We start from the raw sequence: 55,435 nt of genomic DNA on the forward strand, positions 1-55,435 counted from the left end.
CCTGGCTTGGCCGCACATTGCTTATCGAATCGCATTGAGATCCAGAACACCCTACGACGCTGAACGCCGAAACCTGTTGGTCGACTCGTTGATGGGTGGATTCTGGGCCGCAACCATGCAATTCAACCCGCTACCCAGCGTAACCATCCTTTCGATGATGACGATGAACAATGTGGCCGCTGGCGGCAAGCGTCTGTGCCTGTCAGGGCTGCTGGCTCAAGGTACGGGCATGGCCGTGTCTATTGCCCTGTTCGGCCCCGGCCTTCAGTTGCACAGCACCTCACTGCAGGTCTATGCCTGCCTGCCGATGCTCACCCTTTACCCGCTGGCAGTGGGAGGCGTCTGCTACCAGTTGGCAATCAAGCTAGCCGAACACAAGCGTGCCTTGAGTACCTTGAGCCGCACCGACAGCCTGACCGGCCTGCTCAACCATGGTTCGTGGAAAGACGCCCTACAGCTCAAGTTTCAGAGATGCCAGCAGGACTGTCGGCAAGCAGTTATTGCCATTATCGACATTGATCACTTCAAGCGTATCAATGACACGTACGGTCATGTCGTCGGTGACTGTGTATTGCGCCAGTTGGGCACCGAGATAAAGAAAAACCTGCGTGAAGACGACCTGGCCGGGCGCTATGGGGGCGATGAGTTCTGCGTGATCCTGCCAAACATCGACATAGAGCAAGCCGTTCAGATCATGGAACGCCTGCGCGAAAAAATCAGTGCCTACCGCAACGAGCAGCTACCCGATCTGCGCATCACCCTGAGCATTGGCCTGGCCCTTTGCCACGAAACATTCGACGACCCCGTGAGCTGGCTCGATGAAGCCGACAAAGCGCTTTACAGCGCCAAGAACAACGGCCGCAATCAAGTCAGCTTCGCCGCTGCACGACATACGCCAGCGTTCACCTAGCCTGAGGCCCGCGGCATCTCCCCGTGCGTATTGACCTGATCGCTGGCGGTTATAGACGCGTTCATTGTCCTTGGCAGAACACTCAAGCCACTATGCGGCGCCGCGCCGAGATCTCTGGAAGATCCTTACGCCGCAGATAGACCCGTAGAGGCTCACTGATGTTTAGCCGCTCGTCGATGTTCTGCGTCAACAACACCTCGATGAGATCACGACCCAGTGTCATGACCTCATCGCTGCTGCGCCTCCAGACGAACTCACTGCTGGGCGTGATGCTGTCTTCAGCCACGTCCATGCCAAATGAGTCCTCGCTGAATCGCACGATGTGCTTATCGAGCTTACGATTGAAACCGACGAAGCCCTTGAGCTGATCGGCTGCGGCGCAAATGTCCTGGGACGTGATGTGCATGTCCAACCTCACTGATACAGAAAGGAATGGCACGCCTGGCAACGGAAAAAACACCGAGGTTCCCTCTGCTGGGGAATTGATGCGGCTTAGCCTAATGGAAATAAGCCTGCGTCGGAAAAGGTTTTTGATGCTCTGTATTCCGGGTAAAGGCGTGTCACCCTCCACTCCCCCATAGCACTGAAACTTCAGTTCTCCTGAACCTGAACGCTGGCCGTCATGCCGGCACTCAGGATGACGTCCTTGGGAGCCTGATCGAGCTTGATCCGCACCGGAATGCGCTGGGCCAGACGCACCCAGTTGAAGGTAGGCTCGACTTCGGCCAGTAACTGGCTGTCGGGGGTAGCGTTGCGGTCAGTAATGCCGCGACTGATGCTCTCGACATGGCCTTGCATTGGCTCACCAGCGCTCATCAGCCAGACTTTCACCGGCGCGCCGACCTTGATGCGCGGCAGTTTGGTTTCTTCGAAGTAGGCCTGGACATAGAAGGTCGAATCATCCACCAGTGCCATTACCGGTTGGCCGGCGTTGACGTAGTTACCTTCAGCCAGCCGCAGGTTGGTGATATGCCCGCTGCGGGGCGCCCGAACGTCGCTACGCGCCAGGTTCAACGCGGCAGCCTTTACCTCCGCCCGGGCTTCACGCAATTCACCACGAGCAACAGCAGCAATGATCTGGGCATTTTCGCGCAACTCGGCACTGATCGCTTGCGGCCCCAGCGCCGCACGACGTGAAGCTTCCTGCTCGCGCAAGCGCAGTTGATGCTGGCGGGTTTCGGCGACCGCATTGGCCTTTTCAAGTGCCGCCTCGAAGCGGTCCCGATCAATCGACATCAGCAGATCACCCGCCTTGACCGCCTGGTTGTCATGGGCCTTGAGTTCTCGCACCCACCCGGAAACGTCCGGAGCGATGATGACTACATCGGCGCGAATCTTTGCGTCACGGGTCCAGGGTGTCAGCATGTAGTAACGCCACAATTCAAGCCCGGCAAACACCGCGACAACGACCAGACACAAGGTCACGGCAACACGGACATAAGCACGCATGGTCAAACTCCTTACAGAGGCCCGAGCACACGAGTGATCAGGGTCAGGATACAAACAAACAACGCACAATCGAACAACGCCTCATGCCATACCCAGCTGCCCAGAGGGGTTAGCCTTAGCAGCAGACGCACCACACCCGTCAGCAGCAAGGCCAACAGCACGTACACCAAAAACGGGCTGAGCAGCACGCCGCCCACTGCCCACTCACGCAAGCCCATGCAGTTCCTCCTGCCGACGGCACCATTTGCCCCAGCTCTTTTGCAGTTGCAGTACAGCACCTATCGCCAGGCGCAGAGGGTCACTTGACGGCTGTCGCTGCAACACAGTGATAAAGGTTGCGCTGGCTTCATCAAGTAGTCCCTCACGACCAGCCCCTGGCCCCAGCGCCAGCACCTGCTCAAGCTGCTGTAGATACGCACGCTGAGCCTGAAGCAAAGGCATTTGGGCAACCTCGAGACACATGCGCAGGTGCAGCAACTCATCACCGATATCCAGCCCATGCAGGCCATCGTCCCAGCGCTCACGTGCTTGCACCGGCAACGCGGCGTAGTGTCGCGCCATCTGTAGCAGACGATCTGCCATACGCCCGCCAAACCAGGTTTCCGCATCCCGTAGATCACGCCGGGTCAAGCGCACCAGGTCGCTCTGCGTCGCAGCCCGCAGACGGCGGCCATGCCAGGCGGGATCACGTAACACCAGCAGTTTGAACGCCAACACTGCAGCGCCGACACCGACCATCATCGCCTGGGCACTGTTGAGGAACACCGCCACATCAAAATGCATGGCGTTGAGTGGCGCGACCAGGACGATGAAATGCAGGCTGTACGAGGTGGCCGTAGCGCCGATTTTCGGATTGGCCATACCTAGCGCGCCGAAAAACAACGGCACGCCCATCGCCATGCACAACATGGGGAAACCACTCCACTGTGGCAGCAGGATCTGCCCCACGAAAAACGCTGTCGGAATAGCGAGCAGCATTCCGCGCAAGAAGCTCAGACCGATCTGCGCACCATTTTCGCGGCTGGCGAACAGGCTGCAGACCACGCAGGTCAGCACCAAGCCACCCGGCGCTGATAGCCAGCCAGTGGCCAGCCAAAAACTGGCCATCGCCAGGAACGCCAGCGCACTGCGCGAACCGAACAACAATGCCAACGGTAGATCGCGGTGCACTGCCAGGCTGTCAGGCAGGTCGGCCGGCGCCTTACCCTCCTCAACCGCATGTAGTGCCACGGTGGCGTTCATGATCTTATCCAGCAACAGCGTCAACCGGGCCAGACAGTAGTGTTCTGCAGAGCTGCGCGCCTGATCACTGGCAGCCTCCCAAACACGTTGGCGCAGCAGCAACAGGCTAGCCAGATCCGGCGCTGCCAAGGCCTCGTAAACCTTGCTGAACCAAGGTGCCACCTGTGCTGCCTCGCGCTCATCCAGCTGTCGCCACTGGCGTCGCACCGAACGCGCTATACGCAGCAGAACGAGCAACGTCTGGCTCAAGCCGCGAATGGCCCGCCCCCGCTCACGCCCCAGATGCCCCTCGAACCAGGCATGTTCACGCTGCGAATCGACCGCAACAATGCGCCCAAGAATATCCAGCAGTTCTCTACGGTCCTGCTCTTCGCCGATCAGGGAAGCTCTCGCGGCCTGCATGCCACTCACCCATGCCTGACGCGCTTGCCCGGCCAGTTGCTGTTCAACCCGCAATGGCCAGAGCAGCGCACTGGTCAGGGTGGCACATACGATGCCCAGGCAAATCTCGGTGCAACGTGCCACGGCCTGATCGAACACCAACAACGGATGATCAACCGCCGGCAGTGCAATAATGGCCACGGTGTAACCGGCCAGCACGAAGGCGTAAGCCCAAGCACTGCGCAACAGTGTCGAGCAGGCCGTACACAGTGCCAACCATAAGGCCAAGGCCAACAGGAACAACCAAGGCGTCTGCGCAAAAAGGCCGATGAACAACACCGACATGACCGTGCCGACCAAGGTCCCCAGCAAACGGGCCAACCCCTTCTGCACCACCATTCCTGATAGCGGCTGAGCAACGATAAAGGCTGTCATCAATGCCCAGGCAGGCTGCTCAAGCCCCCAACGCAACGCCAGCCAAAGCGCCAGCCCACCGCCCAGAAGCGTCTTCAGGGCAAATTGCACAGCGCGCATGTTCGGCGCCAACAGGGCCTGCAGAGTGATCGGCACGAGACGAACCTTGATGAACAGTAATCTAACGATAGACAGTTAAGCGGCAATGAATCAGAGCCAGATTACTAGCTAGCTAACTATTATTCGTCCAGCAGTTTGTTTCCGCATCATCACCCACTTGCCCGCCGACCTTGCAAGCGATACCCATGCCTGCAGAAGCGTGCTAGCGCGAGCGCCTGGTTTTTTTCAGGCAAAAAAAATGGGCGACCGAAGTCGCCCTAAATGCCTTGCGTGCTCGTTGTATCGGAAGAATCAACGCGATTTGCGTTTGCTCGAATCCTTCCAGATGAAAATGCCCAGGCCCGCGAAGAAGAGCAGCATCAGCCCGACTGTCACAACGCCAGCGATAACCACATTATCGAAGAACATATCGGCCTCCATTCGCCTGCACCTGTTTGATGGGGCCTAAGTTAGCGAATAAGGCGGGAGGGAAAATTGACCGAGGTCAATAGCGCCCACCAGAGCTGGGGGCGATGCAGGTGCAGGGTTGACCTGCATCAAGTTTTCAACGCTTCTTGGGTTTGCCCTTGGGCTTTTTCTTGCCCTTGCCCAACGGCATGGCCTGTTCAAATGCCTGACGGACTTCATTCAGGCGCTTCTCGTTGAGGTCGTGAACGCGCTTGGCACGCTCGGCACCGAAGTCGATCAGATTGTCTTGGCTCATGGTTAGCTCGAAACGCTGACGGCAGAAGTGGCAATAATGAAGGCTAAGGCTCGCGCTGACCAGTACAGCGGTGTTTCTTCAGACTTCGATGTCGACCAGCAGCCCCTGACGTGGCTGCTCACCCATCAGCGGCGCCACCGGCACCGTATTGTCGGCATTGACTTCGTCGCCCGGTACGGCATCGTACTGCTCGTCGTGATCTCTGCGGCGACGCTGTTGGCGGCGCTGTTGCTCACGCATTAAGTAGGTGTCCTGTTCCGGATCACGCTGCTTCAGGTTAATGCTGCCATCACCGGAACTCGGTTGGGCTGGCACCACGGGAGGGATGTCCGGTGTCGGTTTGACCGGGTCCAGTTGCGAGGTTACGGGCGCAGCACTGAGCGGAATGATAGGCGGCAGCATGGGTGGGTCTCCTGTCGCCAGTGTGTCGGCCGCAACCCCATTACCTTGAGCCGAGACGGGCACATTCGCGCCTGATGAGTTGGGCGTCCTGAACGATCAGTATAGCCTGGGCGGCTGGCACCGCTATTGAGCCGCGTTGTCGTCACCACCGTCGATATGGCTCCAGGGGCGCTTGTAGACTTTGCTCCAGACAGCCTCCAGATGATCACGCAGTACTTTGGGGGCATTCGTCAACGACGGGCTGTCTTTGCGCTCACCCCCGTATGAACCGTCACCAGGCACATTTACCAGCGACTGCCCTTCGATGGCGTAATACGCCTGCCCCTCACGCAACTCGACCATGATAGCGTGAGGGTCGATACCTCCGCCGCAGAAGGCGTGGCTAGCGATCGTCAACTCCGCCACCCCATCATTGTTCAGGTCACTGACCTCCGTGACATCCGGGTAGAACCCGACATCAAGGTCCAGGCCAGCGCAGGTGGTTTCGTTGTCGATCTGCCAGCGCGACTTGAACGGTTCATCGGCCGTCGTTCGACCATAGAGTGTCGCGATCAACACCACTTTATCGACATCCTCAGCCATTTCTTCGTCGGTTGCCTGGCCGTCGGTACGGCTCAATACCAGCAAGCCCTCACCGTCTTTGTCGCGAAAATGCACTGTCTTCAGCGGGGCGTCGACGCCCAGCGCATCAATCTGCGCCGCGGGCAACGGTGCAAGCACCTCAAAGCCGCCCTGTCCACAGGCTGAAAGCAGTACCAGGCCGCTCACGACGAAAGGACGAAGTAACCACAAGCGCTTTACAGACATGGCAAGACAGTCCTTCTGTTGCGGGTCATGCAGCATCGGCAGATTTCGTCGACGAAGTTGCTAGACTCTTTGGTCTACAGAGACCTATCCGTTAAGATAGTCGGCTTTTCATGGCGGGAGTCAGGCAGTATGGCGCAGCAGTATCAACCGGGGCAACGCTGGATCAGCGACAGCGAAGCCGAGCTAGGTCTGGGGACCGTTCTGGCACAGGACGGCCGCTTGTTGACCGTGCTCTACCCGGCCACTGGCGACACTCGCCAGTACTCCCTGCGCAATGCGCCACTGACACGGGTGCGCTTCTCGCCTGGTGACCAGATCACCCATTTCGAAGGCTGGAAGATGACCGTGCGTGAGGTCGATGATGTCGACGGTCTGCTGGTTTACCACGGACTGGATGGCCAGAATCAGGCCTGCACCCTGCCGGAAACCCAGCTGTCGAACTTCATCCAGTTCCGCTTGGCCAGTGACCGTCTGTTCGCAGGGCAAATCGACCCACTGCCGTGGTTCTCGCTACGTTACAACACGCTGGAACATACCAGCCGTCAGTTGCAGTCGTCACTGTGGGGGCTGGGTGGTGCGCGCGCCCAACCCATCGCCCACCAGTTGCACATTGCCCGCGAAGTTGCTGACCGCATTGCGCCACGTGTTCTGCTGGCCGACGAAGTGGGCCTGGGCAAAACCATCGAAGCCGGCCTGGTTATCCATCGCCAACTGCTCTCGGGCCGTGCCAGCCGCGTGCTGATCCTGGTACCGGAAAACCTCCAGCATCAGTGGCTGGTGGAAATGCGTCGTCGCTTCAACCTGCAGGTTGCCCTGTTCGATGCCGAGCGCTTCATCGAAAGCGATGCCAGCAACCCGTTTGAAGACACCCAGCTGGCCCTGGTGGCTCTGGAGTGGCTGAGCGAAGACGAAAAAGCCCAGGATGCGCTGTTTGCCGCGGGCTGGGACCTGCTGGTGGTCGACGAAGCCCACCACCTGGTCTGGCACGAAGATCAGGTGAGCCCTGAGTATGCGCTGGTTGAACAACTGTCCCAGATTATTCCAGGCGTTCTGCTGCTGACGGCAACCCCTGAGCAACTCGGTCAGGACAGCCACTTCGCCCGTCTGCGCCTGCTTGACCCGAACCGCTTCCATGACCTGGCAGCCTTCCGCGCCGAGAGCGAGCACTATCGCCCGGTAGCCGAAGCCGTCCAGGAACTGCTCGATGAAGGCCGCCTGTCACCCAAGGCCCACGCGACCATCCAGAACTTCCTGGGCGCCGAGGGCGAAGCCCTGCTGGCGGCGGTCAACGACGGCGATACACAGGCCAGCGCCCGCTTGATTCGCGAGTTGCTCGACCGTCACGGTACCGGCCGTGTTCTGTTCCGTAACACCCGTGCCGCAGTCCAGGGCTTCCCTGAGCGCCAATTGCACCCGTATCCGCTGCCCTGCCCCGATCAATACATGGAACTGTCGCCGGGCGAACATGCCGAGTTGTACCCGGAAGTCTCATTCCAGGCCCAAGGCGACACCAGCGAAGATGAACGCTGGTGGCACTTCGACCCACGGGTCGACTGGCTGATTGATACCCTGAAGATGCTCAAGCGGGTCAAGGTTCTGGTAATTTGTGCTCACGCCGAAACCGCCATGGACCTGGAGGACGCCCTGCGTGTGCGCTCCGGCATTCCCGCTACAGTCTTCCACGAAGGCCTGAGCATCCTGGAGCGCGACCGTGCCGCCGCGTACTTCGCCGACGAAGAATTCGGTGCTCAGGTACTGATCTGCTCAGAGATCGGCAGCGAAGGCCGCAACTTCCAGTTCTCTCACCACCTGGTACTGTTCGACCTGCCCGCTCACCCGGACCTGCTCGAGCAACGTATTGGCCGCCTGGACCGTATCGGCCAGAAGCACACCATTGAACTGCATGTGCCGTACCTGCAAGACAGCCCGCAAGAGCGCCTGTTCCAGTGGTACCACCAGGCCCTGAATGCCTTCCTGGCCACCTGCCCTACCGGCAACGCCCTGCAGCATCAGTTCGGCCCGCGCCTGCTGCCGCTGCTGGAAGACACTGATGTCGAGCAATGGGAAGCGCTGGTCACTGAGGCGCGCGCCGAACGCGAGCGCCTTGAGGCCGAGCTGCACAGCGGTCGCGACCGCCTGCTGGAGCTCAACTCCGGTGGTGCCGGCGAAGGCCAGGCACTGGTCGAGGCGATCCTGGAGCAAGATGACCAGTTCGCCCTGCCGATCTACATGGAAACCCTGTTCGACGCCTTTGGCATCGATAGCGAAGACCATTCGGAAAACGCCCTGATCCTCAAGCCAAGCGAGAAGATGCTCGACGCCAGCTTCCCGCTCGGCGACGACGAAGGTGTGACCATCACCTACGACCGCAATCAGGCGCTGTCGCGGGAAGACATGCAGTTCCTCACCTGGGAACACCCTATGGTGCAGGGTGGCATGGACCTCGTCCTGTCCGGTTCGATGGGTAACACCGCTGTAGCGTTGATCAAGAACAAGGCGCTCAAGCCTGGCACCGTGCTGCTGGAACTGCTGTACGTCAGCGAAGTGGTAGCGCCACGCGCCTTGCAGTTGGGCCGCTACCTGCCACCAGCCGCCTTGCGCTGCCTGCTCGACACCAACGGCAACGACTTGGCCGCGCGGGTCTCGTTTGAAACCCTGAACGACCAACTGGAGAGTGTGCCCAAGGCCAGCGCAAACAAGTTCATCCAGGCTCAGCGCGATGTGCTGGCGCCACGGATCAACGCAGGCGAAGCCAAGATCATGCCGCGTCATGCCGAACGCGTAGCCGAAGCGCAGCGTCGTCTGGCTGCCGAGACCGAAGAAGAACTGGCGCGCCTGACCGCGCTGCAGGCCGTCAACCCGAGCGTACGCGACAGCGAAATCGAAGCCCTGCGCAAGCAAGGCAGAGATGGCCTGGCCATGCTCGAGAAAGCCGCACTGCGCCTGGAAGCCATCCGGGTACTGGTTGCCGGCTGATCGGTATCGGAACGCCTTGCTGGCAAACCCGGCGTCTACAGCACAATAAACAGTGTGCTGTAGACGCCGGCCTTGGTATCAGTCCTTGCGCCGATACAGCTGCACCAGGGTTGCCGGATCTTTTTGCAAGTACCCCTGACTACCATGCAAACGCATCAATTGGGCAGCAAGCCCGCTGATGGGTGTGGCTGAACCCTGCTCACGCGAAAACTTGACGGCAGTATCAAGGTCCTTGAGCAAGGTGCGCACATGCCACTTGACCGGTTCAAAACGGCTTTCGGCCATTTGCGGCGCGAGAATCTGCAAGGGCTTGGAGTCGGCAAAACCGCCAGCAAGGGCTTCGGCAATGAGGCGTGTATCAACCCCAGACTGCTCGGCCAGCGCTACCACTTCAGCGATCACCAAGGCATTACAAGCAACAATCATCTGATTACACGCCTTGGTCACCTGCCCTGCTCCAACCGGCCCCATATGGGTGACACGCTGGCCCAGGGTCAGTAAAACCTGCTGCACCCGAGCCAGATCCTGCGCAGCACCGCCGACCATGATCGCCAGGGTGCCGGCCTCAGCGCCCGGTGTGCCTCCTGACACAGGTGTATCCAGCCAACTCATGCCGTTGAGCGCCGCCAGCTCGGCAGCCATCTCACGGGTGGCACCAGGCTCAATACTGGAAAAATCCACCAACAACTGCCCGGCCCTGGCACCACTGGCCACGCCGTTTTCACCAAACACAACCTCACGGACCACCGCAGTGTCGGCCAAACACAGCATCACGACATCGGCGTACTGGCACAATTCGGCAGGTGTAGTGGCCAGGCGAGCCCCCGCGGCAACCAAGTCTGCACACTTTTCCGGTGAACGATTCCACACCGTCAACGGGTAGCCGGCCGCCAAAAGCCGCTTGCACATGGGTAGCCCCATAAGACCGATACCAGCAAACCCCAACGAAGGTCGTGCAACACTCATGAAACACTCCAGAAAGTTTGATTAAAGAAGTTGCGCAATTGGACGATCAAGATTGCAGGCGTAAACAGAAAATTTACCTACAGAGTTTTAGGGAAAATCCCAGGACTCACACCGACGGCTCGTGACTAAACCCGCACAACCGGTTCCGTGAGTACTCTATGATGTTCCCTTTGAACAGCCATCCCCCCAAGGCACACGGCACACAATGACTTCCAAGAACACTCCTGCCAATGTGGTTTCCGAACTGATGTCGTCTACTGCCACGTACACTGCTACAGGGTCCAGGGAATACTACGGCACTCGCACGCTGAACCCACAGCAGTACCTGTACTACACAGAAACCGACATCCAGCGCATCCTCGACAACCTCGACGGCCTGCGCGACCTGGTCTTTCCGCCAAGCCCACATCAGGAAGATGAAAGCCAACTGCGCCTTGATCAACAGTTCCCATCGGTCTGCCTGATCGGTTTGGGCCGTTGTGGTTCGAACATTGCCTTGGACGTCGCAGAACTGGTCTACAACGCGCGCACCTTCTACCTCAATGAGTTCAACAATGAGGAGAGGGTCAGCAACGACATCAGCTACAGCCCGGCGCGATGGATCCGCAACAACCTGCGTCTGGTGCAGAACAAGAGCAGCAAACCGGTCTTTCTGGTTGAACCACTGGTGATGCTGGGCGACCTGGACAAAGACATCGCCGGGCGCATCCGCTTCTCGCGCAAAGGCGAGACCAGCGGTTTTATCCGCGATTACAGCAAAATGAAAATCATGGACCTGTCCGAGGTTCATGCCGGGGGTGCCGGTAACGCACCGATCCTGGGTCAGTACCTGGCGAAGATCATCCTGAACAAGGAAACCCAGCGTTTCTCCAGCACTGACTGGAAGCTGATCCATTCGTACCTGATCGACTCCTGTGGCATCAAGGCCAACCAGTCGCGCCTGTACTTCTACATTTTCAGCGCCGGTGGTGGTACCGGCTCGGGCATGGCCTCGGAGTTCGGCCTGGCCCAGCAGTACTCCTACATGAACAAGACATTCGACACCAAACCGGCTGACGAGAATGACGGCAAGAGCGGACACTCGTTCGTCTTTGAGCCGATCTTCACCAGCGGTATCTGCGTACTGCCGAACATCTCCGACCACCGAAGCGAGATGTCCGAGGCCCTGCACATCAACGCCGGACGCCTGCTGTGCAAGTATCTCTCGGAAGAATGGGACTTCTCCTACAACTTCGACAATGAAGACAGCAGCGAAGCCAGTGTCATGGGCCGTATTCGCCCCTGGAACGCGATGATGCTGATCTCCAACGACATCATGCGTTATGCCGAAGAAAGCGATGACGGCACTATCCAGAACATTGATGTCAATGCGATGGAAAAGCACGCGAACCAGTACATCTCGCAGCAGATCTTCAACATCCTTACCGCCCAGGCGGTAACCACCGACTACGATCAGGCCTACTTCCGTCGCGCCGGTATCGATATTGGAGAAACCATCCGCCTGGATGCCAATGACCTGTTCATGAGCCTGGCAGGCCCGGTGGCCATTGCCTACGCCGAATCAGTGGTACCGGAACAGCAGGCCCCGAGCTCGGACAAGTTCAAGGTGTTCGAGAAAGAGCAACCTCGCCTGGATATCGACGACCTGTTTTTCCGCTCCATCGACTTGCCGCACTTCAACAAGCAGACCCAGGCCATTGAAGGCATCAGCCTCTTGCCGATTGAGTCCAAGCGCTACCGCGCAGCCCTGGAGCAGTACAAGACCTCCGGTTATGACGCAGCGGCACTGCATGATCTGCATTTCTTCAAGAACTGCTCCTCGGTGGTCTCGATCGTCTCGCTGCCCAAGGACTACAAGCTCTCCTACATGGACCTGAACCGGCTCAAGACCCACCTCAACAGCCTGTTCCCCAATACGACGCTCAAGCGCTATGCACTGGTCATTGGCGCCTCCGCCAACCTGTCGCTGACCACCCTGATCGCCAAGAGCCCGTGCCTGTCGGACGACTTCCTGACGCTGATCGTGGCCTTCATCAAGCGTTGCTTTGCGCGTAACCCGTACCGTTTCGACGATACGCTGGACAACGCCATGCTCGACTTCATCACCAGCGATCACTTCGACGAAAACCACATCGATGAGCTGCTCAACGAGTTCGAGAATCCGGCCAAGATCCTCGATACCAACTGGTACGCGATCAAGCCGATGTATGAGAAGAAGTACCGTGAGCTGATCAATGACAAGAGCAAGTTTGTCTCGATCAACGACATCCGGCTTTCACGCGAATGCGTGAAGAAAGCGGTGAAATACCTGCGAGAAATTTACCGTCACCGGATTGGCAAGACACGGGTTATCTCCCTCAACACCCATACGGGCAAGGTTGATTACTGAGATACCCGTGATCAGGGCCCGGTTTCGCCGGCGCCAAGATCTGCGCAGCCTCGATGGCTGCGCAGATCTTCCTCACTCGCAAAGCGGCTCTTATCAATCGGTACGGACTGTTACCGCCCCCCCTTGAAGTCGCTGGACTGTTACCAAGTGTCACCCCGGCTGAACAGTACCGCGCACCAACCATGAGCCACTGTGCATTTTTGCGCACCAAATCAGGGCGCCGGTTTTTCCTGAATCACGATCCAGGGGGAAACCACCACCGCCCATATCTGCGGATCTCGCGCCTGAAGGTCTAGCGCCTGCTCATCAGAGAGTTTGCCGACAGCACCCTCAGCGTGCCATGCAGCAAAGGCTTCGCCCCGGTTTTCGGCCATCGCCTCGGCGACCTCGATCAGGTCCAGTGTCGGCTTGACCCAAATCAGGTCACCCTTGGCCCAAAAACGCTCCAGTGCTTTCCACTCAATGACCGCGGTCTCGCCGAGCAGTTTGGCATAGAGGGTGCTTACTTCATCAGTCATGGGTTCCTACCAGAAATAATTCGGCTGCTAAAAGCCGGTATTTTTGCAGAAAACCCAGTTTCAAATAAGCAATTGATCGATGAGTGCAGGAAAAGCCAAGGATTGCCGACATATAGGGCAAAACTGAAGACGCTTTTTTATAACTTTCAGTCAATTAAGCGACGCGCCCAGGTTTTGCCTCTGCGAGCCCGCTTTTCAAGCGATGAAGCGGCGCTCTACACTGTACCGGTACAGTTGCCGGGGGTAAGGCCGGGGAAATTCGGGTCTGCGGTATGAGGCGAGGCCTCGACGGAGAACCTGATCCGGTCCTGTAGCTTTGGCCGCCAGGACTATAAAAAATACAACAGAATGAGTGGAGCACTATGAGTAAGGCTACTAAGCAGATTTCCAAGCTGTTTGCCGCAATGGTTCTGGCCGGGGTTGCCAGCCATTCGTTTGCCGCCGATACCATCAAGATCGGCATCGCAGGTCCCAAGACCGGTCCGGTCACTCAGTACGGCGACATGCAGTTCATCGGTGCCAAAATGGCCATTGAGCAGATCAACGCCAAGGGCGGCGTCGACGGCAAGATGCTCGAAGCCAAGGAATACGACGACGCTTGCGACCCGAAACAAGCCGTGGCCGTAGCGAACAAAGTGGTCAACGATGGCGTCAAGTTTGTCGTCGGCCACCTGTGCTCCAGCTCTACCCAACCTGCCTCCGACATCTATGAAGATGAAGGCGTGATCATGATCACCCCGGCAGCCACCAGCCCGGATATCACTTCCCGTGGCTACAAGATGATCTTCCGCACCATCGGTCTGGACAGCGCCCAGGGCCCAGCGGCTGGCAACTACATTGCCAACCACGTGAAGCCGAAAGTCGTTGCCGTTCTGCATGACAAGCAGCAGTACGGTGAAGGTATCGCCACCGCCGTGAAGAAAACCCTCGAAGAGAAAGGCACCAAGGTTGCCGTCTTTGAAGGCCTGAACGCTGGCGACAAGGACTTCTCCTCGATCATCCAGAAGCTCAAGCAAGCCAACGTCGACTTCGTCTACTACGGCGGCTACCACCCAGAGCTGGGCCTGATCCTGCGTCAGTCCAAGGAAAAAGGCCTGAACGCCAAGTTCATGGGCCCAGAAGGCGTCGGCAACGACTCCATCTCGCAGATCGCCCAGGACGCCTCCGAAGGCCTGCTGGTTACCCTGCCGAAATCCTTCGACCAGGACCCTGCCAACAAGGCACTGGTACAAGCCTTCGCCGACAAGAAGCAGGACCCGACCGGCCCGTTCGTGTTCCCGGCCTACTCGGCTGTAGAAGTGATTGCTGAAGGCATTAAGGCCGCCAAGAGCGAAGACACTGCCAAGGTAGCTGCGGCTATCCACGCGGGCACCTTCAAGACCCCGACAGGCGACCTGTCCTTCGACGACAAAGGCGACCTGAAAGACTTCAAATTCGTGGTCTACCAATGGCATTTCGGCAAACCTAAAACCGAAGTTTCGCCTCAATAACCCAGTCTGACCATTGACTAAGAAGCCCACTGTGCGAGCAGTGGGCTTTGTTTTACGAGGTTCATGGACCTGATTCCCGCGATCCGGGAGCTGGTTCACCTGAAAATCTTAAAACCGTCACCAGCGGTTCGCTGGCAGGTGCTGGTACCGAAGTGGCCAAAGACCACAAGGCACCACACGGGGCTCCCCCACCAGTGAAATGCGTATCAGGTTTTTAGGAGCGCTGTAATGCCTGAGATCTATCACTTTTTCCAACAGCTGGTTAATGGTCTGACCATTGGCAGCACCTATGCCTTGATAGCCATTGGCTACACAATGGTTTACGGCATCATTGGAATGATCAACTTCGCCCATGGCGAGGTCTACATGATCGGTTCTTACGTGGCCTTCATCGTCCTTGCCGGGCTGGCCATGATGGGGCTTGATTCTCTGCCGCTACTGATGACCGCCGCGTTTCTTGCGACGATCGTCGTGACCAGTGCCTATGGCTACAGTATTGAACGGGTCGCTTACCGTCCCTTGCGTAACAGCAACCGGTTGATCCCGCTGATTTCTGCCATTGGTATGTCGATTTTCCTGCAAAACACGGTACTGCTCTCGCAGGACTCCAAGGACAAGTCCATTCCCAACCTGATTCCGGGGAGTTTCTCCTTCGGCCCAGGTGGTGCTGAGGAAGTCCTGATTTCCTACATGCAGATTCTAGTGTTCGTGGTCACTCTGGTGGCCATGACCGGCCTCACCCTGTTCATCTCCCGTTCGCGCTTGGGCCGTGCCTGCCGTGCCTGTGCCGAAGACATCAAGATGGCCAACCTGCTGGGGATCAACACTAACAACATCATCGCCCTGACCTTCGTCATCGGTGCCGCACTGGCAGCCGTGGCGGCCGTGCTGCTGAGCATGCAGTACGGTGTGATCAACCCTAACGCCGGTTTCCTGGTGGGCCTGAAGGCCTTCACCGCGGCGGTCTTGGGCGGCATTGGCAGTATTCCGGGCGCCATGCTCGGTGGGCTGGTGCTCGGGGTGGCTGAAGCCTTTGGCGCCGATATCTTCGGTGACCAGTACAAGGACGTTGTGGCATTCGGCCTTTTGGTTCTGGTGCTGTTGTTCCGGCCGACCGGCATTCTGGGCCGTCCGGAGGTTGAAAAAGTATGAACAGACATCTCAAATCGGCGTTTTTCAGCGCCTTGCTGGTATGGGCCGTGGCCTTCCCGGTACTGGGGCTCAAACTGAGCATCGTCGGTATCAACCTGGAAGTTCAGGGTACGGGGCCTCTCACCCTCACCGTGATCGCCGTGTGTTCGGTGCTGATGTTCCTGCGTGTGCTGTTCGACAAGCAGTGGAGCTCACTGATGCGGTCCGCGCCGAAAGGCTCGCTGGTATCGCCCAAGGTCAGCAACTTCCTGACCCTGCCGCGTACCCAGCGCTGGATCATCCTCGGCTTGGTCGTCGCGGCGCTGATCTGGCCGTTCTTCGGCTCCCGTGGTGCGGTCGATATCGCCACCCTGATCCTGATCTATGTGTTGCTCGGGCTGGGCCTGAACATCGTGGTCGGTCTGGCCGGTCTGCTCGACCTGGGTTATGTCGGCTTCTACGCCGTCGGCGCCTACAGCTACGCGCTGCTGTCGCACTACTACGGCCTGAGCTTCTGGATCTGCTTGCCGATTGCCGGCCTGATGGCAGCCACCTTTGGCTTCCTGCTCGGTTTCCCGGTACTGCGCCTGCGCGGTGACTACCTGGCAATCGTGACCCTGGGCTTCGGTGAAATCATCCGCCTGTTCCTGCGTAACCTGACCGGGCTGACGGGTGGCCCCAACGGTATCAGCAACATCGAGAAGCCAACCTTCTTCGGCCTGACCTTTGAACGCAAGGCCGCCGAGGGCATGCAGACCTTCCACGATTACTTCGGCCTGCAGTACAACTCGATCAACAAGGTGATTTTCCTGTACCTGGTGGCATTGCTGTTGGCGCTGTTTGCACTGTTCGTGATCAACCGTCTGCTGCGCATGCCGATCGGTCGTGCCTGGGAAGCCCTGCGCGAAGACGAAATCGCCTGCCGTGCCTTGGGCCTGAACCCTACCGTGATCAAGCTTTCGGCCTTCACGCTGGGTGCTTGCTTCGCCGGCTTCGCGGGCAGCTTCTTTGCCGCGCGCCAAGGCCTGGTGACACCGGAGTCGTTCACTTTCATCGAGTCGGCGATCATCCTCGCCATCGTCGTGCTGGGCGGCATGGGCTCGCAATTGGGCGTGATTCTCGCGGCCATTGTGATGATCCTGCTACCCGAACTGATGCGTGACTTCAGCGAGTACCGCATGTTGATGTTCGGTGCCCTGATGGTGTTGATGATGATCTGGCGTCCGCAAGGTCTGCTGCCTATGCAACGTCCTCACATGGAGCTGCGTCGATGAGCCGCGAAATTCTTCAAGTCAGCGGCCTGAGCATGCGCTTCGGCGGCTTGTTGGCGGTCAACGGCGTGGCCCTGACCGTCAAGGAAAAACAAGTGGTTGCCCTGATCGGCCCGAACGGTGCCGGCAAGACCACGGTGTTCAACTGCCTGACCGGTTTCTACAAGCCCAGCGCGGGTACGATTCTGCTCGACGGCCAGCCGATCCAGGGCCTGGCCGGTCACCAGATCGCCCGCAAGGGCGTAGTACGAACCTTCCAGAACGTGCGTCTGTTCAAAGAGATGACCGCACTGGAAAACCTGCTGATTGCTCAGCACCGGCACCTGAACACCAACTTCCTCGCCGGCCTGCTCAAGACCCCAGGCTTTCGCCGCAGTGAGCGCGAAGCGATGGAGTACGCGCACTTCTGGCTGGACAAGGTCAACCTCACCGAGTTCGCCAACCGTACGGCCGGTACCCTGGCCTACGGTCAGCAGCGTCGCCTGGAAATCGCTCGCTGCATGATGACCCGTCCACGGATCCTCATGCTCGACGAACCCGCTGCCGGCCTGAACCCAAGGGAAACCGAAGACCTCAAGGCACTGATCGGTGTGCTGCGCGAAGAGCACAACGTCACCGTCCTGCTGATCGAGCATGACATGAAGCTGGTCATGAGCATCTCCGACCACATCGTTGTGATCAACCAGGGCACCCCGCTGGCCGACGGTACACCGGAACAGATCCGCGATAACCCTGAAGTGATCAAAGCCTACCTGGGGGAAGCGTAAATGCTGCAGTTTGAAAACGTTTCCACTTTCTACGGCAAGATCCAGGCGCTACACAGCGTCAACGTTGAGATCCGCCAGGGCGAAATCGTCACCCTGATCGGCGCCAACGGCGCTGGCAAGTCAACCTTGCTGATGACGCTCTGCGGTTCGCCACAAGCCCACAGCGGCAGCATCCGCTATCTGGGCGAAGAGCTGGTTGGCCAGGACTCTGCCCGCATCATGCGCAAGAGCATTGCGGTGGTACCGGAAGGTCGCCGCGTGTTCTCTCGTCTGACCGTCGAGGAAAACCTGGCCATGGGCGGTTTCTTTACCGCCAAGGGCGACTACGAAGAGCAGATGGACAAGGTGCTGCACCTGTTCCCACGGCTCAAGGAACGCTTCAGCCAGCGCGGCGGCACCATGTCCGGTGGCGAGCAGCAGATGCTTGCCATCGGCCGTGCGCTGATGAGCAAACCGAAGCTGTTGCTGCTCGACGAACCCTCACTGGGCCTGGCGCCGATCATCATTCAACAGATCTTCGACATCATCGAACAACTTCGCCGTGATGGCGTGACGGTGTTCCTGGTGGAGCAGAACGCCAACCAGGCGTTGAAGATCGCCGACCGTGCCTACGTGCTGGAGAACGGTCGGGTGGTGATGGAAGGGACAGGGGAAACCTTGTTGACCGATCCGAAAGTGCGTGATGCCTACCTGGGCGGTTGATAACCGTTTTTAGCGGTCAATGAAAAAACGATCCTTCGGGATCGTTTTTTTTTCCCTACCGTCTTACGCCACGCACTCACAATTGCCCCAATACGGTACTGCCACGCTGAAACCAGCGCCTCAGGTAGTCGGCCAGTACCTGAACCTTTTTTGGCATTGCGCTCTGGTAGGGATGTACAAGAAACAGCGGCGTGCTACGGGTCTGAAAGTCCCGGAGCAACCAATGCAGTTGGCCGTTACTCAACTCTGCCGCCAGCATGTAAGACGGCAGGCGAGCAATCCCGACCCCGAGCAAAGCCGCCTTTTTCAGCAAACTGTAATGGTTACTCGCAAAGGAACCGCTGACCGGCACACGCAGCAGTTCGTGTTGTTGGTGATACAACCACTCCTCGCGACCACGGTAGTGACTGTTCAGCAGGCAGCGGTGCTCGCTCAACGCCATTGGGGTCTTCGGCTCACCAAAACGCTCCAGGTAAGCGGGGCTGGCGCACGTCAGTTCCTGCATGGCCAACAATGGCCGGGCAACTAACCGGGCATCGCTCTGGACTTCAGTACGAATCGCCAGATCGAAACCTTCACCCAACAGATCCCGATAGCTATTGCTCAACTCAAGCTCTACCTGCAACTGAGGGTGCGTCTCGGTGAACTCGAGCAACAAGCCTTCAAAAAACGTCTCGCCCAACGACACGGGCACCGTCAATCGCACGGGGCCAGACAGGTCATCCTTGAGCATGGCCAAGGCCTGCCTTGCCCCATTCATCTGCCGGACTAATGCCTGGGCCTGCGGCAATAGCATGGCGCCGGCGGCAGTGAGGCTCAGGCGACGCGTCGTGCGATGCAGCAACTTCACCCCATGGCTGCTTTCCAACTGACTGATCCGCTTCGACAATTGCCCTTTGCTCCACCCCAACTGCCCTGCGGCCAGGGTGAAACTACCGGCATCCATCAAGACAGCGAAGGCCGCCAAATCGTCCAGCTCACTCATGGATTGTTTCCATAGAAAAACAAAAGGTTGCCTATTAGCACGCTTATCGACGAAAAAATCCACCGTAGACTTGGGCCATTCCCCCAAAGGAGCGTGCGATGAAAATTCTGTTGATCGGTGCCAGCGGCACCATCGGCTCGGCAGTGGCAAACGAGCTGGAGCAGCGCCACGACGTGCTGCGCATTGGCCGCACCCGCGGCGACTACCAGGTGGATATCAGTAGCAGCGCGTCTATTCGGTCACTGTTCGAACAGACCGGCCGTTTCGATGCCCTGGTCTGTGCAGCGGGCAACGTGACCTTCGCCGCACTGGAGGATATGACCGAGGAGCACTTCGCCCTGGGCCTGAACGATAAGCTCATGGGCCAGGTCAACCTGCTGTTGATCGGCCGCGATTTCATCAATGATGGCGGCTCCTTCACCTTCACCACCGGCATCACCAGCCACGACCCGATCCGCACTGGCAGCTCGGCAAGCCTGGTCAACGGCGCCATCGACGCCTTCGTCAAGGCAGCCGCTATCGAGCTGCCGCGCGGCCTACGAGTCAACTCGGTCAGCCCGAACGTGCTGGTCGAAGCCATGCCTGCATACGCCCCTTACTTCCGCGGATTCAAGCCTGTGCCCGCTGCCGATGTAGCACTGGCTTATGCCAAGAGCGTAGAAGGCCTGCAGACCGGCCAAACCTATCACGTTGGCTAAACCCTTGAGATTGAGCGCCAGCCTGAGTAACGTAACGACACTTTTCCGGTAGAGACCTGGAGCTCTTTCGATGCGTGTCGCCCCTTCCCTGTTGTTAGCCGCCCTGCTGCCGTTGTTTGCCGGTTGCCAGATGTTTGCCGAGAAGACCTCGGTCTCTACGGCGGGAATGACTCGTCTGCAGGGTGAGCTCAAGGCCGAGGGCGGCAAGCTGCTGTTTCAACCCTGTGGAGAAAGCCGCCGCTTTGTGGTTCAGGACAGCGGCAACACCAGCCTCTTGCAGGAAGCCGCTACCCTGGCCAGCGAGCCCGGCGCACTGTTTGCCGACGTACGCGGTACGCTCAGTAGCAACAGCGGCAACGATGGCCAGTTCAACGTACACCAGTTGTACCGGGTCGAGCGCTCCAACAGTGCCTGCAGCGACCCCAACTTCAAGCGCCTGACCTTGCGCGCCAGCGGCCATGAACCCGAATGGAACGTGAAGGTCAGTGGCAAGGGCATGGTGCTTGACCGCCCTCAGGAAGCCTCCCTGGCACTGCCCTATCTGGAAGAACAACTGCCCGATGGCCGCTTCAACCTGAGTAGCGAAGCCAATGGCCAACGCGTAGAACTGTGGGTAGCGCCGCACCGCTGCGTCGATAGCATGACAGGCGCTGTACAGCACCTGAGTGCAGAGCTGCGTATCAACGGCAAGACCTTGCGTGGCTGCGGTTACTACGGTGGTTCACGCAACGACTGACCGTCGGCGCGTTTATCCTGCCTGAAGCGCTGATGAAAGGCTTATACTTGGCGGTTTGTGCAAAGCTGCCGGCCCTTCCATGGCCGGGATACTGGACCCTGTCATGCTACGAATCACTGAACTGAAGTTGCCGCTGGACCATACTGACGAAGCCCTGCGCGAAGCCATTGTGCAACGCCTGGGCATCAGCGATGACCAGTTGCTGGACTTCACCCTGTTCAAGCGCAGCTACGATGCGCGCAAGAAGAACACCGAACTGCTGTTCATCTACACCATCGATGTGAACGTGCGTGACGAAGCCGCGCTGCTGCACACGTTCGCCGATGACCGCAACATCGGCCCCGCCCCGGATGTCAGCTACAAGCCGGTGGGCCAAGCCCCTGAAGGCCTGACCGAGCGCCCGATCGTGGTTGGCTTCGGCCCCTGCGGGATCTTTGCAGGCCTGTTGCTGGCCCAGATGGGCTTCAAACCGATCATCCTCGAACGCGGCAAGGAAGTACGCCAGCGCACCAAGGACACCTGGGGCCTGTGGCGTAAAAGCGTACTGAACCCAGAATCCAACGTGCAGTTTGGCGAAGGCGGTGCCGGGACCTTCTCCGACGGCAAGCTCTACAGCCAGATCAAGGACCCGCATCACCACGGCCGCAAAGTGCTGAACGAGTTCATCAAGGCCGGTGCGCCAGAAGAGATCCTCTACGTCAGCAAACCGCATATTGGTACCTTCCGCCTGACCGGCATGGTCGAAAACATGCGTCATGAGATTCAGGCGCTCGGTGGCGAGGTTCGTTTCGAGCAGAAGGTTACCGACCTGCTGATCGACAACGATCAGTTGCAGGGTGTGGTGCTGGAAAACGGCGAACAGCTGCATTCCCGGCATGTGGTTCTGGCCCTGGGCCACAGTGCCCGTGACACCTTCCGTATGCTGCACGCCCGTGGTGTGTTCATGGAGGCCAAACCGTTCTCGATCGGCTTCCGTATCGAGCACCCGCAATCGCTGATCGACAAGGCGCGCCTGGGCAAATACGCCGGCCACCCCAAGCTCGGCGCAGCCGATTACAAACTGGTTCACCACGCCAAGAACGGTCGGGCGGTCTACAGCTTCTGCATGTGCCCAGGCGGTACCGTGGTCGCAGCGACCAGCGAGCCTGGCCGCGTGGTCACCAATGGCATGAGCCAGTACTCGCGCAATGAACGCAACGCCAACTCCGGTATTGTCGTGGGTATCACCCCCGAACAAGACTACCCGGGTGGCCCGCTGGCGGGCATTGAGCTGCAGGAGCGCCTGGAAGCGCATGCCTATGTACTGGGTGGCAGCAACTATCAGGCCCCGGCACAGCTGGTCGGTGATTTTGTCGCAGGTCGCCCCTCTACCGCACTGGGTAGCGTCGAGCCTTCCTACAAGCCAGGTGTAAGCCTGGGCGACCTGGCGCCAAGCCTGCCGGACTTCGCCATTGAAGCGATCCGCGAAGCCCTTCCGGCCTTCGACCGCCAGATCAAAGGCTACAACCTGCACGATGCCGTGCTCACAGGGATCGAGACGCGCACGTCCTCGCCGCTGCGGATCACCCGTGGTGCGGACATGCAGAGCCTGAACATCAAAGGCCTGTACCCAGCCGGTGAAGGTGCCGGTTATGCCGGCGGCATTCTCTCTGCAGGCGTCGACGGCATTCGTATCGCCGAAGCCGTCGCGCGGCAGATGCTGGGCCTCAACGACTGATCCGGTCCGTCGGCGCCTGCAAGCGGATTGCAGGTGCCGACAGCTGTACGGGGGCTCTACAGACCAGCGTGCAACACGCTTTCCGGTAGGGGCTCTGCGCGCTCTGCGCAGGCGGCGACAGCGGCAATCAGGCCGTCAAGCTGATACCCCTGCCCATTCAACCAGGCCTGATCGTAATAGGTGGTGGCATAGCGCTCGCCACTGTCACACAGAATGGCAACAATCGACCCCGCCTCCCCCGCAGCCTTCATATGCTGCGCTGCCGCCAACGCGCCGATCAGGTTGGTACCGCTGGAACCGCCGACATGCCGGCCAAGACGCTGAGCCAGGTAATGCATGGCCGCCAGCGACAAGGCATCGGGCACCTTGACCATGGCATCGATCACCTGCGGTAGAAACGACGCTTCAACCCTTGGCCGGCCTATGCCTTCAATGCGCGAACCACACTCCAGCCGCAACGAGCGGTCACCGCTGCAATAGCTCTCGAAGAACACCGAACGTTCGGCATCGGCACACAACACCCGGGTGGCATGCTGGCGGTAGCGCACATAACGCCCCAACGTCGCGGTAGTGCCGCCGGTTCCTGGGCTGGATATCAGCCAGGCAGGCTCTGCATGGCGCTCAAAGCGCATCTGGGTAAAGATCGACTCGGCAATGTTGTTGTTCGCCCGCCAGTCTGTGGCGCGCTCAGCATAGGTAAACTGGTCCATGAAATGCCCGCCGCTCTCACGGGCCAAACGTTCAGACTCTGCATAGATCTGCGTGGGATCCTGTACCAGATGGCTCTGACCACCGTAAAAAGCGATCTGTGCGATCTTTTCCTGGGACGTGCTGGCCGGCATGACCGCAATGAACGGCAGCCCCAGAAGCCGGGCAAAGTAGGCTTCAGAAATCGCCGTGGAACCGCTGGATGCCTCGATAACCGGCGCACCAGGACGTAACCAGCCGTTGCACAGCGCATACAAGAACAGCGAGCGGGCCAAACGGTGCTTGAGGCTGCCCGTTGGATGGCTGGACTCGTCCTTGAAGTACAGATCAACGCTTGGAAATCCCGGCAGTGGCAAAGGAATCAGATGAGTATCAGCACTGCGCTGAAAGTCTGCTTCAATGACTCGAATGGCTTCACGCGCCCACTGACGTTGGTTGCTCATACTGGATTCTCATGGGTTGTGGTCAATGACCCCAGCGGGTCATAAGGAAAATTCCTACAAGACAGACAGATACGGCTGCACTCAAATTTCCGACTCGACTGCTAGGCTAGCCGTCCTAATGCTGAGCAACAGCTTATAACAAAAAAGAATATAATTTTTGTTCTAATGCCTAAGCTCACAGGTTAGGGTGTCCCCCTTTTTTGAATTTCAGGATGGAGAGCGACCTTGCCTCTGCGTAGCACTTTCACTCGTTTCTTTCAGTTGGAAGCTGCCAGCGGTCTGTTGCTGATTGCTGCAGCCGCCCTGGCACTTATCGTCAACAACTCACCGCTGTCCTTTCTCTACAATGGCCTGCTCGAGGTGCCTGTCGTTGCCCAGGTCGGCGCGCTTAAAATCGCCAAGCCTCTGCTATTGTGGATCAACGATGGCCTGATGGCGCTGTTCTTCCTGCTCATTGGCCTTGAGGTCAAGCGCGAGCTGGTTGACGGGCACCTGTCCAAACCCTCGCAAGTGGTTCTGCCCGGCGCAGCTGCGATTGGCGGCATGGTTGTACCGGCGCTGATCTACTGGTTCCTGAACAAGGACAACCCGGCTGCCGTGGCGGGCTGGGCTATCCCTACCGCGACCGACATTGCCTTCGCCCTGGGCGTGCTCGCGCTGCTCGGCAAGCGGGTCCCGGTATCGCTCAAGCTGTTCTTGATGACCCTCGCGATCATCGATGACCTGGGCGCGATCATTGTCATCGCCCTGTTCTACTCCGGTGAGCTGTCGAGCCTGTCGCTGATGTTGGCGGGCGCCTGCCTGCTGGCACTGATCGCGATGAACCGACTGGGCGTCATCAAGCTTGGCCCCTACATGATCGTCGGCCTGATCCTCTGGGTCTGTGTACTCAAGAGCGGTGTACATGCCACGCTGGCAGGCGTCACGCTGGCACTGTGTATCCCGCTGCGCACGAAAAACGCCGAGCCGTCTCCGCTGATGAGCCTGGAGCACGCCCTGCACCCGTGGGTCGCCTTCGGCATCCTGCCGCTGTTTGCCTTCGCCAATGCAGGCGTTTCGCTGGCCGGTGTCACGGTAGAAAGCTTCACCCACCACGTGCCCATGGGCATCGCCATTGGCTTGCTGCTGGGCAAGACCGTCGGTGTATTCGGCCTGACCTGGATCGCCGTAAAGACTGGCCTCGCGGCCTTGCCGACCGGCGCCAACTGGGGGCAGATTCTCGGTGTGGCGATTCTGTGCGGCATTGGCTTCACCATGAGCCTGTTCGTCGGCTCGCTGGCGTTTGAGCCGGGTAGCAGCGAATTTGCCGGCATGGACCGAATGGGTATCCTGACTGGCTCGATCCTTGCCGCACTGATCGGTTATGCAGTCACGGCAATGGCCAGCCGCAAGACCGCCAAGGCCTGAAGCACGCAGGCAATAAAAAACCCCGACCGGCCAAGCCGCGTCGGGGTTTTGTTTTTTATGCGCCGGGGTATCAGCGAGTCACGCGGCTGGTGCCGTCGACGGTCATGATGCGTACACGGTCACCCACGCGGAAAATCTCGTTTTCCTGAACCTGTTGCACATAGGCGCGCATGCTCCCGTCATCTTCGCGCACGGTGATTTCAACACCCTGAGTACGCGTAATGCCCTCTTCTGCCGCAGAGCCGAGCAGGCCGCCGGCAACCGCACCAATCACAGCGGCCACCACGCTGCCACGGCCACCACCAACGCCACTGCCGGCTACGCCACCAACGATGGCACCCGCACCACCACCGATGGGCGTCTTGGTACCTTCGATTTTCACCGGTCGCAGAGACTCAATGGTCCCCATGCGTACGGTCTGCACGCGCCGAGCCTCATCACGGGAGTAGGAGTCACCGGTCAGGCTGGACGCACAACCACCAAGAAGCAGTGACAGGGTGGTCACGGACGCTACCAGCAGAACAGATTTACGCATAGGATCATCTCCAAAAGACAAGTTGCCATTAGACTCCGCGCGTTGACGGCTGTCACGACAGCGGCAGTATAAAATTGCTTCCATACAGCATCCGTACAGGCGGCCCATCGACCGGTCTGTAAAAACTGTTTTTACTGCGCAAGGATAAACATGGATTACTTCATCATCGCGGCCACTACCGTCGCGGGTTTGTACTTCCACTGGTGGCTCTACGTCCGCATCAAGCGCTGGTCGGACCGTGACCTGGCGCTCTCGTTGGCAGGTAGCGATCCCCTGAAGCGCGAGTACATGCTACAGCGGTTAGACAGCGCCAAGACCCAGAAGGTCAAACGCCGTGACCTGGCAGCCTGGCTGGAACGCGAAGCTGCCGGGTATCAGGCGAGTTAAGGCGCCAGGCGCTCACGCACCCAGTGCCCATCCACCAAGCGGTAGTTGAGGCGGTCATGCAAACGGCTTGGACGCCCCTGCCAGAATTCGATGCGATCGGGCAGCAAACGGTAACCGCCCCAATGCTCAGGGCAATGCGGCTGGCTGTCGCTGAAGCGCTGCTCAGTGTCCTTGAGCAACGCTTCGAGCTCTGCACGGTCTGCAATCACCTGGCTCTGCGGTGAAGCCCAGGCCCCCAGGCGACTGCCCAAAGGGCGAACCTGATAGTACGCATCGGACTCCTGTGGCGACACCTTGACCACCTTGCCTTCAATGCGCACCTGCCGCTCCAGGGCTGGCCAGAAGAAGGTCATGGCGCCATAAGGGTTGTACAGCAGTTGCATGCCCTTGGCGCTGTCATAGTTGGTAAAGAACGTGAAACCCTGCTCATCCAGCCCCTTGAGCAACAACACGCGACAATGTGGACGGCCATCTGCATCGACCGTCGCCAGGGTCATGGCGTTGGCCTCTACAGGTGGCTGTTCGGTTTTAACAGCTTCAGCGAACCATTGGTGGAACAGAACGAACGGCTCGCTCGGTGCCTGGGCTTCAGCCAGTCCATCACGGGTGTAGTCACGGCGCATATCGGCCAGAGTCTGGGTCATAGCAGCGTTCCTTGACGATCAGTTGGTCTTCGCGGTACTGACGGCAGCAACATCCTTCGCCGCTGGCGCTTTCTTGGCCGTTGGCTTGGCAGCTGGCTTGCTGGCTGCAGCCTTCTTCACCGCGGTGTTCTTCTTCGCTACGGTTTTCTTGGCCGCCGCGGCTTTCTTGGTCGGCGTCTTGGCCGATGGTTTGGCTGCGACCTTGGCCGGTGCTTTGGCATCCTGTACCGCAACCAGCTCAGCCGGGCTTGGCGTTGGTTGACTGTACTTGCTGAGCAACGCCAACATGGTGTCTTGCGGGGTCAGTACCATCTCCACCCGACGGTTCAACGCACGGCCTTTCTGGCTGTCATTGGCCGCACGCGGCATCAACGAGCCCATGCCACGCAGCATCAAGCGGTCACGTTGCAGGCCGCTGAGACGGAAAATCGCTGCCACCGACTGTGCCCGCTCCTGGCTGGTCTTCTGGTTTGCCGCTGTCGCACCGCTGGTATCACCATGCCCCACGACCAAAACAGCTGTTTTTGGATCGCTCTCGATGACCTTGGCCACCTGAGTGATCGGCCCTAACGTGACCGGCAGCAACATTGCAGGGCGATCAGGGTTGAATGAGCTGTCAACCGGCGCAGTGATGACCAGTACATTATCACGGCGCTCCAGTTCGAACTTGCTGCCCTTGATCGCTTCACGCAAGCGCGGTTCATAGTTGTCGAGCCAGGCCTGGGTCACCTTCGGATCAGGCATCTTCAAGGCTTTAGGTGCATCTACCTTCTTGCTCTCGCCAAATGGCCACCACCCGTGGCTCTCACTTTCAGACTTGGCGTCGGCCTTGGCCACTTTCTCATCGATCGCTTTTTTCACATCCTGATCAGCAACCTTTTCGCTACCACCAAATGGCCACCAGCCATGATCATTTTTCGCCGAAGCGTTCTGCGGGTGCTGGGCGCATCCGGTTACCGCAAGGCACAAAGCAAGCGCGAGCGTTTTATGAGAGTACATCAACGATACACCGTAAAAAGGATTAAGAATCGGCCGATACAGCCGGGCCGTTGGAAAGCAAAATGGGCCATGGGTTCCAGCACCTGGTCGACATGACTGGTCACAGGCACGTCGCTAGCACCCGTACAAGTTTCTGGGCACGCGGGTCCATCAACACATAGGGGCCCAGGGTGTTGGTGACAAAGCCAAAGGCAACATCGTATTCAGGGTCGGCAAAGCCAACCGAACCACCCGCTCCCGGGTGCCCGAACGCCCTGCGCCCGAGGCCAAAGGTGGCATTGGGAACGTTTGGTTGATCCAGCATCACGCCCAGGCCGAACCGGGTCTGCGTCAGCAAGGTCAGGTCCTGGCCGATACTGTGCTCGCGGATCAACTCATCCAGAAGCTCCGCCTCAAGCAGGCTGCCCTCCAGCAAACCGGCATAGAAACCGGCCAGGCTTCTGGCATTGCCATGACCATTGGCCGCTGGCTGCTGCATACGGCGCCACTCTGGCTTGTTGGTGCTGGTGAGCACCGAAGGCGGGTTGGTAAACGCTCGTGTCGATAATGCCTGGGGCTCGCGCATGGTCACTTGCAGCAGGCGCTGGGCCGCTTCATCCCCCATCACACCTTTGCCACGGGCGACGTGAGCAACGCGGTGAAACGCTTCATCGGCCAAGCCGATGTGGAAATCCAGGCCCAATGGCCGTGCGGTACGTGCAACGATTGAGGTACCCGGCTCCCGACCATCAGCGCGGCGAATCAATTCGCCAACCAGCCAACCGAAGGTAATCGCGGCATAGCCATGGGCAGTACCGGGCGTCCACCAGGGGGCTTCGGCGGCAAGGGTATCGACCATTGTCTGCCAGTTGTACAACGCTTCGGCAGGCAGTAATTCACGGATGGCAGGCAGGCCGGCTTGATGGCAAAGCAACTGGCGCAGGGTGATGGCTTCTTTACCTGCCGCTGCGAACTCCGGCCAGTAGCGCGCCACTGGCGCGTCGAGCTGCAACTTGCCCTCACCGACCAGTTGCAGTGCAGTCACGGCAGTAAAGGCCTTGGTGCAGGAGAACACATTGGCGATGGTGTCGCTGTGCCAGGCCTGCTCGCCGTCCTTGTCAGCGCTACCGGCCCAAAGATCGACCACCGTCTCTCCGCCAACCTGAATACACAGCGCTGCGCCGCGCTCCTGAGGATCGTCGAACAAGCCGGCAAAGGCTTCGCGTACCGCTTCGAACTGAAGTTCGTAATGACCCTGAATCTGCACCCGCCGACTCCCTGCACAACCTGTGTTCTAAATGGCGTGCATTGTTCCAGCCTGACGCCGATTTGGGAACAGATAGCTGGCGAATGGTTGCGCGGGACAATACCGCCCAGATCGGCTCCTGCAACAACCGCAGGAGCCGAGAGTTGAACCCTACTTGGCGAGCTGTTCCTGAGCCTGCAGGTTGGCCTTGCGTACGGCACCGATAAAGCCCTGGAACGGTACATCGGTAATGCCGACCAGACCAAAGTGACCGTTTTCACCGTCGAGCAAACGTCCACTGGCCGGCTGGTCCATGTATTGGAACCAGTGCGCGCCAACAATCATAGGCTCGGCCAAAGCAGCCTTGAGGAAGTTCGCATAGGCAGGCCCTCGGTCTTCTTCCCGGGCAACCTCCATTGGCCCGGGCCAAAACGGCCCACGGTCCCGTGAGCCGAACTGAAACTCAGACACCAGTACCGGCTTGTCCAGTGCCTTGAGCTGAGTGAAGTCATAGCCATCTTGAGGCGTGGGTGTATAGAAATTGAAACTGATCACATCACAGTACTCGGCACAGGCTGCAACCGCCTCCGGACTGCTCACCGCATAGCGGCCGCCCAGTAACAGGTGGTTGGGCGCATGCCAGTTCAACGCGTCGTCGATGGTCTTGAAGTAGGTTTGCGCAAATACCTTCTGGAAATACTGGTAGTCCGCCTCTATCTCGGGGTGCTCAGGATTAGGCAGTGGCGCCTCGAATCCCGGGTCTTCCATGAGTTCCCAGGCCGTCAGCTGGATGCCCCAGGCCTTGGACAGCCCCTCCTGGTTGCGGTACTTGTCTCGCAGTTGCTTGAGAAATGCGCGCTTGGCGGCCACGTCCGTAGTCTGGCGCAATGTACCGAACGCCAAGGCATAGCGGGCCTTCGGGTCGTCGCCCGGTGCCGCCCAGGCCAGTTCGTTATCCGCGAAGTATCCGATCAACCAGGGATCATCCCGGTGATCACGCGCAGCGATGGCCACTGCGCGCTCGGTCGCCATCGCAAAACGCGGATCAAACGGGTCGGGCATGGCCCCCCACCAGTCCATCCCGGTACTGATACTGCTGTAGTCGCCCACGATGGCCAGCGGCAGGGTGTAAGGCACGCGACCAACTTGCCCCAGGGCCGGGTCGCTCCAGTTCCCCAAGGTGTTGAAGCCCCAGGCCTGCAATCGGTCGAGGGCATGATACTGCCAGCGCTTGGCATCAAGGCTCACCGCAGGACAGTGACTGGCATCGGCACAGGGCTGGCCGTAGCTGCGCTCAAGGTTGGCAGCATAGAAATCGAACCAGCGGCCCTGATTGTACGCGCGACCACGGGAGGAACCATTGCCATCGTGATTGTTCCCTTCACCGTAAAGGGACGCCAGCCGCTCCTGGCCTTGCGGCAGGCTCGTAAACATCGTCTCACGGCCCTCGACATAGGTACGACCACCGTCTGCAGCCACGGTGTTGACCCCTAGCGAGTAGAACGGATGCCCTTCCGGTGTGACCAGGTACCAGCGACCGTCACGCTTCTCGGTACGAAAGAAGCCCTTGGCCTCAAAGGACAGCCCGCCCTTCCAGCCACCGAAGGTGTCTAGCGGCAACTTGGCACGCTCAGCCAGCCACCCCTTGAGCTGTTGCTGTTCCTTGGCTGCAGCGCTGCGCAGTTGCTCATCACTGGTCACCTTCTCAGGCCAGCGACCACGACTGAACTGGCCATAGCCATCGATAATGCCGGTATAAGCGGCCTTTTGCAGTTGATCGTCGTCCTGTGTGCCGAAACGCTCGATGAGCACGCTTTGGGCGACATTGGGTTTGGTCATCGACAAGGTCACTGACACCACCTGCGAGAGGTCCAGTTCGCCCGCACTGCTGGTCAGCAGCACGCGCTGGCCCTCATGCACCCAAGGCATCGGCGGCCCGGCACGCATGCCCTGGCTCAGCGGTGAACTCGCCTTGAGCGGCACCCATACAGTCTGCGCAGGGCCGGCAGGCAGGTCGATGCGACTGGTAAGGGTTTTGCCATCGCTGCTCTGGAGCGTGACATCCAGCGTCAACGCCCAATCCATTGCACTTTGCAGGCGCAAGGTCATGGCGCTTGCATTTGACCAGTCCCAGGCCCCCGTCTGCGGGCTGAGGCGCAGGCTCGGACGCTGCGCCGGGTTGAAAACCACACGCCGCAGCACCTCGCCTTCCGCCGTTTGCTCTGCATTGTACTGCGGCAAGCTGGCATCCTCGGTCGCGACCTGCACCACGGCGGTCGGACGAACGAAGCTGAACAGCGTCTGTTGCCCGGCCAGAAGCGGCTGAGCGAACAACAGGGCGAATACGGCAGGCAGGGTGCGGTGAAGCATAAGGCTGGAGCTCTCCTTGATGACCCGGGTGGGCCTTGATCTCAGTGATAGACAACGCCCAGGTACATTAAGCTCCGGGCGTCAGGAAATTTCCCGGCGAAAAGGTGGCAATGCGTTGAGAATAGCCTTGCCATAGCGTTGAGTGACCACGCGACGATCAAGCAGGGTAATGATGCCGCGGTCTTCCTCTGTACGCAGCAGGCGACCACAGGCCTGGATCAGGCGCAAGGACGCATCCGGGACAGCAATCTCCATGAACGGATTACCGCCTCGCGCTTCGATCCATTCGGCCAACGCGGCTTCAACCGGGTCATCGGGTACCGCGAAGGGGATCTTGGCGATGACCACGTGCTCGCAGTAGGCCCCCGGCAGGTCGACACCTTCAGCAAAACTGGCCAAACCAAACAGCACACTGGAATCGCCACCGTCCACCCGCGCCTTGTGCTTGTTCAAGGTTTCCTGCTTGGACAGGTTGCCCTGGATAAACACCTGCTTGCGCCAATCACGGTCCAGGCCATCGAAGACGTCCTGCATCTGTTTACGCGACGAGAACAGCACCAGCGAGCCCCGCGAGCCTTCGACCAATTCAGGCAGGTCGCGGATGATCGCGGCTGTATGTGCAGCCGCATCACGCGGGTCGGCGCGCAAGTCAGGCACACGTAGCACGCCTGCGTCGACATGGTGAAACGGGCTCGGCACAACCGCAGTCACAGCGGCCTTGGGTAAACCCGCACGCATGCGGAAGCGGTCGAATTTACCCAGGGCTGTCAGGGTAGCGGAGGTAACCAGTGCGCCATGGGCCACGCTCCAGAGGTTGCGCCGGAGCATTTCGGCGGCAAGGATCGGGCTGGCGTTAACCTCAATGTCAAACAATGCGCCGCTTTCGGCCAAGGTCAGCCAACGCGCCATGGGCGGGCTGTCCTCGGGATCTTCGGCGGTAAAGGCGGTCCACAGTTCCCAGTTGCCCTGGGCGCGCATCAACAGACTGCCGAACAGCGGGTACCACTCTTCAGCCTGATGGCTGGCGATGCCGATGTTCACCTCGCCATCCATACCCTCCTTGAGCAACTCGGTCAGGCGGGTGAACAGGTCGTTCAGGCGCGAAAAGCCTTTCTTCAGTTCAATACCCATTTCCCGCATGTGCTCAGGCACCACGCCAGCCACAAAACGGTGACGCGGGCGCTCACGGCCCTCCATGTCTTCACCGGCACGGAAATCAGCCAGTTGCTCGCAGGCCGTGAACATGAACTGTTGCTGCGTCTTGATCTCTCGCGCCAGCTCCGGCACCTGTTCGATCAGCTTGCCGAGATCGCCCGGCAGTGGATGCTGGGCCAACAGTTTGGTCAGGTTCTTGGCCGTTTGCTCAAGCCAGTCGGCGGTAGAGCGCAAACGCGTGTAGTGCGCGAAATGGCCAATGGCCTTGTCCGGCAGGTGGTGACCTTCGTCGAAGACATAAATGGTATCGCGCGGATCGGGCAGCACTGCACCACCACCCAGGGCCAGGTCGGCCAGGACCATGTCATGGTTGGTCACGATGACATCGACCTTGCCCATGCCTTCACGGGCCTTGTAGAAGGTACATTGCTGAAAGTTCGGGCAATGTCGGCCGGTGCATTGGCTGTGATCAGTGGTCAACCGTGCCCAGTCCTGATCCTCCAGTGCCTGAGGCCAGCTGTCGCGGTCACCGTCCCATTTATTGCCGGCAAGTTTCTCGATCATGCTGGTGAAGAGCTTCTGGCTGGCTTCGTCCACCTCGATCTTGAAGCCTTCTTCCTCGAACAGCTGGGCCGTCGCCGACTGCGCATGACCCTCCTGCAACAGCAGGTCGAGTTTGGACAGACACAGGTAGCGTCCACGCCCCTTGGCCAGGGCGAAGCTGAAGTTCAGGCCACTGTTGCGCATCAGGTCCGGTAGGTCCTTGAATACGATTTGCTCCTGCAGGGCAACCGTGGCGGTGGCAATCACCAGGCGCTTGCCAGCAGCCTTGGCCGCCGGAATCGAAGCAAGGCTGTAGGCCACGGTTTTACCCGTACCGGTACCGGCCTCGACCGCCACCACCGCAGGGTCGCCGCTGCGTCGTCCCTCGTCGTCGCACTCGATATCGCCCAATACCTTGGCGACTTCGGCAATCATCAGGCGCTGGCCATAGCGCGGCTTGAGGCTCTTGGCTTCGAGAAAACGCGAGTAGGCGCCCTGAATTTGAGATTTGAGTTCGTTGCTGATCATGGTGTCGGGGCGCCCGAAGGGCTGGATATATTTTCAGTGTTTCGATTGGGCCGCTATCATAACCCGCTATTGCCCTTTGCGCTGAACGGAGTTCCCGATGACCGCCTTTGCCATCCCCTATAGCCTGCATGTTCTGGCCGCCCTGGTCTGGGTCGGCGGCATGTTCTTCGCCTGGCTGGTACTGCGCCCGGCCGCTGTTGCCGCCCTGGACGGCCCTGCTCGCCTGCGCCTCTGGGTCGAAGTGTTTCAGCGTTTTTTCGTGTGGGTCTGGATCGCCGTCGCAGTGCTGCTGATCAGCGGCATGGGCATGCTGCACCTGCGCTTTACCGGTTTTGAAACGGCACCACGCTATGTGCAGGTGATGATTGGCGGCGCTATCGCCATGTTGGCGCTGTTTATTCGTATCCAGACGTTGCTGCTGCCTGCACTGCGCAAGGCCGTGCAGGCTGAAGACTGGTCGGCAGGTGCCGGTGTGCTCGGGCGGATTCGTCGACTGGTCGGCGTAAACCTGCTGCTGGGCCTGGCCGTGGTAGCGGTGGCCTCTTCACGTCTGCTGGTGTGATCTCACAAGGCTGATCGGCAGGAGGCGAGCGTGCCAGCGATACAGACGCTGCGTACGTGCCGCCCCCGCCGAGATTTTTACAAACGATTCAGTGTGAAAGCGCCTGCCGCGCCCGCCAAACCTGGCTGCCCTGGTGCGCCAGGTTTGCCGCTTGCGCCGCCTTGGGTACGGTACACAAAGCACCCTTTGCTCGCCCCGCCTTTCCCCGGTTTACCGGCAGCACCAGCCAGGCCCGGCGCCCCACCGTCCACTCGCACCTTGATCTGAGCCTCGGGGTAGCTGGCGGGCAGCGACAACAGCACACGCCCACCTGCTGCGCCGTCATGGCCATCACCACCGTTCTGGCCGTTCGCCCCGGGTTCAGACTGCCCCCAGGTACAGCCACCGGCCTTGCCATTGGCCCCATCAAGCCCGACATACCCAGGCGCACCTGCCCCTCCGCGAGCGTCAATCGACAGTTGCGCGGCCTGCAAACGATGTAGGCGCAGCTCAAGGTCTCGTCCCGGCATAGCAGCTTTCTCGAATGTCCCGGGGGCACCGTGGGCAAGGATCTGGCTGCCATCCGCCAACTCGGCAGCGCCAGCTTCAATACGTAGCGCCTGCCCAGCCGGTACAACCGCGATCCGCGCCTCTCGGCCCAGGCGCAACGAGCCGACATTCAGTTCAGTCAAACTGGCCGGCAACAGCAAGGTCCCGTAGTCCGCCACATCAAGGCGTTCGAGTTGAACCACGCTGCTTTTGTTGGGCAGACGCAGTACCGAATGCGCTCCGACACTCAGGCTCTCGGCCATTGCCAATGGGCTGACCAATGTCAGCAAAACCATGAATTTACGCATGACCTGCCTCCTGGCGCGGTGTCGGTATCGATTGGATGTGGAAAACACCGACAAGCAGGATCTGCAGACGGTCGAACCAACGATGGCTGCGCTCACGCAGAAGACGGTTGAACACCAGCACTTCCAGGACATGCAATGCCAACAATGTCGCCCCAGCGGCGTTGATCAACAGGTGGAAGGGTTTTTCCGCAGGACTGAGCAGATTCATCAACACCACCCACCAGAACACCACTGTCAAGGCCTTGCCCAGGCCCCAGAACACCTTCATACGCGCCCGCCCCTCTCGACTTGTTCTTTTTATTGGCAATACCAAGACCTCAATCCCTCGGCATCGCCTGCAACAGTAACCCCACCTCCCGACTTGCGCCAGAGGGTAGCGCTATCGGAAAGGCTTCTGCATCTGCGTTGACACACAGACAACGGCAGGCCCACGGCACGTCTGGGGCCGTGGACCTGATAGAGGCTCAGCGCTCGATCCGGATTTCCACCCGGCGGTTCATGCTGCGGCCATCGTCCGTTTTGTTATCAGCCACTGGCTGACTTTCGCCTGCGCCCCGTACCGATACGAAGCTACTGCGCGGTACGCCGCTTTCAACCAGATAGTCGGTCACTGAATAAGCGCGGCGCTCAGACAGTTTCTGGTTGTAGGCATCGCTGCCGACACTGTCGGTATGCCCGGTCACGCTCAGCCTGGCGCCCGGTGCCTCGCTTTTCAGACGACTGGCAACCTTGTCCAGGCGCATTTTATCCGCGGCGGTCAGCTTGGCTGAGTTGAACATGAAGTGGACATCACGAATAACGATCACTTCTTCCTTGACAACTACCGGTTGCTCAACGACCGGTGCAGGTGGACAACCGTTGGCATCGACCTGAACGCCGCGCGGTGTGCCCGGGCACTTGTCGCGGCTGTCCGGCACGCCATCGTGATCTTCGTCACCGTCGCCATTGGCCCAGCAGTAGCCGGCTGCCAGGCCGCCACCGAGCAACGCGCCCCAGCCTGCCCAGCTGGAACTCTCGATTGCACCCAACGCCGCGCCGCCGACGCCTCCGACGGCGGCACACTTAGGCCAGTCGGTTTTTTGCAAACCTGCACAACCAGTCAACACGCTGGTTAGCAGAACCAGAGGTAATGCTGTGCGTACTATGCTCATTTGATGCGTCTCCTCGGGGAATCGGTGCATAACCGATGCTCAGTTGAGTAAAGACCGCACACCCCAACTCCGCCAGCAATAAGCCATGACTCAGTGTAGTCTTGGATTATCTGATTTGAGGACTGCTGATGACCGAGAGTTTTTCCCAACGCACCCCACAGCAGGCACTGGCTGCTCTGCTGGAGCGCCAGGCACCGCAACGCTTGTTGGTCGTAGGCAGCCGTTTCCCGGCTCTGGATGCGTTCGCGCAAGCCCACCCGCAGGCTGAGATTCACGTCACCAATCCCGGCCCCCTCCCCCTTGAACTGGCCTCGCAACGCTTTGATCTGGCACTGTTGGTCGACTGCCTGGAGCATTTGCCCAGACGCCAAGGCCTGGAACTGCTGGGCGGTATCCGAAACCTCAACGCCAGTCGGGTTGCGGTATTGGCCGACCTGCCCGCGTGCGGCTGGAAAGACACCGACTTCTTCGCCCTGGCCCTCCAGGCCAGTGAACGCTTCCAACGCGACGAGCAGGTGCTAAGCCTGTTCACCTATGATCTACGAGAATACAAGCAGGTTCCGGACTGGCTGAATGCCAAGTTCTGGGCCAACCCGCAGAATTTTGGAAAGTACTGGTGGTAGAACAATGAGTGTCACGGTTTGTCCCTGTGGCAGCGGCAACCTGCTGGATGCCTGCTGCGGCCACTATCACGCAGGCTCACCGGCCCCTGACGCACAGACGTTGATGCGTTCGCGCTATAGCGCCTACGTATTGGGGTTGGTCGATTACCTGGTGGCAACCACCCTACCCGTTCAGCAAGCAGGCCTGGACCGCAACGCCATTGCCGAGTGGAGTACGCAGAGCACCTGGCTGGGGCTGGACGTGGAATCGGCGGAAGTCTTTGGCGGGCAACCGGAACATGCCTTCGTGACCTTCACCGCACGCTGGCATGACAGCACCGGTGAGCACGCCCATCGCGAGCGTTCGGCATTTGTGCAGAACAAGGGGGCCTGGTACTTCATCGACCCGACGGTTGGATTGAAAGCCGGGCGCAATGACCCTTGCCCCTGCGCCAGCGGACAGAAGTTCAAGAAGTGCTGTGCCAGCTATCTAGGAAGCTAGCCTGATGCCTATTCGAACCAGCCTCATGCTGATAAGCCTTCTACTATTGAGTGGCTGTGCGAGCTGGTTCGGAACTCCCTACCAAGACCCCGAGGTTCATCTGGTCAAGGTCGAAACCGTCAAGGCACGTCTGCTGCAACAAGAGTTCGTACTGCATTTTCGCATCGACAACCCCAACGATTCACGTCTACTGGTCAGGGCACTTCGCTACAAGGTGCGGCTGAATGAGCTGACGCTGGCCGAGGGCGAGTCCGACCAGTGGGTCAATGTGGCCGCCCACAGTCACAAGACATTCAAGGTGCCAATAAGAACCAACCTCTGGGAGCACCTCAAGGACGTCGTCAAGCTGCTCAAGCATCCTGAACGACCGATCCACTACCGACTGGATGGCGACCTGAGCAGCGGATTTTTCTGGCCACGCAGCCTGCACTTATCACGCAGTGGTGAGATAATTCCCGGCGATTTTATTCCGGAGTAACCGCAATGACCCAGCAACCTCATGTTCATGGCCCCGATTGCAACCACGATCATGACCATCATCACGATCACGACCATGGTCATGTCCATGGGCCGCACTGCAACCACGCGCCTCAAGAGCCTGTACGCAATGCCCTGAAGGACGTTGGCCGTAACGACCCATGCCCATGCGGCAGCAACAAGAAATTCAAGAAGTGCCACGGGGCCTGAGGCCAGCCGTGTAGATCAACGCTGCATCGAGGTCGCACCTTGTGATATCCATAAGGCGACCGCTGCGCCCAAGCGCAGCCTGGCGGCAGCGACATTGTCGCTGCCGAACCCTCGACGGAGCGTGCCATGATCGACCTGTATTACTGGACTACCCCCAATGGCCACAAAATTACCCTGTTTCTTGAGGAAACCGGGCTGCCCTACCGCATTCACCCGATCAACATCGGCAAAGGCGAACAGTTCGCTGCCGACTTCCTGAAGATCGCCCCGAACAACCGTATTCCAGCGATCGTCGACCATGATCCGGCCGACCATCAGGCGCCGCTGTCGCTGTTCGAATCGGGCGCCATCCTGCTGTACCTTGCGGAAAAAACCGGACACTTCCTGCCCAAGGATCTGCGCGGCCGCCAGGAAACCCTGCAATGGCTGTTCTGGCAAATGGGCGGCTTGGGCCCGATGGCCGGCCAGAACCACCACTTCAGCCGGTTCGCGCCCGAAAAAATCCCTTATGCAATCAAACGCTACGTGGATGAAACCGCGCGCTTGTATGGCGTGCTGAACAAACGCCTGGCCGACCGACCGTTCGTCGCCGGAGCCGAGTACAGCATCGCCGACATGGCCATCTACCCGTGGATTGTTTCCCATCAGTGGCAGAGCCAGAACCTCGATGATTTCCCGGCACTCAAGGCCTGGTTCGAGCGCATCAAGGCGCGTCCTGCCACACAGCGGGCCTATGCCTTGGTAGAAAAGATCAACCCGCCGCAACCCTGAGTCACAGGCAAGGGGTGCAGCACGTTGAAAATAAAGGCTGTGCCCCCGCTTGCATGGTGTGGTCGCGCTCACTAACGTAGCGCCTTTCCGCCGCCATACCCTGCAGGAGCCTTACCATGGCCTCGCCAGCCTTACCCCCTTTTCTTCCCCGATTCGGCGTTGCCGCAGCGATGCTCGGGCTACTCAGCCTCGGCGGCTGCCAGATGGGCGGCTACCACGACAGCGTACCGCCGACCACGGGTGTACAGCCTCTCAAGGGTCTGGCGCAGAACGTTTCGGTGCGGCGCAATGCCATGGGCATGCCGCTGATCGAGAGCAGCACCTTCCATGACGCACTCTTCACCCTGGGCTATGTGCAGGCCGGCGACCGTATTGGTCAGATGGTTGGCATGCGTCTGCTGGCCCAAGGACGCCTGGCAGAAATGGCCGGCCCAGATGCCTTGGAAGTCGACCGCCTGATGCGTGCGGTCAACCTGAAGCAGAGCGCCAACCAGCTCTACGCCGACGCATCGCCACGCCTCAAACGCTTCTTTGAAGTCTATGCACGCGGGGTCAACGCCTATCTGTTCCGCTACCGCGACAAGTTGCCAGCCCCGTTGGCCCAGACCGGCTACCGTCCGGAGTACTGGAAGCCGGAAGACTCGGCGCTGATTTTCTGCCTCTACAACTTCAGCCAGTCGGTGAACCTGCAGGAAGAACTCGCGGCCTTGGTACTGGCGCAGAAAGTCGGCAGCGACAAACTGGCCTGGCTGCTGCCGAACTATCCGGATGAGCCACTTCCGCATGCTGAAGCCGATAAACTGGGCGGACTGAACCTGAGCAGCCAACTGCCCAACCTGTCTGCACTCAACGCCGTGAGCCAGCAGTTGGCCGCATTCAACCTGCTCGGCGCCCCCGGCTCCAGCAACTGGGCCATAGCCGCGCCGCATAGCCGCAGTGGCAAGAGCCTGCTGGCCAGTGACAGCCAAGGTGCATGGGCCTTGAGCCCGGTACAAATCCGTGCGCCGAAATATCAGGCTGCCGGCTTCACCCTTGCAGGCCTTCCACTGGTGCTGTCTGGATTCAACGGCAAGCTGGCTTGGAGCACCAGTGCGGTCATGGGCGATAACCAGGACCTGTTCCTGGAGAAAATCCGCCGTGAAGGGAACCGGCTGTTCTATCAGGTAGACGGCAAATGGCAACCGGCCATGGCCCGTAACGAAACATTCTTCATCAAGGGTCAGCGCCCAATCCGCGAAACCCTGTATGACACCCGTCACGGCGCCCTGCTCAACCCGGCGCAGAACGCAAGCCTCGCCCTTGCCCTTCAAACCCCGGCGCTCAAAGGCGACAAGAGCCTCGATGCGCTCTTCGACCTGTCGCGCAAGGCCAACGTCGAAGGCGCCTTTGAGGCCAGCCGCGAGATTGGTGCTCCGGCACTGAACCTGGTGTTTGCCGATGCCAGCAATATCGGCTGGCAGGTCACCGGCCACTTCCCCAACCGCCGTGAAGGCCAAGGGCTGTTGCCTTCGCCCGGCTGGGAAGGACGTTACGACTGGGACGGCTATGCCGACCCGATGCTCCACCCCTATGACCAGGACCCGCCCCAGGGCTGGCTGGGCAACGCCAACCAGCGCAGCGTACCGCGCGGCTACGGCATGCAACTGTCCAACACTTGGTACTACCCCGAGCGTGCGGAACGCCTGGCGCAGATGGCAGCCAACGGCAAACATGACAGCCGTAGCCTGATGACCATGCAGAACGACCAGACCACACTGTTCGCTGCCAAGCTCAAAAGCATGTTCCAGGCGCCGGGCATGGCACAGCCTTTGAAACAGGCTATCGACGCCCTGCCTCAGGATCAACGCGCCAAGGCCCGCGAAGCCTACGACCGCCTGATGGCCTTTGATGGCCGTCTCAGTGCCACCTCGGCTGACGCAGCGCTGTACCAGTTGTTCCTGCAGGAAAGTGCCAAACTGACCTTCCTCGACGAATTGGGCCCAGAGAGCGGTGCTGCCTGGCAGGCCTTTATCAGTAACGCCCGGCTTTCCTACTCGGCACAGGCCGATCATTTGCTCGGACGTGACGACAGCCTATTCTGGGATGACCGCAACACCGCGCAGAAAGAGGACAAACCGACGATTCTTGCGCGTAGCCTGGCGGCTGCGATCAACGTCGGTGAGCGCGAAATGGGTAGCGACCACCGTACCTGGCAATGGGGCAAGCTGCATCAGTACCGTTGGCCGGTCGCCAGCTTCCATGGCCTGGGCGATACGCTCAACCGTGGGCCGCTGGCCGCAGGCGGAGACCACACCACGCTGAACAGTTCAGCCTATGCCTGGGGGCAGGACTTCAATGCGCGCCTGATGCCGTCCATGCGCATGGTGGTGGATTTCGGCCTGGCCGAACCCCTGCAAGGCATCAGTAGCAGCGGGCAGTCGGGCAACCCAGCCAGCAGCCACTTTGCCGACGGGCTGGATGCCTGGTTCAAAGGCCGCTACGTCAGCTTCCCGATGCAGACACAAAACTTCGAACGTGCCTATGGCAGCAAACGCCTGACCTTGGTGCCGGGTCGATAGCCTCATAACTGCCTTGCGCCCTTGCCCCGATCAAGGGCGCACCACGGCGCATCCCCCCACAAAGCCGGGGCCAGCTTGGCCTCGGCTTTGTGCCTGATACTCACATCAAAAAACATCAAAGACTGCCCCAATGGGAAAGCGGTCGACGCACGCTATTGACGCCTGAAAGCAACAGTCAGGCGCTCTCGGTGCGCCTTGCCTCTTACCCTGTTCCATTCCTGGGCATTAAAGGCACTACAGTTTCCTTGCGACAGGCCTGGTTCAGCGCCTGCTAAGGCCATGCGCAGATATGGTGCGAAATTTGCTATCACATTGATGTCTCACTTCGGTCGGTAACGGCCGGGACACACTTAAAGCACCCCCTCGGACGCAAGGACAACACAATGAAAAAAGCATGGCTGACGCTTTCCGCACTTGCATTGTGCCTGGCCGCTAACACTGCTATGGCCAAGGAGTACAAGGAGTTGCGCTTCGGCGTCGACCCTTCCTACGCACCGTTTGAATCCAAGGCCGCTGATGGCAGCCTGGTGGGCTTCGATATTGATCTGGGCAATGCGATCTGTGCGGAGTTGAAGGTCAAATGCAAGTGGGTTGAAAGTGACTTCGACGGCATGATTCCGGGCCTCAAGGCCAACAAGTTCGACGGTGTGATCTCGTCGATGACAGTCACGCCCGCTCGAGAAAAAGCGATCGACTTCTCCGATGAACTGTTCTCCGGCCCAACCTCGCTGGTTTTCAAGAAAGGCGCAGGCCTGAGCGCCGACCCGGCCTCACTGGCCGGCAAGACCGTCGGCTATGAACAAGGCACCATTCAGGAAGCCTACGCCAAGGCCGTTCTGGACAAGGCCGGGGTGAAGACCCAGGCCTATCAAAACCAGGATCAGGTTTACGCCGACCTGATCTCTGGACGCCTCGATGCCTCGATCCAGGACATGCTGCAGGCTGAACTGGGCTTCCTGAAAACCCCACAGGGCAGCGGCTATGAAGTCAGCAAGCCCGTCGACAGCGAACTGCTACCGTCCAAGACAGCCATCGGTATCCGCAAAGGTAACAGCGAGCTGCAAAAACTCCTCAACAAAGGTATCAAAGCGTTACACGATGATGGCACCTACGAAAAACTGCAGAAAAAACACTTTGGTGACCTGAACCTGTACAGCGGCAAGTAAGCCGCAGAAGCCGGCCTTGCCAAGGGAGGCTCCTGCGCACTGGCGGTTCAGTGCATACGCCTGAATCGCCAGTGCCGTCGGCTCCTGCACTGCCGAATACTGTTTTTTCACCACGGCCATAGGGTCATGTCATGTTCGAAGACCTGCTGCAGCATCTGGGGCTCTCGGCATTCAGCTTGAAGGGTTTCGGCCCACTGCTGTTAAAAGGCACCTGGATGACCATCAATCTGTCGCTGATGTCACTGCTGGTCAGCGTCGGCCTGGGCCTGCTCGGCGCCAGCGCCAAACTCTCTTCCGTACGCGTGCTACGGATTACCGCTCAGGTCTACACCACACTGATTCGTGGAATACCCGATCTTGTGCTGATGCTGCTGATTTTCTACAGCCTGCAAACCTGGCTGACCAGCCTGACCGAAGCGCTGGAATGGGATTACATCGAGATCGACCCGTTCGCGGCCGGGGTCATCACCTTGGGCTTCATCTATGGCGCCTACTTCACCGAAACCTTTCGCGGTGCGATTCTCGCGGTTCCCCGTGGCCAGGTCGAAGCGGCGACAGCCTATGGACTCAAACGCTTCCAGCGCTTTCGCTTTGTGGTCTTTCCGCAAATGATGCGTTATGCCTTGCCGGGTATCGGCAACAATTGGATGGTCATGCTCAAGGCCACCGCACTGGTGTCGATCATCGGCCTGGCCGACCTGGTCAAGGCAGCCCAGGACGCCGGCAAGAGTACCTATCAGCTGTTTTACTTCCTGGTGCTGGCGGCGTTGATCTACCTGATGATCACCAGTGCCTCGAACGTTGCCCTGCGCTGGCTTGAACGGCGCTACAACGCAGGTACCCGGGAGGCACTACGATGATCGAACTGCTGCAGGAATACTGGCGTGCTTTTCTCTACACAGACGGCACCCATATCACTGGGCTGGCGATGACGATGTGGCTGCTCTCGGCCTCGCTGCTGATCGGCTTTCTCGTCTCCATTCCCTTGTCGATCGCACGGGTTTCGCGGCCTTTCTGGATCCGCATGCCGGTACAGTTCTACACCTACCTGTTTCGTGGCACCCCGCTATATATCCAACTGCTCATCTGCTACACCGGCATCTACAGCATCGCGGCCGTGCGCGCGCAACCGTTGCTCGACAGTTTCTTTCGCGACGCGATGAACTGCACCATCCTGGCGTTTGCCCTGAATACCTGCGCCTACACCACGGAGATTTTCGCCGGAGCAATCCGCAGCATGGCCCATGGCGAGGTAGAGGCAGCCAAAGCCTATGGCCTGCGCGGCTGGAAACTCTATGCTTACATCATCATGCCGTCGGCCCTTAGGCGCTCGCTGCCGTTCTACAGCAATGAGGTGATCCTGATGCTGCACTCGACCACCGTGGCTTTTACCGCCACGATCCCGGACATCCTCAAGGTCGCCCGCGACGCCAACTCGGCTACATTTCTGACATTTCAGTCGTTCGGTATCGCTGCACTGATCTACCTGAGCGTGACCTTCGCCCTTGTGGGCCTGTTCCGCTTGGCCGAACGACGCTGGCTGGCCTTTCTAGGCCCTGCTCACTAGGACTGTTCATGCATCACAAAACCCACGAAATCCTGGCCCCGGTACCAGGTATCGCCCGGCAAATCCACAGCTTCCATTTCGGCCCCAAAGGCGCCGGTAAAATCTATATCCAGGCGTCACTGCATGCCGACGAACTGCCCGGCATGCTGGTGGCCTGGCACTTGAAGCAGCGTTTGAGCACACTGGAAACCCAGGGGCGCCTGCGACAAGAAATCGTTCTGGTACCCATTGCCAACCCGGTGGGCCTCGAACAAGTGCTCATGGACGTTCCACTGGGCCGCTACGAGCTGCAAAGCGGGGAAAACTTCAATCGAAACTTCGTCGATCTCAGCGATGTGATCGGCGATCAGATCGAGGCCAGACTGACGCAGGATGCACAACACAACATCGAGCTGATCCGTCAAAGCCTGCGCCGGGCCCTGGAAGAGCATTCAGCCCTGACCCCCCTGCAGTCGCAGCGCCTGACCCTCCAGCGCCTTGCATGCGATGCCGATATGGTCCTCGATCTGCACTGCGACTTCGAGGCCGTCGAACACCTGTACACCACGCCAGAGGCCTGGCCGAAGGTCGAGCCGCTGTCGCGCTACCTTGGCGCGCAGGCCAGCCTGCTGGCAACCGACTCCGGCGGCCAATCCTTCGACGAGTGTTTCACCCTTGTCTGGTGGCAACTGCAACAGCGCTTCGGCAAGCATTACCCGATCCCCCAAGGCAGCTTCTCCGTCACGGTAGAGCTACGGGGTCAAAGCGACGTCAGCCACCCACTGGCCCAGACAGACTGTGAAGCGATCCTGCGCTACCTGGTACATGCCGGTGCCATCGAAGGCGAAGCGGCCCCACTGCCCGCGCTGCGCTACCCCGCCACGCCGCTGGCAGGCGTAGAGCCGGTGGCAACACCATTGGGGGGACTATTGGTGTTCCACGCCAAACCGGGCCAATACCTGCAGGCAGGCGAGCTGATCGCCGAGGTCATCGACCCGCTCAACGATCGCGTAACCCCAGTATGTAACACGCAACCCGGCCTGCTCTATGCGCGCTCGTTACGGCGCATGGCGACTGCCGGCATGGTCATTGCCCACGTGGCAGGTCGTGAGGCCTACCGCAGCGGCTACCTGTTATCGCCTTGAGAGCCGCGCATGTACAAACTGACAATCGAAGACCTGCACAAGAGCTATGGCGAACATCATGTCTTGAAGGGTGTTTCGCTAAAAGCCAACGCGGGTGATGTCATCTGCCTGATCGGCGCCAGTGGCTCGGGCAAGAGCACCTTCCTGCGCTGCATCAACTTTCTGGAACAGCCTGATGATGGTCGTATGACCCTTGATGGCAAACCCGTTGAAATGCGTCATGACCGTCACGGCATGCACGTCGCCGATCCTGATGAGCTGCAACGAATCCGCACACGGCTGGCCATGGTATTCCAGCACTTCAACCTGTGGAGCCACATGACCGTGCTGGAGAACGTCAGCATGGCGCCACGCCGCGTGCTCGGGGTGAGCAAACACGAAGCAGAGGAACGCGCCCGGAAGTACCTGAACAAAGTAGGCCTCGCCCCGCAACTGGCGGAGCAATTCCCGGCCTTTCTCTCCGGCGGTCAACAACAGCGCGTGGCCATCGCCCGTGCGCTGGCCATGGAGCCGGAAGTGATGCTGTTCGACGAACCGACCTCCGCGCTCGACCCGGAACTGGTTGGCGAGGTGCTCAGGGTAATTCAGGGGCTCGCCGAGGAAGGTCGCACCATGATCATGGTCACCCACGAGATGGCCTTCGCACGGCAAGTCTCAAGCCAGGTTCTGTTCCTGCACAAAGGGCTGGTCGAGGAACAAGGGTCGCCGCAGGAGGTACTGGGAGCCCCGAAAAGTGAACGCCTGCGTCAGTTCCTCAGCGGCAACCTGAAGTAAGGTCACGTGAAGGGACGACGGCTCAGGCCACAGGCGCTGGCGGCGGCTCGTCAGGCAACGTCGGCTCGCCCGGCTCCATCGGCTGTGGCGTGCCCGGTTCAGGGGTATTCGGGGTGTCGGGATCCGGCTGGCCGGGGATCCCGCCTGCACTGACAGGATGTGGGTGCGCAAGCAGCGACCATGCCAGCACACCAACCTGGTTGGGCTGCAGTATCGCCAGCTTGGCGCTGAGGGTCGGGTCGATTTTCATCAGTCACTCCCAATCAGGGCCGGTACACGTAGTGTGCGCCGGCGGCCTTCATTGGAGTACAGCATACACCCGGAATTCCCTCGCTTTGTCGCCTCAGGCGCGCGGCAAGGTCACGCCACGCTGGCCCTGGTACTTGCCACCACGGTCCTTGTACGACACCTCACACTCTTCGTCTGACTCCAGGAACAGCATCTGTGCCACGCCCTCATTGGCGTAGATCTTGGCCGGCAACGTCGTGGTGTTGGAGAACTCCAGGGTGACGTGACCTTCCCACTCCGGCTCCAGCGGCGTTACGTTGACGATGATGCCGCAACGGGCATAGGTGCTCTTGCCCAGGCAAATGGTCAGCACATTGCGAGGAATACGGAAGTACTCGACCGTGCGTGCCAAGGCGAAGGAGTTCGGCGGAATGATGCAAACGTCACTTTTGATGTCGACAAAACTGCCGGCGTCGAAGTTTTTCGGATCGACGGTCGCCGAGTTGATGTTGGTGAACACCTTGAACTCGTCGGCACAACGCACGTCGTAGCCGTAGCTGGAGACGCCAAAGGAGATCAGCCGGTCGGCACCCTCACCGCGCATCTGGCGCTCGACGAAAGGCTCGATCATGCCGTGCTCTTGCGCCATGCGGCGAATCCACTTGTCCGATTTGATGCTCATGGCGGTGTCCTGAAAATAGCGAGGTGAAAAAATCTGATGCGCATCTTACCGGGCCGGGCGCCGGGTTCAAAGTTCCGTGCAGCGGTGGCCGCCAGATAGCGGCCGGATGGCACTTGGACAGGCGCAACATGCACCGTCAGTCATGCATTTGTGCGAAAGCTCAACAAGACCATTGGCACGTTCTGGAAAAAGGGTTAAGGTGACGTCACTGTGCTGCACAATGTCACTGAGAATCTCTACCTGATGCAAGATTTCGATCAACACATCTTCATGAATTTTCCTGCTCTTTGCACTCAGTCTCGGCCAGGGCGTTTCCTGAACCGTAGTTAACTTTGTCCAAGGAGACATCCAATGTCCAATCGCCAAACCGGTACCGTTAAGTGGTTCAACGATGAAAAAGGCTTCGGCTTCATCACTCCACAATCCGGTGACGACCTGTTCGTACACTTCAAAGCCATCAAGGCTGACGGCTTCAAGAGCCTGAAAGAAGGCCAGCAGGTTTCTTTCGTCGCTACCCGCGGCCAGAAAGGCATGCAGGCTGAAGAAGTAGAAGTTATCTAACTTCCGCTTTTTAGCTTGAAAGAACCCCGCCCTCAACAGGCGGGGTTTTTTTATGCCCTCAGTTTGCCCGGCACTGAAATAACCGGCATTGCCGGCGATAGTATCGCCGGCGCCTACAGGTATTAGTCTTCGCTGATGGTGATGCTCGGCATCGCCGGGGTTGCGGCTTCCTGCAGCACGATCCGTGCACCGACCTGACGAGCCAGTTCCTGGTACACCATGGCGATCTGGCTCTCGGGCTCGGCGATGGCTGTTGGCTTACCACTATCAGCCTGCTCGCGAATCAGCATCGACAACGGCAATGACGCCAACAACTCGACCCCGTACTGTGCCGCCAGCTTCTCGCCACCGCCTTCACCGAACAGGTGCTCGGCATGACCACAGTTCGAGCAGATATGTACGGCCATGTTCTCAACCACACCCAGCACCGGAATGTTCACCTTGCGGAACATTTCCACACCTTTGCGGGCATCCAGCAGGGCCAGATCCTGAGGCGTAGTCACAATAACCGAACCCGCCACCGGCACCTTCTGCGCCAAGGTCAATTGGATATCGCCAGTGCCCGGCGGCATGTCGATTACCAGGTAATCCAGATTGTCCCATGCGGTCTGTGTCACCAACTGCAGCAAGGCGCCAGAGACCATCGGGCCGCGCCACACCATCGGTGTGTTGTCGTCGGTCAGGAATGCCATGGACATGACCTCAACACCGTGAGCCTGAAGTGGCACGAACCATTTCTGATCCTTGACCTTCGGTCGGGTGCCTTCAGGGATGCCAAACATCACACCTTGGCTCGGACCATAGATGTCCGCATCCAGAATACCCACACGGGCACCCTCGCGGGCCAACGCCAGCGCCAGATTGGCAGCTGTTGTCGACTTGCCGACGCCGCCCTTGCCGGAGGCTACCGCAACGATGTTCTTCACGTTGGCCAACCCCGGAATCTGCGCCTGGGCCTTGTGTGCGGCGATCACGCAGTCGATCTCGACCGAGGCCGCCGCGACACCCTCCATCCCCTCGATGGCGGTCTGCAGCACCTGCGCCCACCCTTTCTTGAACAGCCCGGCGGCATAGCCCAGTTGCAGCTTCACGCTGACGCGTTCGCCCTGGATATCGATGGCCTGGACACAGCCAGCGCTGACCGGATCCTGGTTCAGGTAAGGGTCGGTGTATTGACGAAGGACGGATTCGACGGCTGCGCGAGTGACGGCACTCATGGAGACTCCCGATAAAAGACTGAGCAAAACAGGTCACTATGCTAACCCGTGAAACACGCCCAGATACGTGCACGGGGTGAAATATATTTCCCGGCGTTTTATAGTGACCGATCTCCGTTTCATCTCTTGTAGCCGAAAGTAGCCGAGCCCCCATGTCCGAGCCACGCCAGATTCTAGTCACCAGCGCCCTCCCCTATGCCAACGGTTCCATCCACCTTGGCCACATGCTCGAATACATCCAGACCGACATGTGGGTGCGTTTCCAGAAGCTTCGCGGTAACCAGTGCATCTATGTCTGCGCTGACGATGCCCACGGCTCGGCAATCATGCTGCGCGCCGAAAAAGAAGGCATCACTCCCGAGCAACTGATTGCCGGGGTGCAAGCTGAGCACAGCAGCGACTTTGCTGACTTCCTGGTGGACTTCGACAACTTCCACTCGACCCACGCCGAAGAGAACCGGGCGCTGTCGAGCCATATCTACCTGAAGTTGCGCGACGCCGGGCACATTGCAACCCGCTCGATCACCCAGTATTTCGACCCGGACAAGAAAATGTTCCTGGCCGACCGCTTCATCAAGGGCACCTGCCCGAAATGCGCGGCAGAAGACCAGTACGGTGACAACTGCGAGAAATGCGGTGCCACCTACGCACCAACCGAACTGAAGAACCCCAAGTCGGCAATCTCCGGCGCCACACCGGTACTGAAAGACTCCCAGCACTTTTTCTTCAAGCTGCCAGACTTCCAGGCCATGCTGCAGAGCTGGACCCGCAGCGGCACCCTGCAGGACGCGGTAGCCAACAAGATCGCCGAATGGCTCGATGCCGGCCTGCAGGAGTGGGACATCTCCCGTGACGCACCGTACTTCGGCTTCGAGATCCCGGACGAGCCAGGCAAATACTTCTACGTCTGGCTGGATGCGCCGATCGGTTACATGGCCAGCTTCAAGAACCTCTGCGAACGCCGCCCGGAGCTCGACTTCGACGCGTTCTGGAACAAGGACTCGAAAGCCGAGCTGTACCACTTCATCGGCAAGGACATCGTCAACTTCCACGCCCTGTTCTGGCCTGCCATGCTCGAAGGCGCCGGCTATCGCAAGCCTACCGGCATCAACGTCCATGGCTACCTGACGGTCAACGGCCAGAAAATGTCCAAGTCGCGCGGCACCTTCATCAAGGCCCGCACCTACCTGGATCACCTGTCGCCGGAATACCTGCGCTACTACTACGCCGCCAAACTCAGCCGCGGCGTGGACGATCTCGACCTGAACCTCGAAGATTTCGTACAGAAGGTCAACTCCGACCTGGTTGGCAAGGTGGTGAACATTGCCAGCCGTTGCGCCGGTTTCATCCACAAGGGCAACGACGGTGTGATGGTCGATGGCGACGCAGCACCGGAACTGACCGAAGCCTTCCTGGCCGCCGCACCCGGCATTGCCGAAGCCTACGAGAACCGCGATTTCGCCCGCGCCATGCGCGAGATCATGGCCCTGGCCGACCGCGCAAACGCCTGGATTGCCGACAAGGCACCTTGGTCCCTGGCCAAGCAGGAAGGCAAGCAGGAAGAAGTCCAGGCGATCTGCGCCCAAGGCGTTAACCTGTTCCGCCAACTGGTGATTTTCCTCAAGCCGGTGCTGCCAGTACTGGCCGCCGATGCCGAAGCGTTCCTGAACGTTGCCCCGCTGACCTGGGCCGATCATCAGACCCGCCTCGTCAACCATAAGTTGAACCCGTTCAAGGCCCTGATGAGCCGTATCGACCCGCTCAAGGTCGAGGCCATGACGGCTGCCAGCAAAGAAGACCTGGAAGCGACACAGACCAGCGTAGCAACTGGCAACGGCGAGTTGGCCAAGGATCCACTGTCGCCGGAGATCGACTTCGACGCCTTTGCGGCGGTCGACCTGCGTGTTGCCTTGATCCTCAAGGCCGAAGCAGTGGAAGGTGCCGACAAACTGCTGCGCCTGACCTTGGACATCGGTGACGAACAGCGCAACGTGTTCTCCGGCATCAAGTCGGCCTACCCGGACCCGGCCAAGCTGGAAGGTCGGCTGACCATGATGATCGCCAACCTGAAACCACGCAAAATGCGCTTCGGCATCTCCGAAGGCATGGTAATGGCTGCCGGCCCTGGCGGTGAAGAGATCTACCTGTTGAGCCCGGACAGCGGTGCAAAACCGGGTCAACGCATCAAATAAGTGATATCCGCCCCGGTCATCTCAGGCCGGGGCGTTCTCTTCCCTTCGTCGTTGCCGGATAATGGCTGACAGCCCTGATTTTTCGGCCCTCCAATGACAGAACTGATCGTTACGCTCATCGGCGCTGCATTGATCAACAACATCGTCCTGCACCAGGGGTTGGCCCTTGATCCCGCCCTGCGTATTGATGGCGCTGCAGACCGACACAAGATCCATGCACTGGGATTGACCACCGGCCTGCTGATGCTGAGCAGCACCCTGATCGGTCAGCTCCTCTATCGCTACCTGCTCCTGCCCTTGCAGCTGGACTATCTGCGCCTGTTCGTGTTCTTGCCATTGTGCATCGTACTGATCACGCCACTGCTTACCCTTGTCAGTCGCTGGCAGCCCCAACTGCCGCAGACGGGTCTGAAGCCCCTGCTGCTTGGCAATGCCGGCGTGCTGGCGCTGAGCCTCACCGCCAGTAGCCCTGAACTCGACGTGCTGCAGGTCATAGCCTTGAGCATGGGCAGCGGCCTGGGCTTTTGGCTGGTACTGATGCTGCTCGACGACCTTAGACAGCGTACCCTCGACAACGACGCCATACCCGAGTCCTTTCGCGGCCTGCCACTGGAGCTGATTGGCGCCGGTATCATGGCCATGGCCTTTCTCGGCCTCAACGGATTGTTTACATCATGAGTCTGATTCAACGCATCGACGCCCTGCTGCCACAGACCCAATGCGGCAAATGCGGCCACGGCGGATGCCGCCCATACGCAGAAGGCCTGGCCAAGGGTGAGGCCATCAACAAATGCCCGCCAGGCGGCGACGAAACGATTGCCGCCCTGGCCGCGCTGCTTGACGTACCGATTCTGGCGCTGGACCCCGAGCGCGGCAGTGCACCGGCTCAGGTCGCCTACATCAGGGAAGCGGAATGTATCGGCTGCACCAAATGCATCCAGGCCTGCCCGGTGGATGCGATTGTCGGCGCAGCCAAACTGATGCACACGGTCATCAGCACCGAATGCACCGGCTGCGACCTGTGTGTTGCGCCCTGTCCGGTCGACTGCATCGACTTGCTGCCCTTACCGGCGAACAGCGCAATCATCCCCATCGTTGGCGGGCTGGCAACCGATGCCGAGCAACGGGCTGCACGAACCGCCAAGCGTGACCACTCCAGGCACCGTTACGAGCAACGCAACGCACGCCTGCAGCGTGACGAGGCTCGCAAACAAGCCGAACGCCTTGCCCGCAGCCAACGCCCTGCGGCCAATGCCACGGCCGAAACGGCAACCGATGACCCAATCAAGGCCGCCATCGAACGCGTCAAGGCTCAAAAGATCGCCGCAGCCGATGCGGCCCTGAAGCAGGCGAAGATCGCCGCAGCCATGAGTCGCGCCCAGCTGAACAAGGCCCGTACGGCGTTCGGTGAAACCCCGAGCGACGCCCAGCATGCCCAATTACTGGAACTGGAGCGCGAATCTCAGGCTGCGCAAGCGCACCTTGAATCGCTCCAGGCAGTGAGCGAGCATGGCCGCGGCTGATGTCAGCGAGCGTCTGCGCTCCACCATGGGGCTGGTGCTGCTGGCCTGCGCCCCAGGGCTGCTGGCGTTGCTCTGGTTGCACGGCTGGGGCTTGCTGCTCAACCTGCTGCTGACCAGCGTCGGAGCGCTGGCAACCGAGGCTGGCTTGCTCATGCTGATGCAGCGCCCTGTTCGGGTCGCGTTAAGCGACGGCAGCGCCCTGGTCACCGCGACATTGCTGGCCATTGCACTGCCCGCCTATGCGCCCTGGTGGTTGCCGATGATCGCCGCCAGTAGCGCGATTGCGATAGGCAAACACCTGTACGGCGGTGTGGGCAAGAATCCATTCAATCCGGCCATGCTTGGCTATGCCCTGGTCTTGCTGTCGTTCCCGGTTGCGATGACCCAGTGGCCTGCCCCCCAACCGCTGGACCTTGGCAGCAGCCTGCACCAGGTGTTTGGTATTGCCAGCAGCACACAACCCGACGCTTGGGTACAAGCCACCGTACTGGATGGCTTGCGCAACAACAGAAGCCTGACCATGGATGAGTTGTTCGCCCAGCACCCCGGATTTGGCCATTTCGGCGGTAAAGGTACCGAGTGGGCCAGCCTTGGCTTCTTGCTGGGCGGCGTGTTCCTGCTCCAGCGCAAGGTATTCAGCTGGCATGCGCCCGTAGGGCTGCTGAGCAGTCTGTTTATCATCAGTTTGTTCTGCTGGAACGGTTCGGGCTCCGACTCCCACGGCTCGCCACTGCTGCACCTGTTATCCGGCTCAACCCTGTTCGCGGCGTTCTTCATTGTCACAGAACCGGTGTCCGGCCCCAGGAGCCCCAAGGCCCGCTTGCTGTTCGGCGCGGGAGTCGGGGTATTGATCTACCTGATCAGAACATGGGGCAGCTACCCCGACGGCATAGCGTTCGCAGTGCTGCTGATGAACCTTGCGGTGCCAGCCATTGAACGTTGGGCCGGCCGCTGGGAACGGGAGGCAACATGAAGCGTACAGGTCTGCGCAGCGGCATGCTGCTGGCTGCCCTTGCGTTACTGGCAGTCGCGGTCAGCATGACCTGGCATCACTACGCTGCCGCGCCGATCAGGGTCGCACAGGAACAACTCAAGGCACAGACATGGCTAAGCGTGCTGCCCGCTGAGTCCTATGACAATAGCCCCTTGCAACACCCCATCCGCCTGAGCGATACCCGCCTGGCACACAGCACACTGCGTGCAGGCTACCGCGCGCTTCTTGGCGGGCAGCCGAGCGCCGTGGTACTGCATAGTCGTACGCAGGGCTACGGCGGCGCGCTGGACATACTGATTGCCATAGATCCCAGCGGCCGGCTAATGGGCCTGAAAGTCCTGCAACAACAGGAAACCCCGGGTCTTGGCGCACAGCTTGTAGAACCCGGCAACACCTGGCTGCAACACTTCATCGGCCATGGGCTCACAACTACGCCCGATGCCGCCTGGGCACTGAAACGCGATAATGGCCAGTTCGACCAACTGGCCGGCGCAAGTGTGACCTCTCGCGCCGTGATCCAGGCGCTACATGACGCCCTGCGCTACTTCGATGAGCATGCCAAAGACCTACTCGAAGGGGCCACCGATGAATAGACACTGGCTTGCCGGCCTAAGCCTGGCACCGCTGCTGGGCGCCACGCAAACGCTCCTGCAGGGCGCTTCGATAGCAGCGCTCAGCCTACTGGCAATATTGTTGCATCGCCTCGGTATGACGCCCCTGAGGCGGCTACTGACGGGTATCGGCGCAGAAGTCGCCAGCATGCTTTTGGCTGCGACAATCGTCACCTGCCTGGAACTGAGCCTACGCGCCTACGCCTTGGTGCTTTACCAGAGCCTGGGCCTTTACACCGCACTGATCGCGCTGCAGTGCGTGCTGTTCGAGCATGCGCTGGTACACGCCAAAAGCTGGCGCCCCCCGCTGAGCCTGTTACTCGGGTTCGCTGCACTCTGCATCATCCTGGGTGTGGCTCGTGAGCTGATGGGCAGCGGGATGCGCCTGGCCCATCTCACCCCCGGGGCCCTGTTCCTTCTTGGCCTGTTGCTCGCCCTGTACAATAGGACCTGGCGCCGACGTGCGCCCTCTAGCTGCCAAGGAATTCGCTGACCCATGAATGCTACAAAACGCCTGGAAATATTTCGCAGGCTGCATGAAGACAATCCGGAACCGAAGACCGAGCTTGCCTACACATCGCCCTTCGAGCTGCTGATTGCGGTCATCCTGTCCGCACAGGCTACCGACGTTGGGGTCAATAAGGCCACTGCACGCCTGTTCCCGGTGGCCAATACTCCAGAGGCAATATACGCACTAGGCGTCGAGGGGCTGTCGGAGTACATCAAGACCATTGGCCTGTACAACAGCAAAGCGAAAAACGTTATCGAAACCTGCCGATTACTGGTGGAAAAGCATGGCAGTCAGGTGCCGGATAACCGTGAAGCCCTTGAGGCACTGCCTGGGGTGGGTCGAAAAACCGCTAACGTGGTGCTCAACACCGCCTTCCGACAACCCGCAATGGCTGTCGACACCCATATTTTCCGTGTCAGCAACCGCACGGGTATAGCCCCCGGCAAGAACGTTCTAGAGGTTGAAAAGGGGCTGCTGAAGTTTGTACCCAAGGCTTACCTGCTGGACGCCCACCACTGGCTGATCCTGCATGGTCGCTATGTGTGCCAGGCGCGCAAGCCACGTTGCGGCAGTTGCCGGATCGAAGACCTGTGTGATTACAAGCACAAGACTTCAGACGATTGAGCAAATAGCGAAAAAGCTGATTAGCCGATTGAAAAAATCTTTTTTACCGGACCTGAGAATCTCGTTATAAGGTGCGCCAATGGCCCTCTTGCCGTGGAGTGACTTATGAGCACCGATAAAGAAGACCTGGATCTGGATGACGACTTTACTGCCAGCGAAGATTCGCCTGTCGCGGATGTTCCGGTAGAGACGACAAAAACCAATCTGAGTAAACGCCGCACCATTGACAACCTGCTGGAAGAGCGCCGTTTGCAGAAACAGTTGGCGGACTACG

The 55,435-nt window shown here is 59.5% G+C and carries 57 protein-coding genes and 1 pseudogene (2 of these 58 only partly in view); 34 read left to right on the forward strand and 24 right to left on the reverse strand.

Annotation, left to right across the window (positions count from 1 at the left end; genetic code table 11):
- Positions 1–910: the 3' portion of a diguanylate cyclase gene (locus tag AB7M23_RS00775; RefSeq protein ID WP_102053364.1), read on the forward strand. 155 nt of this gene lie to the left of the window's left edge; the window shows 910 of its 1,065 coding nt (coding positions 156–1,065); the start codon falls outside the window, past its left edge; it ends in the stop codon at positions 908–910.
- A gap of 82 nt (positions 911–992) precedes the next feature.
- Here the strand turns inward: AB7M23_RS00775 and AB7M23_RS00780 are convergent, their stop codons facing one another.
- From AB7M23_RS00780 to AB7M23_RS00815, 8 genes are all read right to left on the reverse strand, one after another.
- On the reverse strand, positions 993–1,316 hold the full coding sequence (locus tag AB7M23_RS00780; RefSeq protein ID WP_102053365.1) for a DUF2025 family protein: 324 nt from the start codon (positions 1,314–1,316) through the stop codon (positions 993–995).
- A gap of 185 nt (positions 1,317–1,501) precedes the next feature.
- A complete protein-coding gene (locus AB7M23_RS00785; protein WP_102053366.1) occupies positions 1,502–2,359 on the reverse strand; it encodes an efflux RND transporter periplasmic adaptor subunit in 858 nt (285 codons plus the stop codon).
- An 11-nt stretch (positions 2,360–2,370) separates the two neighbouring features.
- Positions 2,371–2,577 carry a DUF1656 domain-containing protein gene (locus AB7M23_RS00790; protein WP_454240038.1) on the reverse strand — a complete coding sequence of 69 codons (207 nt, stop codon included), beginning with the start codon at positions 2,575–2,577 and terminating at the stop codon, positions 2,371–2,373.
- Entirely contained in the window at positions 2,564–4,552 is a 1,989-nt protein-coding gene (locus AB7M23_RS00795; RefSeq protein ID WP_454240039.1) for an FUSC family protein, read from the reverse strand. Before AB7M23_RS00795 ends, AB7M23_RS00790 begins: the two co-directional genes overlap by 14 nt.
- A 255-nt stretch (positions 4,553–4,807) precedes the next feature.
- The gene (ccoM, locus tag AB7M23_RS00800) at positions 4,808–4,924 is read right to left on the reverse strand and encodes a cytochrome c oxidase subunit CcoM (RefSeq protein ID WP_281182074.1); all 117 of its coding nucleotides are present in this window, start codon (positions 4,922–4,924) and stop codon (positions 4,808–4,810) included.
- A 136-nt stretch (positions 4,925–5,060) separates the two neighbouring features.
- Positions 5,061–5,219, reverse strand: a complete 159-nt coding sequence (locus tag AB7M23_RS00805; protein WP_099775586.1) for a hypothetical protein — start codon at positions 5,217–5,219, stop codon at positions 5,061–5,063.
- Positions 5,220–5,297: 78 nt separating this feature from the next.
- On the reverse strand, positions 5,298–5,621 hold the full coding sequence (locus tag AB7M23_RS00810) for an aspartate-semialdehyde dehydrogenase (RefSeq protein ID WP_065760568.1): 324 nt from the start codon (positions 5,619–5,621) through the stop codon (positions 5,298–5,300).
- Positions 5,622–5,744: 123 nt separating this feature from the next.
- Entirely contained in the window at positions 5,745–6,428 is a 684-nt protein-coding gene (locus AB7M23_RS00815) for a M949_RS01915 family surface polysaccharide biosynthesis protein (protein WP_454240040.1), read from the reverse strand.
- A gap of 129 nt (positions 6,429–6,557) precedes the next feature.
- On the opposite strand from AB7M23_RS00815, the gene rapA reads away from it, so the two are divergent.
- Positions 6,558–9,404 carry an RNA polymerase-associated protein RapA gene (rapA, locus tag AB7M23_RS00820; protein ID WP_454240041.1) on the forward strand — a complete coding sequence of 949 codons (2,847 nt, stop codon included), beginning with the start codon at positions 6,558–6,560 and terminating at the stop codon, positions 9,402–9,404.
- A gap of 78 nt (positions 9,405–9,482) precedes the next feature.
- On the opposite strand, the gene AB7M23_RS00825 is transcribed toward rapA, so the two are convergent.
- Positions 9,483–10,370 (reverse strand): NAD(P)-dependent oxidoreductase, encoded by an 888-nt coding sequence (locus AB7M23_RS00825; RefSeq protein WP_454240042.1) that lies wholly within the window; start codon positions 10,368–10,370, stop codon positions 9,483–9,485.
- 205 nt (positions 10,371–10,575) lie between these two features.
- On the opposite strand from AB7M23_RS00825, the gene AB7M23_RS00830 reads away from it, so the two are divergent.
- A complete protein-coding gene (locus AB7M23_RS00830; RefSeq protein WP_454240043.1) occupies positions 10,576–12,759 on the forward strand; it encodes a hypothetical protein in 2,184 nt (727 codons plus the stop codon).
- A 212-nt stretch (positions 12,760–12,971) separates the two neighbouring features.
- Here AB7M23_RS00830 and AB7M23_RS00835 read toward each other — a convergent pair whose 3' ends face one another.
- On the reverse strand, positions 12,972–13,277 hold the full coding sequence (locus AB7M23_RS00835; RefSeq protein WP_065760572.1) for a DUF2288 domain-containing protein: 306 nt from the start codon (positions 13,275–13,277) through the stop codon (positions 12,972–12,974).
- Positions 13,278–13,639: 362 nt separating this feature from the next.
- Between AB7M23_RS00835 and AB7M23_RS00840 the strand changes: the two genes are divergently transcribed.
- The 5 genes from AB7M23_RS00840 (at position 13,640) to AB7M23_RS00860 (ending at position 18,638) form a co-directional block, all read left to right on the forward strand.
- Positions 13,640–14,767 (forward strand): branched-chain amino acid ABC transporter substrate-binding protein, encoded by a 1,128-nt coding sequence (locus AB7M23_RS00840; protein WP_065760573.1) that lies wholly within the window; start codon positions 13,640–13,642, stop codon positions 14,765–14,767.
- A 228-nt stretch (positions 14,768–14,995) separates the two neighbouring features.
- Positions 14,996–15,919 (forward strand): high-affinity branched-chain amino acid ABC transporter permease LivH, encoded by a 924-nt coding sequence (gene livH, locus AB7M23_RS00845; RefSeq protein WP_065760574.1) that lies wholly within the window; start codon positions 14,996–14,998, stop codon positions 15,917–15,919.
- Positions 15,916–17,172 carry a high-affinity branched-chain amino acid ABC transporter permease LivM gene (locus tag AB7M23_RS00850; RefSeq protein ID WP_454240044.1) on the forward strand — a complete coding sequence of 419 codons (1,257 nt, stop codon included), beginning with the start codon at positions 15,916–15,918 and terminating at the stop codon, positions 17,170–17,172. Before livH ends, AB7M23_RS00850 begins: the two co-directional genes overlap by 4 nt.
- Positions 17,169–17,936 carry a high-affinity branched-chain amino acid ABC transporter ATP-binding protein LivG gene (livG, locus tag AB7M23_RS00855; RefSeq protein WP_065760576.1) on the forward strand — a complete coding sequence of 256 codons (768 nt, stop codon included), beginning with the start codon at positions 17,169–17,171 and terminating at the stop codon, positions 17,934–17,936. Before AB7M23_RS00850 ends, livG begins: the two co-directional genes overlap by 4 nt.
- A complete protein-coding gene (locus AB7M23_RS00860; RefSeq protein WP_065760577.1) occupies positions 17,937–18,638 on the forward strand; it encodes an ABC transporter ATP-binding protein in 702 nt (233 codons plus the stop codon).
- Between the two features lie 76 nt (positions 18,639–18,714).
- On the opposite strand, the gene AB7M23_RS00865 is transcribed toward AB7M23_RS00860, so the two are convergent.
- Positions 18,715–19,623 (reverse strand): LysR family transcriptional regulator, encoded by a 909-nt coding sequence (locus AB7M23_RS00865; protein ID WP_065760581.1) that lies wholly within the window; start codon positions 19,621–19,623, stop codon positions 18,715–18,717.
- 98 nt (positions 19,624–19,721) lie between these two features.
- Between AB7M23_RS00865 and AB7M23_RS00870 the strand changes: the two genes are divergently transcribed.
- The 3 genes from AB7M23_RS00870 to AB7M23_RS00880 all read left to right on the forward strand — a co-directional run bounded on the left by AB7M23_RS00870 (position 19,722) and on the right by AB7M23_RS00880 (position 22,774).
- A complete protein-coding gene (locus tag AB7M23_RS00870) occupies positions 19,722–20,321 on the forward strand; it encodes a short chain dehydrogenase (RefSeq protein ID WP_454240045.1) in 600 nt (199 codons plus the stop codon).
- Between the two features lie 70 nt (positions 20,322–20,391).
- On the forward strand, positions 20,392–21,057 hold the full coding sequence (locus AB7M23_RS00875) for a COG3650 family protein (protein ID WP_454240046.1): 666 nt from the start codon (positions 20,392–20,394) through the stop codon (positions 21,055–21,057).
- 103 nt (positions 21,058–21,160) lie between these two features.
- Positions 21,161–22,774: an NAD(P)/FAD-dependent oxidoreductase gene (locus AB7M23_RS00880; RefSeq protein WP_065760584.1), complete on the forward strand. Its 1,614-nt coding sequence runs from the start codon at positions 21,161–21,163 to the stop codon at positions 22,772–22,774.
- 56 nt (positions 22,775–22,830) lie between these two features.
- Here the strand turns inward: AB7M23_RS00880 and AB7M23_RS00885 are convergent, their stop codons facing one another.
- Positions 22,831–23,925: a PLP-dependent cysteine synthase family protein gene (locus tag AB7M23_RS00885; RefSeq protein ID WP_454240047.1), complete on the reverse strand. Its 1,095-nt coding sequence runs from the start codon at positions 23,923–23,925 to the stop codon at positions 22,831–22,833.
- A 225-nt stretch (positions 23,926–24,150) separates the two neighbouring features.
- Here AB7M23_RS00885 and nhaA point away from each other — a divergent pair, with 225 nt between their 5' ends.
- Entirely contained in the window at positions 24,151–25,332 is a 1,182-nt protein-coding gene (nhaA, locus tag AB7M23_RS00890; protein WP_454240048.1) for a Na+/H+ antiporter NhaA, read from the forward strand.
- 70 nt (positions 25,333–25,402) lie between these two features.
- Here nhaA and AB7M23_RS00895 read toward each other — a convergent pair whose 3' ends face one another.
- Complete coding sequence (locus tag AB7M23_RS00895; RefSeq protein ID WP_065760426.1) at positions 25,403–25,867, reverse strand: outer membrane lipoprotein; 465 nt, start codon at positions 25,865–25,867, stop codon at positions 25,403–25,405.
- 150 nt (positions 25,868–26,017) lie between these two features.
- On the opposite strand from AB7M23_RS00895, the gene AB7M23_RS00900 reads away from it, so the two are divergent.
- Positions 26,018–26,254 (forward strand): hypothetical protein, encoded by a 237-nt coding sequence (locus AB7M23_RS00900; protein ID WP_065760427.1) that lies wholly within the window; start codon positions 26,018–26,020, stop codon positions 26,252–26,254.
- Here the strand turns inward: AB7M23_RS00900 and pdxH are convergent.
- The 5 genes from pdxH to dinG all read right to left on the reverse strand — a co-directional run bounded on the left by pdxH (position 26,251) and on the right by dinG (position 33,718).
- Positions 26,251–26,898 carry a pyridoxamine 5'-phosphate oxidase gene (gene pdxH, locus AB7M23_RS00905; protein ID WP_065760428.1) on the reverse strand — a complete coding sequence of 216 codons (648 nt, stop codon included), beginning with the start codon at positions 26,896–26,898 and terminating at the stop codon, positions 26,251–26,253. The genes AB7M23_RS00900 and pdxH overlap by 4 nt on opposite strands.
- Positions 26,899–26,916: 18 nt before the next feature.
- Entirely contained in the window at positions 26,917–27,897 is a 981-nt protein-coding gene (locus AB7M23_RS00910) for an OmpA family protein (protein WP_330523148.1), read from the reverse strand.
- Between the two features lie 100 nt (positions 27,898–27,997).
- Positions 27,998–29,143, reverse strand: a complete 1,146-nt coding sequence (locus AB7M23_RS00915) for a serine hydrolase domain-containing protein (RefSeq protein ID WP_454240049.1) — start codon at positions 29,141–29,143, stop codon at positions 27,998–28,000.
- 150 nt (positions 29,144–29,293) lie between these two features.
- Positions 29,294–31,492: a beta-galactosidase gene (locus tag AB7M23_RS00920; protein ID WP_454240050.1), complete on the reverse strand. Its 2,199-nt coding sequence runs from the start codon at positions 31,490–31,492 to the stop codon at positions 29,294–29,296.
- 81 nt (positions 31,493–31,573) lie between these two features.
- Positions 31,574–33,718, reverse strand: a complete 2,145-nt coding sequence (gene dinG / locus AB7M23_RS00925) for an ATP-dependent DNA helicase DinG (RefSeq protein WP_065760432.1) — start codon at positions 33,716–33,718, stop codon at positions 31,574–31,576.
- A 97-nt stretch (positions 33,719–33,815) separates the two neighbouring features.
- Between dinG and AB7M23_RS00930 the strand changes: the two genes are divergently transcribed.
- On the forward strand, positions 33,816–34,280 hold the full coding sequence (locus AB7M23_RS00930; protein ID WP_454240051.1) for a CopD family protein: 465 nt from the start codon (positions 33,816–33,818) through the stop codon (positions 34,278–34,280).
- A 77-nt stretch (positions 34,281–34,357) separates the two neighbouring features.
- Here the strand turns inward: AB7M23_RS00930 and AB7M23_RS00935 are convergent, their stop codons facing one another.
- The 3 genes from AB7M23_RS00935 to AB7M23_RS00945 all read right to left on the reverse strand — a co-directional run bounded on the left by AB7M23_RS00935 (position 34,358) and on the right by AB7M23_RS00945 (position 36,267).
- Complete coding sequence (locus AB7M23_RS00935; protein WP_454240052.1) at positions 34,358–35,116, reverse strand: collagen-like protein; 759 nt, start codon at positions 35,114–35,116, stop codon at positions 34,358–34,360.
- On the reverse strand, positions 35,109–35,384 hold the full coding sequence (locus AB7M23_RS00940; protein WP_065760435.1) for a DUF1145 domain-containing protein: 276 nt from the start codon (positions 35,382–35,384) through the stop codon (positions 35,109–35,111). Before AB7M23_RS00940 ends, AB7M23_RS00935 begins: the two co-directional genes overlap by 8 nt.
- 196 nt (positions 35,385–35,580) lie before the next feature.
- Complete coding sequence (locus tag AB7M23_RS00945; protein WP_102053383.1) at positions 35,581–36,267, reverse strand: OmpA family protein; 687 nt, start codon at positions 36,265–36,267, stop codon at positions 35,581–35,583.
- 128 nt (positions 36,268–36,395) lie between these two features.
- Here AB7M23_RS00945 and AB7M23_RS00950 point away from each other — a divergent pair, with 128 nt between their 5' ends.
- The 11 genes from AB7M23_RS00950 to AB7M23_RS01000 all read left to right on the forward strand — a co-directional run bounded on the left by AB7M23_RS00950 (position 36,396) and on the right by AB7M23_RS01000 (position 46,018).
- Entirely contained in the window at positions 36,396–36,890 is a 495-nt protein-coding gene (locus tag AB7M23_RS00950; RefSeq protein WP_065760437.1) for a DUF6231 family protein, read from the forward strand.
- Between the two features lie 4 nt (positions 36,891–36,894).
- A complete protein-coding gene (locus AB7M23_RS00955) occupies positions 36,895–37,371 on the forward strand; it encodes a YchJ family protein (RefSeq protein WP_454240053.1) in 477 nt (158 codons plus the stop codon).
- A 4-nt stretch (positions 37,372–37,375) separates the two neighbouring features.
- Positions 37,376–37,849 carry an LEA type 2 family protein gene (locus tag AB7M23_RS00960; RefSeq protein WP_065760439.1) on the forward strand — a complete coding sequence of 158 codons (474 nt, stop codon included), beginning with the start codon at positions 37,376–37,378 and terminating at the stop codon, positions 37,847–37,849.
- Positions 37,850–37,854: 5 nt separating this feature from the next.
- Entirely contained in the window at positions 37,855–38,058 is a 204-nt protein-coding gene (locus AB7M23_RS00965; protein WP_083199829.1) for an SEC-C metal-binding domain-containing protein, read from the forward strand.
- Between the two features lie 126 nt (positions 38,059–38,184).
- Positions 38,185–38,829: a glutathione binding-like protein gene (locus AB7M23_RS00970; RefSeq protein WP_330523154.1), complete on the forward strand. Its 645-nt coding sequence runs from the start codon at positions 38,185–38,187 to the stop codon at positions 38,827–38,829.
- Positions 38,830–38,945: 116 nt separating this feature from the next.
- Positions 38,946–41,387, forward strand: coding sequence for a penicillin acylase family protein (locus AB7M23_RS00975; protein ID WP_454240054.1), 2,442 nt, complete (start codon positions 38,946–38,948; stop codon positions 41,385–41,387).
- Between the two features lie 383 nt (positions 41,388–41,770).
- Positions 41,771–42,553, forward strand: coding sequence for a transporter substrate-binding domain-containing protein (locus AB7M23_RS00980; RefSeq protein ID WP_102053386.1), 783 nt, complete (start codon positions 41,771–41,773; stop codon positions 42,551–42,553).
- Positions 42,554–42,684: 131 nt separating this feature from the next.
- Positions 42,685–43,413 carry an ABC transporter permease gene (locus AB7M23_RS00985; protein ID WP_065760443.1) on the forward strand — a complete coding sequence of 243 codons (729 nt, stop codon included), beginning with the start codon at positions 42,685–42,687 and terminating at the stop codon, positions 43,411–43,413.
- Positions 43,410–44,120, forward strand: a complete 711-nt coding sequence (locus AB7M23_RS00990; RefSeq protein ID WP_102053387.1) for an ABC transporter permease — start codon at positions 43,410–43,412, stop codon at positions 44,118–44,120. Before AB7M23_RS00985 ends, AB7M23_RS00990 begins: the two co-directional genes overlap by 4 nt.
- An 8-nt stretch (positions 44,121–44,128) precedes the next feature.
- Entirely contained in the window at positions 44,129–45,244 is a 1,116-nt protein-coding gene (locus tag AB7M23_RS00995) for a succinylglutamate desuccinylase/aspartoacylase family protein (protein ID WP_102053388.1), read from the forward strand.
- Positions 45,245–45,253: 9 nt separating this feature from the next.
- On the forward strand, positions 45,254–46,018 hold the full coding sequence (locus AB7M23_RS01000; RefSeq protein WP_065760446.1) for an ABC transporter ATP-binding protein: 765 nt from the start codon (positions 45,254–45,256) through the stop codon (positions 46,016–46,018).
- Positions 46,019–46,040: 22 nt separating this feature from the next.
- Here AB7M23_RS01000 and AB7M23_RS01005 read toward each other — a convergent pair whose 3' ends face one another.
- Positions 46,041–46,268, reverse strand: coding sequence for a hypothetical protein (locus tag AB7M23_RS01005; protein WP_065760447.1), 228 nt, complete (start codon positions 46,266–46,268; stop codon positions 46,041–46,043).
- 93 nt (positions 46,269–46,361) lie between these two features.
- A complete protein-coding gene (dcd, locus tag AB7M23_RS01010; protein WP_065760448.1) occupies positions 46,362–46,928 on the reverse strand; it encodes a dCTP deaminase in 567 nt (188 codons plus the stop codon).
- 351 nt (positions 46,929–47,279) lie between these two features.
- Here dcd and AB7M23_RS01015 point away from each other — a divergent pair, with 351 nt between their 5' ends.
- Complete coding sequence (locus AB7M23_RS01015) at positions 47,280–47,489, forward strand: cold-shock protein (RefSeq protein ID WP_009396490.1); 210 nt, start codon at positions 47,280–47,282, stop codon at positions 47,487–47,489.
- Positions 47,490–47,611: 122 nt separating this feature from the next.
- Here AB7M23_RS01015 and apbC read toward each other — a convergent pair whose 3' ends face one another.
- Positions 47,612–48,706 (reverse strand): iron-sulfur cluster carrier protein ApbC, encoded by a 1,095-nt coding sequence (gene apbC / locus AB7M23_RS01020; RefSeq protein ID WP_065760449.1) that lies wholly within the window; start codon positions 48,704–48,706, stop codon positions 47,612–47,614.
- Positions 48,707–48,858: 152 nt separating this feature from the next.
- Here apbC and metG point away from each other — a divergent pair, with 152 nt between their 5' ends.
- From metG to AB7M23_RS01060, 8 genes and pseudogenes are all read left to right on the forward strand, one after another.
- On the forward strand, positions 48,859–50,898 hold the full coding sequence (metG, locus tag AB7M23_RS01025; RefSeq protein WP_102053390.1) for a methionine--tRNA ligase: 2,040 nt from the start codon (positions 48,859–48,861) through the stop codon (positions 50,896–50,898).
- A gap of 93 nt (positions 50,899–50,991) precedes the next feature.
- Complete coding sequence (locus AB7M23_RS01030; protein ID WP_454240055.1) at positions 50,992–51,576, forward strand: Rnf-Nqr domain containing protein; 585 nt, start codon at positions 50,992–50,994, stop codon at positions 51,574–51,576.
- Positions 51,573–52,397: pseudogene (rsxB, locus tag AB7M23_RS01035) on the forward strand (electron transport complex subunit RsxB); the annotation flags it as partial. The gene AB7M23_RS01030 and the pseudogene rsxB, both read left to right, overlap by 4 nt.
- A gap of 10 nt (positions 52,398–52,407) precedes the next feature.
- Positions 52,408–53,394, forward strand: coding sequence for an RnfABCDGE type electron transport complex subunit D (locus AB7M23_RS01040; protein WP_454240056.1), 987 nt, complete (start codon positions 52,408–52,410; stop codon positions 53,392–53,394).
- Positions 53,391–54,008 (forward strand): RnfABCDGE type electron transport complex subunit G, encoded by a 618-nt coding sequence (locus tag AB7M23_RS01045; protein WP_102053394.1) that lies wholly within the window; start codon positions 53,391–53,393, stop codon positions 54,006–54,008. The genes AB7M23_RS01040 and AB7M23_RS01045 overlap by 4 nt, the downstream gene beginning before the upstream one ends.
- Complete coding sequence (locus tag AB7M23_RS01050) at positions 54,001–54,519, forward strand: Rnf-Nqr domain containing protein (RefSeq protein WP_102053395.1); 519 nt, start codon at positions 54,001–54,003, stop codon at positions 54,517–54,519. Before AB7M23_RS01045 ends, AB7M23_RS01050 begins: the two co-directional genes overlap by 8 nt.
- Before the next feature lie 3 nt (positions 54,520–54,522).
- Positions 54,523–55,161: an endonuclease III gene (nth, locus tag AB7M23_RS01055; protein WP_102053396.1), complete on the forward strand. Its 639-nt coding sequence runs from the start codon at positions 54,523–54,525 to the stop codon at positions 55,159–55,161.
- Positions 55,162–55,266: 105 nt separating this feature from the next.
- Positions 55,267–55,435 carry the 5' portion of a PA3496 family putative envelope integrity protein gene (locus AB7M23_RS01060; protein ID WP_102053397.1) on the forward strand. 14 nt of this gene lie beyond the right edge of the window, so 169 of the gene's 183 nt are visible here — the first part of the coding sequence; the start codon lies at positions 55,267–55,269; its stop codon lies off the right edge, out of view.

It is taken from the genome of Pseudomonas sp. HLS-6 TE3448 (assembly GCF_053629555.1).

Bases quoted from the DNA above. Each gene is read 5' to 3' on its own strand.
- AB7M23_RS00780 (WP_102053365.1), bottom strand. From the start codon at position 1,316: ATGCACATCACGTCCCAGGACATTTGCGCCGCAGCCGATCAGCTCAAG.
- AB7M23_RS00785 (WP_102053366.1), bottom strand. From the start codon at position 2,359: ATGCGTGCTTATGTCCGTGTTGCCGTGACCTTGTGTCTGGTCGTTGTC.
- AB7M23_RS00790 (WP_454240038.1), bottom strand. From the start codon at position 2,577: ATGGGCTTGCGTGAGTGGGCAGTGGGCGGCGTGCTGCTCAGCCCGTTT.
- ccoM (WP_281182074.1), bottom strand. From the start codon at position 4,924: ATGTTCTTCGATAATGTGGTTATCGCTGGCGTTGTGACAGTCGGGCTG.
- AB7M23_RS00805 (WP_099775586.1), bottom strand. From the start codon at position 5,219: ATGAGCCAAGACAATCTGATCGACTTCGGTGCCGAGCGTGCCAAGCGC.
- AB7M23_RS00810 (WP_065760568.1), bottom strand. From the start codon at position 5,621: ATGCTGCCGCCTATCATTCCGCTCAGTGCTGCGCCCGTAACCTCGCAA.
- AB7M23_RS00815 (WP_454240040.1), bottom strand. From the start codon at position 6,428: ATGTCTGTAAAGCGCTTGTGGTTACTTCGTCCTTTCGTCGTGAGCGGC.
- rapA (WP_454240041.1), top strand. From the start codon at position 6,558: ATGGCGCAGCAGTATCAACCGGGGCAACGCTGGATCAGCGACAGCGAA.
- AB7M23_RS00825 (WP_454240042.1), bottom strand. From the start codon at position 10,370: ATGAGTGTTGCACGACCTTCGTTGGGGTTTGCTGGTATCGGTCTTATG.
- AB7M23_RS00830 (WP_454240043.1), top strand. From the start codon at position 10,576: ATGACTTCCAAGAACACTCCTGCCAATGTGGTTTCCGAACTGATGTCG.
- AB7M23_RS00835 (WP_065760572.1), bottom strand. From the start codon at position 13,277: ATGACTGATGAAGTAAGCACCCTCTATGCCAAACTGCTCGGCGAGACC.
- AB7M23_RS00840 (WP_065760573.1), top strand. From the start codon at position 13,640: ATGAGTAAGGCTACTAAGCAGATTTCCAAGCTGTTTGCCGCAATGGTT.
- livH (WP_065760574.1), top strand. From the start codon at position 14,996: ATGCCTGAGATCTATCACTTTTTCCAACAGCTGGTTAATGGTCTGACC.
- AB7M23_RS00850 (WP_454240044.1), top strand. From the start codon at position 15,916: ATGAACAGACATCTCAAATCGGCGTTTTTCAGCGCCTTGCTGGTATGG.
- livG (WP_065760576.1), top strand. From the start codon at position 17,169: ATGAGCCGCGAAATTCTTCAAGTCAGCGGCCTGAGCATGCGCTTCGGC.
- AB7M23_RS00860 (WP_065760577.1), top strand. From the start codon at position 17,937: ATGCTGCAGTTTGAAAACGTTTCCACTTTCTACGGCAAGATCCAGGCG.
- AB7M23_RS00865 (WP_065760581.1), bottom strand. From the start codon at position 19,623: ATGAGTGAGCTGGACGATTTGGCGGCCTTCGCTGTCTTGATGGATGCC.
- AB7M23_RS00870 (WP_454240045.1), top strand. From the start codon at position 19,722: ATGAAAATTCTGTTGATCGGTGCCAGCGGCACCATCGGCTCGGCAGTG.
- AB7M23_RS00875 (WP_454240046.1), top strand. From the start codon at position 20,392: ATGCGTGTCGCCCCTTCCCTGTTGTTAGCCGCCCTGCTGCCGTTGTTT.
- AB7M23_RS00880 (WP_065760584.1), top strand. From the start codon at position 21,161: ATGCTACGAATCACTGAACTGAAGTTGCCGCTGGACCATACTGACGAA.
- AB7M23_RS00885 (WP_454240047.1), bottom strand. From the start codon at position 23,925: ATGAGCAACCAACGTCAGTGGGCGCGTGAAGCCATTCGAGTCATTGAA.
- AB7M23_RS00895 (WP_065760426.1), bottom strand. From the start codon at position 25,867: ATGCGTAAATCTGTTCTGCTGGTAGCGTCCGTGACCACCCTGTCACTG.
- AB7M23_RS00900 (WP_065760427.1), top strand. From the start codon at position 26,018: ATGGATTACTTCATCATCGCGGCCACTACCGTCGCGGGTTTGTACTTC.
- pdxH (WP_065760428.1), bottom strand. From the start codon at position 26,898: ATGACCCAGACTCTGGCCGATATGCGCCGTGACTACACCCGTGATGGA.
- AB7M23_RS00910 (WP_330523148.1), bottom strand. From the start codon at position 27,897: ATGTACTCTCATAAAACGCTCGCGCTTGCTTTGTGCCTTGCGGTAACC.
- AB7M23_RS00920 (WP_454240050.1), bottom strand. From the start codon at position 31,492: ATGCTTCACCGCACCCTGCCTGCCGTATTCGCCCTGTTGTTCGCTCAG.
- dinG (WP_065760432.1), bottom strand. From the start codon at position 33,718: ATGATCAGCAACGAACTCAAATCTCAAATTCAGGGCGCCTACTCGCGT.
- AB7M23_RS00930 (WP_454240051.1), top strand. From the start codon at position 33,816: ATGACCGCCTTTGCCATCCCCTATAGCCTGCATGTTCTGGCCGCCCTG.
- AB7M23_RS00935 (WP_454240052.1), bottom strand. From the start codon at position 35,116: ATGCGTAAATTCATGGTTTTGCTGACATTGGTCAGCCCATTGGCAATG.
- AB7M23_RS00940 (WP_065760435.1), bottom strand. From the start codon at position 35,384: ATGAAGGTGTTCTGGGGCCTGGGCAAGGCCTTGACAGTGGTGTTCTGG.
- AB7M23_RS00945 (WP_102053383.1), bottom strand. From the start codon at position 36,267: ATGAGCATAGTACGCACAGCATTACCTCTGGTTCTGCTAACCAGCGTG.
- AB7M23_RS00950 (WP_065760437.1), top strand. From the start codon at position 36,396: ATGACCGAGAGTTTTTCCCAACGCACCCCACAGCAGGCACTGGCTGCT.
- AB7M23_RS00955 (WP_454240053.1), top strand. From the start codon at position 36,895: ATGAGTGTCACGGTTTGTCCCTGTGGCAGCGGCAACCTGCTGGATGCC.
- AB7M23_RS00960 (WP_065760439.1), top strand. From the start codon at position 37,376: ATGCCTATTCGAACCAGCCTCATGCTGATAAGCCTTCTACTATTGAGT.
- AB7M23_RS00965 (WP_083199829.1), top strand. From the start codon at position 37,855: ATGACCCAGCAACCTCATGTTCATGGCCCCGATTGCAACCACGATCAT.
- AB7M23_RS00970 (WP_330523154.1), top strand. From the start codon at position 38,185: ATGATCGACCTGTATTACTGGACTACCCCCAATGGCCACAAAATTACC.
- AB7M23_RS00975 (WP_454240054.1), top strand. From the start codon at position 38,946: ATGGCCTCGCCAGCCTTACCCCCTTTTCTTCCCCGATTCGGCGTTGCC.
- AB7M23_RS00980 (WP_102053386.1), top strand. From the start codon at position 41,771: ATGAAAAAAGCATGGCTGACGCTTTCCGCACTTGCATTGTGCCTGGCC.
- AB7M23_RS00985 (WP_065760443.1), top strand. From the start codon at position 42,685: ATGTTCGAAGACCTGCTGCAGCATCTGGGGCTCTCGGCATTCAGCTTG.
- AB7M23_RS00990 (WP_102053387.1), top strand. From the start codon at position 43,410: ATGATCGAACTGCTGCAGGAATACTGGCGTGCTTTTCTCTACACAGAC.
- AB7M23_RS00995 (WP_102053388.1), top strand. From the start codon at position 44,129: ATGCATCACAAAACCCACGAAATCCTGGCCCCGGTACCAGGTATCGCC.
- AB7M23_RS01000 (WP_065760446.1), top strand. From the start codon at position 45,254: ATGTACAAACTGACAATCGAAGACCTGCACAAGAGCTATGGCGAACAT.
- AB7M23_RS01005 (WP_065760447.1), bottom strand. From the start codon at position 46,268: ATGAAAATCGACCCGACCCTCAGCGCCAAGCTGGCGATACTGCAGCCC.
- dcd (WP_065760448.1), bottom strand. From the start codon at position 46,928: ATGAGCATCAAATCGGACAAGTGGATTCGCCGCATGGCGCAAGAGCAC.
- AB7M23_RS01015 (WP_009396490.1), top strand. From the start codon at position 47,280: ATGTCCAATCGCCAAACCGGTACCGTTAAGTGGTTCAACGATGAAAAA.
- apbC (WP_065760449.1), bottom strand. From the start codon at position 48,706: ATGAGTGCCGTCACTCGCGCAGCCGTCGAATCCGTCCTTCGTCAATAC.
- metG (WP_102053390.1), top strand. From the start codon at position 48,859: ATGTCCGAGCCACGCCAGATTCTAGTCACCAGCGCCCTCCCCTATGCC.
- AB7M23_RS01030 (WP_454240055.1), top strand. From the start codon at position 50,992: ATGACAGAACTGATCGTTACGCTCATCGGCGCTGCATTGATCAACAAC.
- AB7M23_RS01040 (WP_454240056.1), top strand. From the start codon at position 52,408: ATGGCCGCGGCTGATGTCAGCGAGCGTCTGCGCTCCACCATGGGGCTG.
- AB7M23_RS01045 (WP_102053394.1), top strand. From the start codon at position 53,391: ATGAAGCGTACAGGTCTGCGCAGCGGCATGCTGCTGGCTGCCCTTGCG.
- AB7M23_RS01050 (WP_102053395.1), top strand. From the start codon at position 54,001: ATGAATAGACACTGGCTTGCCGGCCTAAGCCTGGCACCGCTGCTGGGC.
- nth (WP_102053396.1), top strand. From the start codon at position 54,523: ATGAATGCTACAAAACGCCTGGAAATATTTCGCAGGCTGCATGAAGAC.